The 55791-nt window shown below is 59.2% G+C and carries 55 protein-coding genes (2 of these 55 running past the window's edge); 18 read left to right on the top strand and 37 right to left on the bottom strand.

The genetic code is table 11. The features are described 5' to 3' along the window. From tatA to CYR55_RS23360, 7 genes are all read right to left on the bottom strand, one after another. A protein-coding gene (tatA, locus tag CYR55_RS15690; protein WP_101817312.1) for a twin-arginine translocase TatA/TatE family subunit crosses the window boundary here: on the bottom strand, window positions 1-85 show its 5' end (the start). Its footprint begins 182 nt before the window's first position; only the first 85 of its 267 coding nucleotides appear in the window; it begins with the start codon at window positions 83-85; its stop codon lies off the left edge, out of view. Window positions 86-193: 108 nt separating this feature from the next. Then, window positions 194-1828 (bottom strand): ubiquinone biosynthesis regulatory protein kinase UbiB, encoded by a 1635-nt coding sequence (ubiB, locus tag CYR55_RS15685; RefSeq protein WP_101817311.1) that lies wholly within the window; start codon window positions 1826-1828, stop codon window positions 194-196. Further along, a complete protein-coding gene (gene ubiJ / locus CYR55_RS15680) occupies window positions 1825-2433 on the bottom strand; it encodes a ubiquinone biosynthesis protein UbiJ (RefSeq protein ID WP_101817310.1) in 609 nt (202 codons plus the stop codon). Before ubiJ ends, ubiB begins: the two co-directional genes overlap by 4 nt. A gap of 12 nt (window positions 2434-2445) precedes the next feature. Further along, window positions 2446-3201 carry a bifunctional demethylmenaquinone methyltransferase/2-methoxy-6-polyprenyl-1,4-benzoquinol methylase UbiE gene (ubiE, locus tag CYR55_RS15675; protein WP_072931419.1) on the bottom strand — a complete coding sequence of 252 codons (756 nt, stop codon included), beginning with the start codon at window positions 3199-3201 and terminating at the stop codon, window positions 2446-2448. A 121-nt stretch (window positions 3202-3322) separates the two neighbouring features. Next, window positions 3323-4870 (bottom strand): DNA recombination protein RmuC, encoded by a 1548-nt coding sequence (gene rmuC, locus CYR55_RS15670; protein WP_101817309.1) that lies wholly within the window; start codon window positions 4868-4870, stop codon window positions 3323-3325. Between the two features lie 347 nt (window positions 4871-5217). Beyond that, window positions 5218-5979, bottom strand: coding sequence for a uridine phosphorylase (udp, locus tag CYR55_RS15665; RefSeq protein ID WP_101817308.1), 762 nt, complete (start codon window positions 5977-5979; stop codon window positions 5218-5220). Between the two features lie 491 nt (window positions 5980-6470). Next, window positions 6471-6764, bottom strand: a complete 294-nt coding sequence (locus CYR55_RS23360) for a hypothetical protein (protein WP_146000993.1) — start codon at window positions 6762-6764, stop codon at window positions 6471-6473. 265 nt (window positions 6765-7029) lie between these two features. Between CYR55_RS23360 and CYR55_RS15660 the strand changes: the two genes are divergently transcribed. Beyond that, a complete protein-coding gene (locus tag CYR55_RS15660; RefSeq protein WP_146000992.1) occupies window positions 7030-9438 on the top strand; it encodes an autotransporter family protein in 2409 nt (802 codons plus the stop codon). Window positions 9439-9611: 173 nt separating this feature from the next. Then, on the top strand, window positions 9612-10445 hold the full coding sequence (locus tag CYR55_RS15655) for a dienelactone hydrolase family protein (protein WP_101817306.1): 834 nt from the start codon (window positions 9612-9614) through the stop codon (window positions 10443-10445). Between the two features lie 102 nt (window positions 10446-10547). On the opposite strand, the gene metE is transcribed toward CYR55_RS15655, so the two are convergent. Then, window positions 10548-12827 (bottom strand): 5-methyltetrahydropteroyltriglutamate--homocysteine S-methyltransferase, encoded by a 2280-nt coding sequence (metE, locus tag CYR55_RS15650; RefSeq protein ID WP_101817305.1) that lies wholly within the window; start codon window positions 12825-12827, stop codon window positions 10548-10550. Between the two features lie 105 nt (window positions 12828-12932). Between metE and metR the strand changes: the two genes are divergently transcribed. Beyond that, complete coding sequence (gene metR / locus CYR55_RS15645) at window positions 12933-13889, top strand: HTH-type transcriptional regulator MetR (protein ID WP_146000991.1); 957 nt, start codon at window positions 12933-12935, stop codon at window positions 13887-13889. On the opposite strand, the gene CYR55_RS15640 is transcribed toward metR, so the two are convergent. After that, entirely contained in the window at window positions 13774-14673 is a 900-nt protein-coding gene (locus CYR55_RS15640; RefSeq protein ID WP_101817304.1) for a carboxylate/amino acid/amine transporter, read from the bottom strand. The two genes, metR and CYR55_RS15640, sit on opposite strands and share 116 nt — an antisense overlap. Before the next feature lie 198 nt (window positions 14674-14871). Here CYR55_RS15640 and CYR55_RS15635 point away from each other — a divergent pair, with 198 nt between their 5' ends. After that, a complete protein-coding gene (locus CYR55_RS15635; RefSeq protein ID WP_101817303.1) occupies window positions 14872-15159 on the top strand; it encodes a DUF2756 domain-containing protein in 288 nt (95 codons plus the stop codon). A 13-nt stretch (window positions 15160-15172) separates the two neighbouring features. On the opposite strand, the gene CYR55_RS15630 is transcribed toward CYR55_RS15635, so the two are convergent. From CYR55_RS15630 to CYR55_RS15575, 12 genes are all read right to left on the bottom strand, one after another. After that, window positions 15173-16129 (bottom strand): AEC family transporter, encoded by a 957-nt coding sequence (locus CYR55_RS15630; protein ID WP_101817302.1) that lies wholly within the window; start codon window positions 16127-16129, stop codon window positions 15173-15175. A gap of 95 nt (window positions 16130-16224) precedes the next feature. Then, entirely contained in the window at window positions 16225-16968 is a 744-nt protein-coding gene (ugpQ, locus tag CYR55_RS15625; protein ID WP_101817301.1) for a glycerophosphodiester phosphodiesterase, read from the bottom strand. Beyond that, window positions 16968-18041, bottom strand: a complete 1074-nt coding sequence (locus tag CYR55_RS15620; RefSeq protein ID WP_101817300.1) for a sn-glycerol-3-phosphate import ATP-binding protein UgpC — start codon at window positions 18039-18041, stop codon at window positions 16968-16970. The genes ugpQ and CYR55_RS15620 overlap by 1 nt, the downstream gene beginning before the upstream one ends. 3 nt (window positions 18042-18044) lie before the next feature. Beyond that, window positions 18045-18890, bottom strand: a complete 846-nt coding sequence (gene ugpE, locus CYR55_RS15615; protein ID WP_101817299.1) for a sn-glycerol-3-phosphate ABC transporter permease UgpE — start codon at window positions 18888-18890, stop codon at window positions 18045-18047. Next, window positions 18887-19774: a sn-glycerol-3-phosphate ABC transporter permease UgpA gene (ugpA, locus tag CYR55_RS15610; protein ID WP_101817298.1), complete on the bottom strand. Its 888-nt coding sequence runs from the start codon at window positions 19772-19774 to the stop codon at window positions 18887-18889. The genes ugpE and ugpA overlap by 4 nt, the downstream gene beginning before the upstream one ends. A gap of 15 nt (window positions 19775-19789) precedes the next feature. After that, the gene (gene ugpB, locus CYR55_RS15605) at window positions 19790-21124 is read right to left on the bottom strand and encodes a sn-glycerol-3-phosphate ABC transporter substrate-binding protein UgpB (protein WP_101817297.1); all 1335 of its coding nucleotides are present in this window, start codon (window positions 21122-21124) and stop codon (window positions 19790-19792) included. A 212-nt stretch (window positions 21125-21336) separates the two neighbouring features. Continuing rightward, window positions 21337-22524 (bottom strand): aminotransferase-like domain-containing protein, encoded by a 1188-nt coding sequence (locus CYR55_RS15600; RefSeq protein WP_101817296.1) that lies wholly within the window; start codon window positions 22522-22524, stop codon window positions 21337-21339. A 66-nt stretch (window positions 22525-22590) separates the two neighbouring features. Beyond that, the gene (gene livF / locus CYR55_RS15595; RefSeq protein WP_101817295.1) at window positions 22591-23292 is read right to left on the bottom strand and encodes a high-affinity branched-chain amino acid ABC transporter ATP-binding protein LivF; all 702 of its coding nucleotides are present in this window, start codon (window positions 23290-23292) and stop codon (window positions 22591-22593) included. A gap of 20 nt (window positions 23293-23312) precedes the next feature. Next, entirely contained in the window at window positions 23313-24083 is a 771-nt protein-coding gene (gene livG / locus CYR55_RS15590) for a high-affinity branched-chain amino acid ABC transporter ATP-binding protein LivG (protein WP_101817294.1), read from the bottom strand. Further along, complete coding sequence (locus tag CYR55_RS15585) at window positions 24080-25381, bottom strand: high-affinity branched-chain amino acid ABC transporter permease LivM (protein ID WP_101817293.1); 1302 nt, start codon at window positions 25379-25381, stop codon at window positions 24080-24082. The genes livG and CYR55_RS15585 overlap by 4 nt, the downstream gene beginning before the upstream one ends. After that, window positions 25378-26304 (bottom strand): high-affinity branched-chain amino acid ABC transporter permease LivH, encoded by a 927-nt coding sequence (livH, locus tag CYR55_RS15580; protein WP_101817292.1) that lies wholly within the window; start codon window positions 26302-26304, stop codon window positions 25378-25380. Before livH ends, CYR55_RS15585 begins: the two co-directional genes overlap by 4 nt. A gap of 113 nt (window positions 26305-26417) precedes the next feature. Beyond that, on the bottom strand, window positions 26418-27533 hold the full coding sequence (locus CYR55_RS15575) for a branched-chain amino acid ABC transporter substrate-binding protein (RefSeq protein ID WP_101817291.1): 1116 nt from the start codon (window positions 27531-27533) through the stop codon (window positions 26418-26420). 454 nt (window positions 27534-27987) lie between these two features. Here CYR55_RS15575 and panM point away from each other — a divergent pair, with 454 nt between their 5' ends. Next, a complete protein-coding gene (panM, locus tag CYR55_RS15570; RefSeq protein ID WP_101817290.1) occupies window positions 27988-28362 on the top strand; it encodes an aspartate 1-decarboxylase autocleavage activator PanM in 375 nt (124 codons plus the stop codon). Between the two features lie 70 nt (window positions 28363-28432). Here the strand turns inward: panM and rpoH are convergent, their stop codons facing one another. From rpoH to ftsY, 4 genes are all read right to left on the bottom strand, one after another. Further along, window positions 28433-29290, bottom strand: coding sequence for an RNA polymerase sigma factor RpoH (gene rpoH / locus CYR55_RS15565; RefSeq protein WP_101817289.1), 858 nt, complete (start codon window positions 29288-29290; stop codon window positions 28433-28435). Window positions 29291-29576: 286 nt separating this feature from the next. Next, window positions 29577-30557 (bottom strand): permease-like cell division protein FtsX, encoded by a 981-nt coding sequence (gene ftsX / locus CYR55_RS15560; protein ID WP_101817288.1) that lies wholly within the window; start codon window positions 30555-30557, stop codon window positions 29577-29579. Continuing rightward, window positions 30547-31218, bottom strand: a complete 672-nt coding sequence (ftsE, locus tag CYR55_RS15555) for a cell division ATP-binding protein FtsE (protein ID WP_101817287.1) — start codon at window positions 31216-31218, stop codon at window positions 30547-30549. The genes ftsX and ftsE overlap by 11 nt, the downstream gene beginning before the upstream one ends. A 5-nt stretch (window positions 31219-31223) precedes the next feature. After that, window positions 31224-32666 carry a signal recognition particle-docking protein FtsY gene (ftsY, locus tag CYR55_RS15550; protein WP_101817286.1) on the bottom strand — a complete coding sequence of 481 codons (1443 nt, stop codon included), beginning with the start codon at window positions 32664-32666 and terminating at the stop codon, window positions 31224-31226. Window positions 32667-32890: 224 nt separating this feature from the next. Between ftsY and rsmD the strand changes: the two genes are divergently transcribed. After that, window positions 32891-33514 (top strand): 16S rRNA (guanine(966)-N(2))-methyltransferase, encoded by a 624-nt coding sequence (gene rsmD, locus CYR55_RS15545; RefSeq protein ID WP_101817285.1) that lies wholly within the window; start codon window positions 32891-32893, stop codon window positions 33512-33514. Then, the gene (locus CYR55_RS15540) at window positions 33504-33788 is read left to right on the top strand and encodes a DUF1145 family protein (protein ID WP_101817284.1); all 285 of its coding nucleotides are present in this window, start codon (window positions 33504-33506) and stop codon (window positions 33786-33788) included. Before rsmD ends, CYR55_RS15540 begins: the two co-directional genes overlap by 11 nt. Before the next feature lie 8 nt (window positions 33789-33796). Here the strand turns inward: CYR55_RS15540 and CYR55_RS15535 are convergent, their stop codons facing one another. Both CYR55_RS15535 and CYR55_RS15530 read right to left on the bottom strand, forming a co-directional pair. Beyond that, on the bottom strand, window positions 33797-34156 hold the full coding sequence (locus CYR55_RS15535; protein WP_101817283.1) for a DUF2500 domain-containing protein: 360 nt from the start codon (window positions 34154-34156) through the stop codon (window positions 33797-33799). Continuing rightward, window positions 34156-34476 carry a DUF1820 family protein gene (locus CYR55_RS15530; protein ID WP_072931364.1) on the bottom strand — a complete coding sequence of 107 codons (321 nt, stop codon included), beginning with the start codon at window positions 34474-34476 and terminating at the stop codon, window positions 34156-34158. The genes CYR55_RS15535 and CYR55_RS15530 overlap by 1 nt, the downstream gene beginning before the upstream one ends. 207 nt (window positions 34477-34683) lie before the next feature. Between CYR55_RS15530 and CYR55_RS15525 the strand changes: the two genes are divergently transcribed. Then, window positions 34684-35310, top strand: coding sequence for a lysoplasmalogenase (locus CYR55_RS15525; protein ID WP_101817282.1), 627 nt, complete (start codon window positions 34684-34686; stop codon window positions 35308-35310). Window positions 35311-35370: 60 nt separating this feature from the next. Here CYR55_RS15525 and tusA read toward each other — a convergent pair whose 3' ends face one another. Next, window positions 35371-35619: a sulfurtransferase TusA gene (gene tusA, locus CYR55_RS15520; protein WP_101817281.1), complete on the bottom strand. Its 249-nt coding sequence runs from the start codon at window positions 35617-35619 to the stop codon at window positions 35371-35373. Between the two features lie 250 nt (window positions 35620-35869). Between tusA and CYR55_RS15515 the strand changes: the two genes are divergently transcribed. Both CYR55_RS15515 and CYR55_RS15510 read left to right on the top strand, forming a co-directional pair. Then, window positions 35870-36535, top strand: a complete 666-nt coding sequence (locus tag CYR55_RS15515; protein WP_101817280.1) for a 7-cyano-7-deazaguanine/7-aminomethyl-7-deazaguanine transporter — start codon at window positions 35870-35872, stop codon at window positions 36533-36535. A 101-nt stretch (window positions 36536-36636) separates the two neighbouring features. After that, window positions 36637-37206, top strand: coding sequence for a DcrB family lipoprotein (locus CYR55_RS15510; protein ID WP_101817279.1), 570 nt, complete (start codon window positions 36637-36639; stop codon window positions 37204-37206). Between the two features lie 78 nt (window positions 37207-37284). On the opposite strand, the gene CYR55_RS15505 is transcribed toward CYR55_RS15510, so the two are convergent. Genes CYR55_RS15505 through CYR55_RS15495 form a run of 3 tightly spaced genes read right to left on the bottom strand, consistent with a single transcriptional unit; the run spans window position 37285 to window position 40892 of the window. After that, window positions 37285-38373, bottom strand: coding sequence for an ABC transporter ATP-binding protein (locus tag CYR55_RS15505; RefSeq protein ID WP_101817278.1), 1089 nt, complete (start codon window positions 38371-38373; stop codon window positions 37285-37287). 19 nt (window positions 38374-38392) lie between these two features. Continuing rightward, complete coding sequence (locus CYR55_RS15500; protein WP_101817277.1) at window positions 38393-39814, bottom strand: phosphohexomutase domain-containing protein; 1422 nt, start codon at window positions 39812-39814, stop codon at window positions 38393-38395. Window positions 39815-39857: 43 nt separating this feature from the next. Further along, on the bottom strand, window positions 39858-40892 hold the full coding sequence (locus CYR55_RS15495; RefSeq protein ID WP_101817330.1) for a LacI family DNA-binding transcriptional regulator: 1035 nt from the start codon (window positions 40890-40892) through the stop codon (window positions 39858-39860). Window positions 40893-41130: 238 nt separating this feature from the next. On the opposite strand from CYR55_RS15495, the gene CYR55_RS15490 reads away from it, so the two are divergent. Genes CYR55_RS15490 through CYR55_RS15470 form a run of 5 tightly spaced genes read left to right on the top strand, consistent with a single transcriptional unit; the run spans window position 41131 to window position 46753 of the window. Continuing rightward, entirely contained in the window at window positions 41131-42399 is a 1269-nt protein-coding gene (locus tag CYR55_RS15490) for an ABC transporter substrate-binding protein (protein ID WP_101817276.1), read from the top strand. 3 nt (window positions 42400-42402) lie between these two features. After that, window positions 42403-43278: a carbohydrate ABC transporter permease gene (locus CYR55_RS15485; protein WP_101817275.1), complete on the top strand. Its 876-nt coding sequence runs from the start codon at window positions 42403-42405 to the stop codon at window positions 43276-43278. 2 nt (window positions 43279-43280) lie between these two features. After that, window positions 43281-44108: a carbohydrate ABC transporter permease gene (locus tag CYR55_RS15480; protein WP_101817329.1), complete on the top strand. Its 828-nt coding sequence runs from the start codon at window positions 43281-43283 to the stop codon at window positions 44106-44108. Between the two features lie 10 nt (window positions 44109-44118). Continuing rightward, window positions 44119-45714 carry an alpha-glucosidase gene (locus CYR55_RS15475; RefSeq protein ID WP_101817274.1) on the top strand — a complete coding sequence of 532 codons (1596 nt, stop codon included), beginning with the start codon at window positions 44119-44121 and terminating at the stop codon, window positions 45712-45714. After that, window positions 45695-46753 (top strand): glycoside hydrolase family 130 protein, encoded by a 1059-nt coding sequence (locus tag CYR55_RS15470; RefSeq protein ID WP_206604042.1) that lies wholly within the window; start codon window positions 45695-45697, stop codon window positions 46751-46753. Before CYR55_RS15475 ends, CYR55_RS15470 begins: the two co-directional genes overlap by 20 nt. Window positions 46754-46798: 45 nt before the next feature. Here the strand turns inward: CYR55_RS15470 and yigL are convergent, their stop codons facing one another. Further along, a complete protein-coding gene (yigL, locus tag CYR55_RS15465; RefSeq protein WP_101817272.1) occupies window positions 46799-47608 on the bottom strand; it encodes a sugar/pyridoxal phosphate phosphatase YigL in 810 nt (269 codons plus the stop codon). A 27-nt stretch (window positions 47609-47635) separates the two neighbouring features. Further along, window positions 47636-48667: a lysophospholipase L2 gene (gene pldB / locus CYR55_RS15460; RefSeq protein WP_101817271.1), complete on the bottom strand. Its 1032-nt coding sequence runs from the start codon at window positions 48665-48667 to the stop codon at window positions 47636-47638. 114 nt (window positions 48668-48781) lie between these two features. Here pldB and rhtB point away from each other — a divergent pair, with 114 nt between their 5' ends. Continuing rightward, window positions 48782-49402, top strand: a complete 621-nt coding sequence (rhtB, locus tag CYR55_RS15455) for a homoserine/homoserine lactone efflux protein (protein WP_101817270.1) — start codon at window positions 48782-48784, stop codon at window positions 49400-49402. Between the two features lie 652 nt (window positions 49403-50054). On the opposite strand, the gene rhtC is transcribed toward rhtB, so the two are convergent. The 3 genes from rhtC to pldA all read right to left on the bottom strand — a co-directional run bounded on the left by rhtC (window position 50055) and on the right by pldA (window position 53556). After that, window positions 50055-50678: a threonine export protein RhtC gene (gene rhtC / locus CYR55_RS15450; protein ID WP_101817328.1), complete on the bottom strand. Its 624-nt coding sequence runs from the start codon at window positions 50676-50678 to the stop codon at window positions 50055-50057. Window positions 50679-50777: 99 nt separating this feature from the next. After that, window positions 50778-52610, bottom strand: a complete 1833-nt coding sequence (gene recQ / locus CYR55_RS15445) for an ATP-dependent DNA helicase RecQ (protein ID WP_101817269.1) — start codon at window positions 52608-52610, stop codon at window positions 50778-50780. A 67-nt stretch (window positions 52611-52677) separates the two neighbouring features. After that, window positions 52678-53556, bottom strand: coding sequence for a phospholipase A (gene pldA, locus CYR55_RS15440; protein WP_101817268.1), 879 nt, complete (start codon window positions 53554-53556; stop codon window positions 52678-52680). A gap of 191 nt (window positions 53557-53747) precedes the next feature. Here pldA and CYR55_RS15435 point away from each other — a divergent pair, with 191 nt between their 5' ends. Next, a complete protein-coding gene (locus CYR55_RS15435; RefSeq protein ID WP_101817267.1) occupies window positions 53748-54218 on the top strand; it encodes a thioesterase family protein in 471 nt (156 codons plus the stop codon). Between the two features lie 83 nt (window positions 54219-54301). Continuing rightward, window positions 54302-55210, top strand: coding sequence for an EamA family transporter RarD (gene rarD, locus CYR55_RS15430; protein ID WP_101817266.1), 909 nt, complete (start codon window positions 54302-54304; stop codon window positions 55208-55210). 2 nt (window positions 55211-55212) lie between these two features. On the opposite strand, the gene CYR55_RS15425 is transcribed toward rarD, so the two are convergent. Then, on the bottom strand, window positions 55213-55791 hold the 3' portion of the coding sequence (locus CYR55_RS15425) for an AbrB family transcriptional regulator (protein ID WP_241522165.1). The gene runs 489 nt beyond the window's last position; 579 of the gene's 1068 nt are visible here — the last part of the coding sequence; its start codon lies off the right edge, out of view; its stop codon occupies window positions 55213-55215.

The raw sequence follows: 55791 nt of genomic DNA, 5'->3' as shown, positions 1-55791 counted from the left end.
CCAGACCGCGCAGCTTGTTGGTACCAAACAGCAGAACCACGATCACTGCAATAATCAGTAATTGCCAAATGCTAATGCCACCCATTGTATTTACCTCTCAAAGCCGGAATGTAGAAAAGGAATGTCGCTAAACAGTGCCGTATTATACGGCACCTTCTTACGCTTTCTTACTCAAACACGTTCTTGCTTCACTTCATTTACCGCTGCGCTGCCAGCCCACTACCCAGGTGACAATCCCGGCGGCCATCAGCCAGGCGGGGTAAACCTCTTCATGGCCCAGCAGTAACAGCGTCCCGCTCAGCAGTAAGGTCGCGCCAATACCGAACAGATAACGTGACTGGCCGTTGCGCACCCGGTGCTCCCGCATTTCGGCTGACAACTTCTCGACGCTGTGGTGCAACTGGCGGTTGCGCTGAAGGCTCTCAAACACCAGGTCCGGCAACTCTGGCAGCTTCTCCGTCCAGAACGGGGCTTTCTGCTTGAAGGCGCGGATCATCGCCGGCAGGCCAACCTGATCGCGCAGCCACTCCTCCAGGAACGGTTTGGCGGTCGTCCAGAGGTCAAGCTGCGGGTAGAGCTGACGCCCCAGCCCTTCCACATAGAGCAGGGTCTTTTGCAACAGCACCAGCTGTGGCTGCACTTCCATATTAAACCGCCGGGCGGTGTTAAACAGGTTGAGCAGCACATTCCCGAACGAGATATCCGCCAGTGGTTTCTCAAAGATTGGTTCGCACACGGTACGGATAGCGAATTCGAAATCTTCGACGTTGGTGTCCGGCGGCACCCAGCCGGAATCCACATGCAACTCCGCCACCCGCCGGTAGTCCCGGTTAAAGAAGGCGATGAAGTTTTCCGCCAGGTAACGCTTGTCTTCTTTGTTGAGCGAGCCGACGATACCGCAGTCGATGCCGATATAGAGCGGATCGGCCGGGTGCTCGTAACTCACAAAAATGTTGCCGGGGTGCATATCCGCGTGGAAGAAGCTGTCGCGGAACACCTGGGTAAAGAACACCTGCACGCCGCGCTCTGCCAGCAACTTCATGTTGGTGCCCTGCGCTTCCAGCGCCGGAATATCCGACACCGGGATGCCGTAGATCCGCTCCATCACCAGCACCGTTTCCCGGCAGTAGTCAGAGTAGACTTCCGGCACATAGAGCCGGTTACTGCCTTCAAAATTACGGCGCAACTGGATGGAGTTGGCCGCTTCACGCAACAGGTTCAGCTCGTCCAGCAGGGTTTTTTCATACTCCCGCACCACTTCCAGCGGGCGCAGGCGACGGCCGTCAGGCAGCAGCCGCGGCAACCAGCCGGCCAGCCGGTTCATCAGGCGCATGTCAGCCTTAATCACCGGCAGGATGTCCGGGCGGATCACCTTCAGCACCACCTCTTTGCCGTTCTCCTTCATGCGGGCGGTATGCACCTGCGCAATGGAGGCCGAGGCCAGCGCCTTTTCATCAAACTCATCAAACCATTTTTCCAGCGGGCCACCGAGGGCCGCTTCAATATGGCGGCGCGCCTGACGGCCATCAAACGGCGGAACACGGTCCTGCAACAGGGCCAGCTCATCGGCGATCTGCGGTGGGAACAGATCGCGGCGGGTAGACATCATCTGCCCGAACTTGATCCAGACCGGCCCCAGCTCCTGCATCGCCAGCCGCAGCCGCACGCCCAGTTGCTTGTCATGGTGCCGGTTGGGCATCCAGAACAGCAACCGGCGGCCAAAGCGCAGCGGAAAGGTTAAACGCATACGGGGGATCAGCTCATCCAGCCCATAGCTCAGCACAACACGCACAATCAGATAGAGGCGACGCAATTCACCCGGGGTCATGGCTTCGTCTCCATAGCGTTGATGCGGGCGTCGAGCCTGTCCAGCTCGCGGGCCAGCGCATCGACTTCTTCATTAAACCAGACAATCTCCAGCGGCGCCGGGGCGAGTTTCCACTCTTCCGTCAGCACTTCGCTGAGGTGCCCCTGTCGCCGTACCAGCGCCGACCGGAAAAGCTGCGCGCCTTTCCAGACGGATTGTGAAAGGCCTTGCGCGGCGATATCACCAATGTAAGGGGCGAGCAGATCCGCCGGCTCCCACTCGGCCATATCCAGCAGGGCCACCAGTTGCTGAACGACCTGCAAATCGCCGTCCACAATCAGTTCACCCTGGCGCATCAGCGGCGAGAGTTGCTGGCGGTCACGTAACTTCATTAACACACCCAGGCGGGTAGAGACGGTACAATCCGCCTCACCGGCCCACTCCCCGACGACATCGGCCTGGCGTTCGCTGAAGATCAGGGTGAGGGGCGTGTCCAGCTCCTGGAGCCGGATGCGCAGGATCTTGCCGGCCAGCCGCAACCGGGCGGCCTTCATGCTGGGTTCACGGTAGAGCAACCGGTTCAGGGCGGTCTCCAGCCCTGCCGTCAGTAACGGGGTTAACAACATGGCATTACCCCGTCAGAATTTGAAACCGCGATGTAAGGCAACAATGCCTCCGGTGAGGTTGTGGTAGTTGACGTTGTCAAACCCGGCATCACTCATCATCCCTTTCAGGGTCTCCTGATCGGGGTGCATGCGGATGGACTCCGCCAGATAGCGGTAACTGTCTGCGTCTTGCGCCACCAGCTCACCAATCCGCGGCAGCAGGTGGAAGGAGTAGGCGTCATAAGCTTTATTCAGCGGCTCCAGCACCGGCTTAGAGAACTCCAGCACCAGCAGGCGGCCGCCCGGCTTAAGCACCCGGAACATGGAACGCAGCGCCTTCTCTTTTTCGGTGACGTTACGCAGGCCGAATGAGATGGTAATACAGTCGAAGTAATTATCCGGGAACGGCAGCGCCTCGGCGTTGGCCTGCACATAGCTCACGTTGCCGACCACGCCCAGGTTGCGGAGCTTTTCGCGGCCCATTTTCAGCATGGAGTCATTGATGTCGGCCAGGACGACCTCGCCCTTGTCACCCACCAGGCGGGAAAATTTCGCCGTCAGGTCGCCGGTACCGCCGGCCAGATCCAGCACTTTCTGCCCACGGCGCACGCCGCTGCAATCGATAGTAAAACGCTTCCAGATACGGTGGATGCCGAACGACATCAGGTCGTTCATCAGGTCATATTTCGCCGCCACGGAGTGGAAGACGTCCGCTACCATGCCCTCTTTTTCATCTTTAGCCACGGTGCGGAAACCAAAGTGAGTGGTTTCCTGAGTCTGATCTACCATGTTTTATGCCCGCTTTTCAGTCAATCTCATGGGGGTGAGGCGCGCCCCACCCCGCCGGTGTCCCTGCCGTGCCGGCAGGGGTCGCTTCATTTATCGTGCTAACGTATGCAGTGCTAACGTATTAAGGGTACTGCTCATTGATGGAGGTTTTTTCAGGAGGGAAGATACCTGCCGGCTGATCTTCCTGCGGCTCCTCCTGCTCCGGCAACGCGCTGTCAGGGGCATCTTCTGCCCTGGCCGTGGCGGCAAGCGTCGGGCTGATAGGCCGTTTAACTTCAACGCCCATGGCCCGGAAACCTTCAACTTGTCCTATAAGGTTACCACGCCCTTGCGCCAGTTTGTTCATTGCCAGCCGATAACTTGCCTGCGCCTTGTCCAGGTTCTGGCCCATCGACTCCATGTCATCCACGAATAAGCGCAATTTGTCATACAGACGGGCGGCGCGCTCCGCAATGCGCTGCGCGTTGCGGCTCTGGTGCTCATAGCGCCAGAGGTTGGTAATGGTGCGCAGGGCCACCAGCAGGGTCGTCGGGCTGACCAGCATAATATTGTGTTGCAGCGCTTCGTTAATCAGCTCCGGTTCGCGGTCAATCGCCAGCAGGAAGGCCGGCTCCACCGGAATAAACATCAGTACATAATCCAGGCTGCGCAAGCCGGGCAGTTGCTGGTAATCCTTGCGCCCCAGCAGGCGGATGTGGCCGCGTAACGAACTGAGATGCTCGCCCAGCGCAATTTCCCGCTCGGCATCGTCCGTGCTGTTGAAGTAGCGCTCATACGCCACCAGCGACATCTTGGCATCAATCACCACATCTTTTTCCTGCGGCAAGCGCACGATCACATCCGGCTGCATCCGGCTGTTGCTGTCCACACGGATACTGACCTGGGTCTCATACTCATACCCTTCCCGCAGCCCGGAGGCCTCCAGCACACGGCTCAGTACCACCTCGCCCCAGTTACCCTGGGTTTTGTTATCCCCTTTCAGGGCTTTGGTGAGGTTAATCGCCTCCTGCGCCATCTGCGCATTCAACTGCTGCAAGTGCCGGATCTCATGGGCCAGCGTATGGCGCTCACGCGCCTCCTGCCCGAACCCTTCCTGCACCTGGCGGCGGAAGCCATCCAGTTGTTCGCGCAGCGGCAGCAACAACCGGTCAAGGCTCTGGCGGTTTTGTTCATCCACCCGGCGGCCATTCTGTTCAAAAATGCGGTTTGCCAGCTGTTCGAACTGCGCATTCAGCCGCTGTTCACTGTTCATCAGCAGCCGCTGTTTCTCTTCCGCCGCCATCCGCGTCTCTTCCAGCCGGATCGTGACCTCACGCAGTTCCGCTTCCTGTGCGCTGTTGCTTTCACGCTGGGCGCGCAGCTCCTGGTCAAGCTGTTCACATTCACGGCGCCAGTGCGCCAATTGCTGCGCCTTCTCCTGCCCGGCTGCTACCTGGCTGTGAAGCGTGCGCAGCTCCAGTTCATTTTCGCGTATACGCTGCTGGCCCTGCTGCACCTGCGTCAGGAGTGCCTGTTGCGCACTCTGCGCCTGTGCCAGCGACTGTTCCAACAGGCGCAAGGCGGTATCGTGCCGGGCCTGCTGTTGCTGTTGCCGCACCCCGGCCAGCAGCCAGCCACCGCCGACACCCGCCAGACAGGCCACCAGACTGTACATTATGCTGATATCCATGCTTGTTCCGCTGTGAAACGCTGATAGCCTGCCACGTTAAGGAAAGCGTCCCCGCCTGTCCAGCAAGGTTTGGTACGCTGCGTACTGCCTCGCAAAAGGCGCTGGCGCAAGGCTGCACCGCCGCGTTGCGTTAACAGGAACCTGACAGAATACGCTCCTCTTACCCGCAAAGCCCGTAACCTTGCGTAAACAAAGATAAACCTTTGTATAACAACTATGCGCCCCTCTGGACGTGTTCCGCCCTTTTCAGGGGACATTCCCTGAAGGCTGACCTTAGCAGATTCGCAGGGGAATAAAAAAAGGGGGCCGCCGATGCGACCCCCTTTTCAGACAACAGACAGCCCCGTTCAGATAAGACGACGGGCAGCCTCTACCACGATTTTCACCGCATGGCTTTCTGTCTGCTTCATGGTTTCCGCATTCGGGATCTCTTGCTGGGTGCGGTTTACGATTACCCCGGCCACCATACCGGCACGCAGGCCCTGACTGGCGCACATGGTCAGCAGCGTGGCGGACTCCATCTCGTAGTTCATCACGCCCATTTCCTGCCACTCTTGCATGGATTCTTTGAAGCGGCGCACCACCCGGCCAGAGAAAGTGTCATAGCGCTCCTGGCCTGGGTAGAAAGTGTCAGAAGAGGCGGTCACGCCGATGTGCGTGGTCGCACCCACGGCTTTCGCGGCCTCGACCAGCGCGGTGGTGCAGGCGAAATCAGCCACGGCCGGGAACTCCATCGGCGCGAAGTGCAGGCTGGCACCGTCCAGGCGTACTGCGGCAGTCGTCACCAGCACATCACCCACATTAATGTGGTTCTGGATAGCGCCGGTGGTGCCGATGCGCAGGAAGGTACGCACGCCTAGCTGGGCCAGCTCTTCAACCGCGATAGACGTGGACGGGCCGCCAATGCCGGTGGAGCAGACGATCACAGGTTTGCCGTCCAGCTCCGCACGCCATGACGTAAATTCGCGGTGAGCAGCCAGCTTGACCGGGTTTTCCATCAGTCGGGCAATTTTTTCCACACGCTCCGGATCACCGGGAACGATGGCCAGCGTGGCGCCTTGCAGGTCAGCTTTGGTCAGGCCAAGGTGAAAAACGTCAGATTTGGACATACGGAACTCCTGTTAACGATTCATTTCCGAAAGGAAGAGAAAGGGACTTTACTGAAATCCAGGGTTATTTTTTGTGATGAACGTCACTTACGCCATAGAGAACATGCATCAGCGACAACATTTATGTGATGAATTTCACAATAAAACCCATTATTGCGCTGATTATAAGCGACTACGCCCCATCCTGTCCTGCTTTACTCTGCCCCTGCCCGTCACCATCACGCTCCCTCAGATCCGATAACGCGGTGGCTGCCCAGTACGGGGTAAAAACGCTGCCACACGTTGGCCGGGCCAGCTGTCTATTGCGGGCAGACCGCCACTTTCGTTATAGCGCCTTTTCTACCTCTATTAATAGAGAATCTTTCAGAAAAAAACTTACCTTTTCTTATTTTTACCCGTTATTTTTCTTATTATAAAAACTCAAAAAAAAAGCCTTGAACAATTAATTATTGGTTAACTAATTTTAAAGGAAAAATAAATATTTAAGCCTTTTATTCATTAATAGAATCGTGAGTTTCTTCACTTTTCTCATTAACTAAAACGTATAAAGGGCCTGATAAATTGAAAACACTTAACACAACACGCACACCCTTATCCTCCGGCATTATTAAAGCGTTACCTTTATTTATCCTCATATCAAGTGGCGCGCTGGTGACATCGGCGCAAGCAACCTCTATTAATGATGATGATAAAGACCAAAGCCCACCCATCCATATCAATGGAAACGATGAAATAAAACAGTCAGATCTTTCCTTATACCCAGGCGGCCTCATCATTAAGACCACCGGTACATCCTCACATGGTATATATGTGCAAAACACCGGGGAGATTTATGAAAGTGAAGCCACTTCCCTGAAAATAACCACAGAGGGCGAGAATGCTCACGCCATTCATATTCAGGATAGCAGTAGCGTCAACTTATTAAGCCCACTTACAGTTAACACCACAAACAAAGGCGCGTCTGGGATTTTTATTACCGGCGACAATAATAAATTCAACACAGCGTCAGATGCCACCCTGACGACGCAAGGTGAAAACAGTGCCGGCCTCATGATTAACGGCCAGAAGAATACCGCGACCTTTAAAAATCTGACGGTAGCAACCAACGCCGCCCGTGCCGATGGTATTAGCATTAACGGCCAGAATAATAGTGCAGTTGTTGATCAGTTGTCGGTCACGACAAAAGGTGAGTTCAGCCATGCCATCAGAGCAACCGGCGCGGGAAGCACGTTCACTGCACAGGGCGGCAGCCTGACCACCGAAGGGGAGAATGCCTATGGTATTTTGGCCGCAGAGAACGCCGTGGTTACCCTCACCAATACCGACATTACTTCCGGCGGAGCTTATGGAGGCGGCGTGCTGGCCACCGACAACAGCGTCGTCAATCTCACCGGCGATATGGCCAATCTGAATACCATCAAAACCACCGGTGCAAGTGGTGCATCGCTGGCGGCAAAATCTGGCGCTCAGATCAACATTAAAAACATGAAGGTGATCACTGACGGCACCAAAGATCAGTCGTTATTTGTCAGCACCCAAGCCGCGATCCACGGTGAAAACCTTCAGATCGTCAATCATGCTGACAGCGTATCTACCTTGCATCTCTATCAGCAGCAAACCGTCGCCGCAGCCCAGCAAGGCGGCACCTTGACCCTGAAAGACTCCACGGTAATCAGCGATCGGGCGAAAACGGCCCTGTATGCCGATGGCGGTGACTGGACAGCTACGTTGGATCACACCGATCTGACCGCCGTTCAAGGCTCAGCAATCTATGTTGCCAACGATCTGACCGCTGCCAAAGAGACGGAGCTGCTCGCGCAATCGGCCAACCTGACGTTTACCGCGCAAAACAACAGCACGATTACGGGTGATGTCATTGTCGAAACACAAGACAACCTTGCCAATACCCTGACCATGAGCCTGCTGGGCTCCACCTTTAACGGCGCATCCCAGGGCAATATCGACCTGACAGCCGATAACAGCACCTGGAATATGTCCGCCTCCTCGACGGCGAACTCCCTGGCGCTGAAGAACAGCCGGGTCGCTTTCTCCCCAGAAGGGGATTACAAGACGCTGACCACCCAATCGCTCTCCGGTACCGGGGATTTTTACCTGAACACCGAGCTGAATGAGGGCGGTACCAACAGCAAAACCGACAAAATCATTGCGGGCACGGCGGATGCGGCAGGCAACTTTACCCTGCACATTAATGGCCGCGGTGCGGGGGCCTACACCGAAGGAAACGGTATAGAAGTCGTGCAGATTCAGGACAGCAGCCGCACCCATTTTGCCCTGGGTGAAACCGTCAGTGTGGATGCCTTTAACTATTACCTGTTTGAAGGCGGCAAAGACGGCGCAGCAGACACCGCCAATGACTGGTATCTGCGGGCAGAATTCCCGGATCAGGATCCGTCAGACGGGGATGATTTACCTGATCAGAACGGTGGAAATGACGGCAATGGCGGCAACGGCGGCAATGGCGGCAATGGCGGCAATGTCACCCCGTCAGCGAAACCGTACCGCGAGGAAGTCCCCGGTTATGCCGTGGCCCCCTACCTGAACCTCTATTACGGCCTGCAAACGGTCGGCACACTGCATGAACGTATGGGCGATGCCGAACAGTATGCGCGCAACTATAACAACCTGGCCTGGGCGCGTACCGGGGGTGATACCACCTCGTTCAATGCCGGGCGCTTTGGTTATGACACCCACTCCTGGTTCGCGCAGTTTGGTAAAGATCTCTATCAGGATGCGCTGGACAACGGCACCCGCGTGCATGGCGGCGTGATGGTGACTCTCGGCCACCAAAGCAGCGACGCCCAGGATCAGTACCGCTCACGCGCCAATAAACAGGTCGCGACCGGGGCGATCAACACAGACGCCTACAGCCTCGGCGGTTACTACACCCGCTACGCGCAGGACGGCAGCTATATCGACGCGGTCGGCCAGTTCACCTACTACCGCAACCAGTATGAGAGCCGCTTCAATGCCCGGCAGGACAGCTACGGCACCCTGCTTTCTGTGGAAGGCGGCAAGCCGTTTGGCGTCAGCGAAAACTGGAAAATTGAGCCGCAGGGCCAGTTGGTTTACCAATACCTGATCGGCGAAGATTTTGGTGATGCGATATCCAACGTCTCCGGGGCCAACAGCAGCGCCCTGACCGCGCGGGCGGGCGTGCGCCTGTTCCGCGACCAACAGGAAGACAAGCAATCGGAGACCTTCAAACCTTACCTGACGGCAGATATTGTGCATAACTTCACCGATGCCCCGTCGGTGCGGGTGGGGGGTACCGAGGTTCAGGCCGATCTGGCCACCGACTGGTGGCAAACCGGGGCGGGTGTCACGGCGAAAGTCAGCGAAAACACCTGGATCTATGCCGATGCGCAATACATGAAAGGCTTCAGTGACGATATGGAAGGCTATGTCGCTCATATTGGTGTTCAGGGAAGTTTTAAATAATCATTTCCTGATAATGTGACCTGTCCGCGCCCCAGGGCGCGGATTTTCTTTATGCCACAGAATGCCCTTGCCTGCCCTCCTTCTGCCACGTATTAGTATCCTGCTTACCATTCTGATTTTATTTCCTATAGTTAATGCTGCGCAGCGCTACCCATTACTACGCGGAGACCGCAATGAAAATAACTGAACATCAGACCCAGCAGGCCACCGGCGGTTTTGCACCCGCTGTCGCTCCTGTTGCCTCGACGACCCGCCATACTGACGATCACGACCTGCACACCAGCGAAACCACCATTCCGACCCAGGGTGAAAATATGCCGGCCTATCTGGCACGCCCGGCCGCCGCATCCGGCCCCTTGCCGGTGGTGCTGGTGGTACAGGAAATTTTCGGCGTGCATGAACACATCCGCGATCTCTGCCGCCGGCTGGCCAAAGAGGGCTATCTGGCGATTGCGCCGGAGCTCTATTTCCGCCAGGGCGATCCGCAGGAGTACGCCACCATTGATGAGCTGTTCAGCAAACTGGTGAGCAAAGTGCCTGACCAGCAAGTGCTGGCAGATCTCGACCACACCGCACACTGGGCAACCCGGCATGGCGGCGAAGCCAACCGGCTGGCGATTACCGGCTTCTGCTGGGGCGGGCGCATCGCCTGGCTTTATGCCGCCCATAACCCGCAACTGAAAGCCGCTGCCGCCTGGTACGGCAAGCTGGTGGGCGAGAAGTCACTCAACCAGCCGAAACACCCGGTGGACATCGCGGTGGATCTCAATGCCCCGGTGCTGGGGTTGTATGGCGGGCAGGACAGCGGCATCCCGCAGGATACGGTAGAAACCATGCGCCAGGCGATCCGCGCAGCCAACGCCACCGCCGAGATTGTGGTCTACCCGGATGCCGGGCACGCGTTTAATGCCGATTACCGGCCAAGCTTTAATCAGGAAGCGGCCGATGATGGCTGGCAGCGGATGCTGGCCTGGTTCAAACAGTATGGAATGGCGGGCACGGGCTGAGCACGGCTATAAAAACCGTGCGGCGGGTTAGCCCTCTGACACGACCAAAAAAGGGCGCAGATGCGCCCTTTGCTTTTCCGGCATCACCTCAGGCGCCGGCCTTTACACCTCTGTGGCCCGCAGGCGCTGGGCGGCTTTTACCATATTAGCCAGGGCCTGACGGGTTTCCGGCCAGCCACGGGTTTTCAGGCCGCAATCCGGGTTAACCCACAGGCGCTCCGCCGGGATAGTCTGCGCGGCTTTACGCAGCAGCGCCTCCATCCACTCCACGCCCGGCACATTCGGCGAGTGGATGTCATACACGCCGGGGCCGATTTCGTTCGGGTAGTCGAACACCTTGAACGCTTCCAGCAGATCCATATCCGAACGCGAGGTTTCGATGGTGATCACATCGGCATCCAGCGCGGCGATGGAATCCATGATGTCGTTGAACTCGCAGTAACACATATGGGTGTGGATCTGCGTTTCATCATTGGCAACCGCGGCATTCAGTTTGAAGGCGTCCACGGCCCAGGCCAGGTAGGCCTGCCAGTCGGAACGGCGCAGCGGCAGCCCTTCCCGCAGTGCCGGTTCATCAATCTGGATGATGCCGATCCCGGCTTTTTCCAGGTCGGCCACTTCGTCACGCAGTGCCAGCGCAATCTGTTTGGCAATCACCTCACGGGAGACATCCTCACGCGGGAAGGACCAGCAGAGAATGGTCACCGGGCCGGTCAGCATCCCTTTCACCGGTTTGTCAGTCAGGGACTGGGCATACGTCGCCCACCCGACGGTAATCGCCTGCGGGCGGCTGATGTCCCCGATGATCACCGGCGGCTTCACGCAGCGGGAACCGTAGCTCTGCACCCAGCCGTTCTGGGTGAAGACGAAGCCGTCCAGATGCTCGCCGAAGTACTCCACCATGTCGTTACGCTCAGCTTCCCCGTGCACCAGCACATCCAGGCCCAGGCGCTCCTGCTCGGCAATCGCCTGCTTAATATGCTCGCTGATGCCGGTGCGGTAGTGATGACTGTCCAGGCGGCCCTGTTTGAAGTCCAGGCGCAGGCTGCGGATTTCCGTGGTCTGCGGGAAAGAGCCGATGGTGGTGGTCGGCCAGGCGGGCAGGTTAAATTTGGCGCGCTGTTTTTCAGCGCGGATTGGGTAAGCGTGCGGGCGCTCGCAGTCCTGCGCGGTGATCGCCACCAGACGGTTGCCCACGGCGGCGTTATGCACACGGCTGGAGTCGCGGCGGGCACGGATCGGCGCGCTGTACGCCGCCGCCTCGGCCAGCGTCTCCCGGTCGCCCTGGTTCAGGGCGCGCGTCAGCAGGGCCAGTTCACCACATTTTTGCAGGGCGAAGGCGAACCAGCTTTTCACTTCTTCATCCAGCCGGGTTTCCACGCTCAGGTCGATCGGGCTGTGCAGCAGGGAGCAGGAGCTGCCGAGCCACAGGGTACGTTGCCCACCAGTCAGCGGTTGCAGGCGATCCAGCCAGCGGCTGAGGTCAGCCCGCCAGACATTACGGCCGTTGATCACGCCCAGCGAGAGCACCCAGTCAGCGGGCAGCGCGTTGTCCAGCGCGGCGATGTCATCATGGCCTGCCACCACGTCCACATGCAGCCCCTGCACCTCCAGATGGCGGATAGTCTCAAGGTTGTGGCCGATGCTGTCGAAATAGGTGGTCAGCAGCAGGTTGGTCTGGCCGTTCAGCGCGGCATAGGCGGGTTTGAATGCGTCCAGCCAGGCTTGCGGCAGTTCCAGCACCAGCGCCGGTTCGTCAATCTGTACCCACTCAATGCCGCGTTTAGCCAGCTCCGCCAATACCTGCTGGTAAACCGGCAGAATGTCCTCCAGCAGGGAGAGGCGGTCGAACGGCTCGCCTTTCACTTTGCCCAGCCACAGGTAAGTCACCGGGCCAAGCAGCACCGGCTTAACCGGGTGGCCCAGCGCCAGCGCCTCATCCACTTCATCCAGCAGCTGTGTCCAGGTCAGGGCAAAGCGCTGGCCTTGGTGGAATTCCGGCACGATGTAGTGGTAGTTGGTGTTAAACCATTTGGTCATTTCGGCCGCGGCTGCCGGTTCACCGGTGGGTGCCCGGCCACGGCCGATGCGGAACAGCGTGTCCAGATCTATCTTACCGGCGGCATCCTGGTGGCGCGGCGGCACGTTGCCCAGCAGCAGGCTGGTGGTCAAGACATGGTCATACCAGGCGAAGTCGCCGACCGGCAGCAGATCGACCCCGGCGTCACGCTGTTGCTGCCAATGACGGGCGCGCAATTCACGACCCACAGCCAATAGCTCTTCCTGCGTTGACGTGCCTGCCCAGTAACTTTCTTGTGCCTTTTTCAGTTCACGACGCAGACCGACGCGCGGAAAACCCAGTGTGTGGTTCAGAATTGCCATGGTCAAAACCCTCATTTAGACGTCCAGATGTTTACACATCCATAATCCGCAGGTACTGTATATTCCACAAGCGCAAAATGTTCACTGTCACTGTGAAGGACTCTCATGATCGAACTTAAACACTTACGGACGCTGCAGGCGTTGCGGAATACCGGCTCACTGGCCGCCGCCGCCGCGCAGCTTCACCAGACGCAATCGGCGCTGTCGCACCAGTTCAGCGACCTGGAGCAACGGCTGGGGTTCCGGCTGTTCGTCCGTAAGAGCCAGCCGCTGCGCTTTACCCCGCAAGGGGAGATTTTGCTGCAGCTGGCGGAGCAGGTGTTGCCGCAGATCCAGCAGGCGCTTCAGGCGTGCCATGAGCCGCACCAGACCACCCTGCGCATCGCCATTGAGTGCCATAGCTGTATCCAGTGGCTGACCCCGGCGCTGGACAACTTCCGCCAGCGCTTCCCGCAGGTGTTGATGGATTTCAAATCGGGCGTGACCTTTGACCCGCAACCCGCGCTGCAACAGGGGGAACTGGACGTAGTACTGACGTCAGACATCCTGCCGCGCAGCGGGCTGCACTACTCACCGATGTTTGATTTTGAGGTACGGCTGGTGCTCGCGCCGGATCACCCACTGGCGACGAAAGGGCAGATTTTGCCGGAAGATTTGAGTGACGAGACGCTGATGATCTACCCGGTGCAGCGCCAGCGGCTGGACATCTGGCGCCACTTCCTGCAACCGGCCGGGGTCAGCCCGGCGCTGAAAAGTGTGGATAACACGCTGTTGCTGATTCAGATGGTGGCGGCGCGCATGGGGATTGCTGCGCTGCCGCACTGGGTGGTGGAGAGTTTTGAGCGCCAGGGGTTAATCGTCACCAAAACGCTCGGCAGCGGGTTGTGGAGCCGGCTGTACGCGGCGGTGCGCGATGGCGAGCAGCGCCAGCCGGTCACTGAGGCGTTTATTCGTTCGGCGCGCCAGCACGCCTGCGATCATCTGCCGTTTGTGAAGGACGCGGCGCGACCCAGCGGCGATGCACCCAAAGCGACGCCATTATCACTGCACCTCCCAGAATAAAACTCGGCCAGTGGGGCTGCTGTTGCCAGATCGCCAGATTAACCAGCAGCCCGGCCGGCACGTGGAAGTTGTTCATAATCCCCAGCGTGCCCGCATCCACCTGCGTTGCGCCGACGTTCCACATGAAGTAGCCCAGCGCTGAGGCGCCTACCCCGAGCCAGATCAGAATGCCCCATTGCAGGTGGGTGGTCGGCAGCTTATGCGGGTTACCGAACAGCGCCCACGCCACAATCGCGCACAGCACCGCGCCGATGTAGAACCAGGAGAACGCCGTGTGTTGCGGCATCGGCCGCGTCTCCATCAGCCGTTTATAGCCAACCTGCCCGAGGGCAAAACAGAGGTTCGCCGCCTGCACCAGCAGCAGCCCGATCACAAAGTGCTCGCTGATGTGGTCGTAACGGATAATCGCCGCGCCTGCCACCGCCAGCAGCGCGCTGAGGGCGTAGCCTATACGCACGCCGCGGCCGCTGATCAGGTCATAAATCAGCGTCACGTAGAGCGGTGTCATCACCGTAAACAGCAGGAATTCCGGTACCGTCAGGTAGAGGTACGCCTGGAAACTGATCAGGTACATGATGCCGAGCTGCATCGCGCCGACGCCCATATAGAGCAGCAGCGTCGAGGCTTTATAGCCGCGCCAGCGCAGGAACGGTAGGAACACCAGCGCCGCCAGCACCAGCCGGACCAGCACAGAAAAGACGCTGTCTACCTGCCCGGCCAGGTACTCGCCGATCAGGCTGAAAGAGAACGCCCACAAAATGGTGGTGATAATCAGTAAAAACACGGTGATTGTCGCTATCAAAGGGAAAAGGGAATTGTAACGGAAGCGCGCGCGTAAAAACGCCCGAAGATGGTTTACGTGTGATTATTATTTACACAAACAGACGCGTCTTTACCGGCCCGATCACGCACGCCCACACCGGGATGGCATACACTGAAAGCTTAGGAAGACAACGCCCGTGACGGGCAACGGAGAAGCAACATGAAAAAAATTACCCTGATCGCCTGCGCACTGGCCACCGGCCTTGTCACCGGCAGCGCCGTGGCGGACACCCTGAAACCGCTGTCGCCGCAACAACGCCAGCAGCAATTACTGAGCAACCCGGCGCAGCGCAGCACCCAACAGCGGATGCAGACCAACCAGCAGGTGCAGCAGCGCCAGCTGGAGATCGATCGCCAGTCCAGCGCACAGCAACAGAACCAGCAGTTGCGCACCCAGATGCAGACCGATCAGCAGCGCATCCAGCAGAACCAGCCCGGCAGCAAATAACCGGCCCAGGGCATCAGATACGGACGCCCAGCATGGTCAGAATCAACGGCGTGGTGATGCCCGACAGCGCCGTGGACATCACCAGGCTGGCCGCCGCCGGCCCGGCCAGCACGTTGAACTGGCGTGACATCAGGTAGACGTTCACCCCCACCGCCATCGACCCCAGCAACACCACCACGCGGGTTTCCATCTGCGGCAGATGCAGCGCCACCGCCAGCAGCCAGACCACCAGCGGTTGCACCAGCAGCTTCATCACACAGATGGCGGAACTGAGCTTCCAGCCGTCCCGCACCCGGTATTCCGCCAGCCCCATCCCCAGCACCACCAGCGACAGCGGCGCGGCACTCTGCCCCAGCATCGACACCGGCTGATCGATAAAATGCGGCAGCGGCAGGCGCGTCAGGCTGAACAGCGTGCCGGAGATAATGCCGATAATCAGCGGGTTGGTGAACACACTGCGGGCAGTTTTGGCGAAGCCCGCCAGCGTCGGCGAGCCGTTGCGCGCCCACTCAATTGAAATGGTTACCAGCGTCCAGAGGATCAGGCCGTTGAATACCAGCACCAGCGCCACCGAGGGAATGGCGGCCTCGCCCAGCATCACAGTGGCAATCGGTAATCCCAGCATCACGTTATTGGAGAAGATGCCGCTGAGGGCAAACACCGAGCCGGAGATACCGTCCAGCCGGAACAGGTGTTTTGCCAGCACCCGGCCCAGCACGAATACGATCAGGCAACTGCCGAAAAAGGCGATCAGCAGGCGGGCATCCACGGCGGGGCGTTTAGTGAAATCACACATCATGCGGAACAGCATGGCGGGCAGCGCGACGGAGAACACCAGGCGGGTCAGGCCGTCGGTAATTGAGGTAGGCCATTTTCCCCAGTGAATCAGCCCATATCCCAGTACGATCAACACAAATAACGGCACCGACAGCAAAATCTGATGCCACAGCGACAGCATAAAAGCAGGCATGACAATCCTTGCGTAAAGGCCGACGCCAAAAGTGCAGGCCCCGGGAAGTGAGTGACGGCGGCCTGCGTATTGTTAGGCGTCTATTATTTTGCCTGCTACGTAAAGTCCGCGCCCATCAAATCTATCCGGTCAGTGCAGATGCAGTCAACGCCCCAGCTGAGCAAAAGTCGCGCACGTTCCGGGCTGTTCACGGTGTAAACCAGAATCCGCAACCCGGCGGCTTTCAGCGCCTCCGTGCGCGCCTGGGTCAGCGCCTGGTGGTTGATATGCAACGAGATGCACTCTAGTTGGGTGGTCATCGCCTGCCAGTTTTCGTCCCACTCATCCAGCAGCAGGCCGCGCGGCAACTCCGGCACCGCCTGCCGGGCGGCGGCCAGCGCCTCGGCCGAGAAGGAGGAGAGCAGCGGCGGCACCGGCTGCCCTTCCCACAGCAGCCGGGCGGCGGAGGCCACCACTTTGCCGGTCTCTTTCTCGGTGCCGGTGGTGGGTTTGATCTCGATGTTCGCCATCAGCCCATGCTGCGCGCAGCGATCCGCCACTTCAGAGAGCAGCGGCAGTTTCTCACCGCGAAACGCGGTGCTGTACCAGTTGCCCGCGTCCAGCGTCACCAGTTTCTCCCATGGCAGGTCACCCGCCACGCCCCAACCGTTGCTGGTGCGATCCAGCGTATCGTCATGCAGCAGGAAAATCTGGCCGTCCTGCGCCAGCTTTACATCAAATTCAATCATCCGGTGGCCGAGGCGTACCCCGGTCTCAATCGCTACCAGCGTATTTTCCGGGGCCAGCGAGCCGCCGCCCCGGTGCGCCACGATGCGCGGGTAAGGCCAGTCTGTTGTCATTATTCCATCCGTAATCCATCAGCCGTATCAAAGATGTGCAGCGCCTGCGGCGGCAGCACCAGCGAAAGCTCAGAGCCAACCGCCGGGCAGTGCTCATGGGAGAGCCGCACCACCACGCCCTGCCCGCCCCACTGGCCGTGGGCGAGGTTATCCGCCCCCAGCCGCTCCAGCGTCACCACTTTCAGCGGCAGGCCGCGCGTGCTGCCGTCTGCCAGCTGAATATGCTCCGGCCGGATGCCCACGGTCAATGCCCGTTGGCTCCAGGCGGGGCGCACCTCCGGCAGCGGCAGGGCGGTGCCGTCTGCCAGCAGCAGCGCGCTGCCTTCAGCATCCACCTGCCCGTCCAGCAGGTTCATCGCCGGTGATCCCATAAACCCGGCGACAAAGCGGCTGGCCGGGCGCTGGTAGATCTCCGACGGCGTGCCGATCTGCTCCGCCACCCCTTTGTTCATCACAATCACCCGTTGCGCCAGCGTCATCGCCTCCACCTGATCGTGGGTGACGTAAAGACTGGTGGTGCGCAGGCGGCGGTGCAGCTGTTGCAGCTCCAGCCGCATCTGTACCCGCAGTTTGGCATCCAGGTTCGACAGCGGCTCATCAAACAGGAACACCGCCGGTTCACGCACAATCGCCCGCCCCATCGCCACCCGCTGGCGCTGGCCGCCGGAGAGCTCGCGCGGTTTGCGCTTCAGCAGCGGCTGGAGTTCCAGAATGCGCGCCGCCTCCTCGACCTTTTCTGCGATCTGCGCCTTGCCGAAGCCGCGGATCTTCAGGCCGTAGGCCATGTTGTCAAACACGCTCATGTGCGGGTAGAGCGCATAGTTCTGGAACACCATCGCGATGCCGCGATCTTTCGGCTCCAGATCGGTCACGCGCCGCCCGCCGATGTAAATATCGCCGCTGCTGGTGCGCTCCAGCCCGGCCACCATCCGCAACAGCGTGGACTTGCCGCAGCCGGAGGGGCCGACCATCACAATAAATTCGCCGTCGGCGACATCCAGATCAATCTGGCGGATCACCGGGGTTTTGCCGTCATAACTCTTGCTGATCGCCTGCAATTTCAGATTCGCCATTACTCACTTCTCACTGTCAACCAGACCACGAACAAACCAGCGCTGCATCGTCAGCACCACCACCAGCGGCGGCAACAGGGTCAGCAGCATCGCTGCCATCACCTGGTTCCACTGCGTTACGCCATCACCCAGCGAGATCATGCTTTTGATCCCGGCGACGGCGGTGCCCATCGAGGCGTCACTGGTGATCAGGATCGGCCACAGATACTGGTTCCAGCCATAGATAAAGGTGATCACAAACAGCGCTGCCAGGTTAGTCTTTGACAACGGCAGCACCACATCCCAGAAGAAACGCATCGGCCCCGCGCCGTCGATCCTGGCTGCTTCCAGCAGCTCATCCGGCAGCGTCATAAAGAACTGGCGGAACAGGAAGGTGGCGGTGGCGGAAGCCATCAGCGGCAGCGTCAGGCCGGTGTAGCTGTCCATCAGATGCAGCCCGGCCATCACCTCCACCGTCGGGAAGATCCGCACTTCCACCGGCAGCATCAGGGTGAGGAAAATCATCCAGAAAAACAGGCTGCGCAGCGGAAAACGGAAATAGACAATGGCGTAAGCCGAGAAGATCGACACGCTGATTTTGCCCAGAGTGATCACCAGCGCCATCACAAAGCTGTTGAACAGCAACAGGCTGAACGGCGCACTGTGGCGGCTGACCCCCTGCGCCCAGATAGTGCTGACGTTCTGCCACAAATGGCTGCCGGGCAGCAGCGTCATCGGCACCTGAAACACCTGCTGGTTATCCAGCGTGGCGGCCACAAACGCCACGTACAGCGGGAACAGCACCACCAGCACGCCGAGCAGCAGCATCACATGGCAGAAAATATCCAGCCCTCTGCGGTTTTCAATCATTGGTAACGCACCTTACGCTCGACAAAGCGGAACTGGAGCACCGTCAGCCCAATCACCAGCAGCATCAGCACCACGGATTGCGCGGCGGAACTGGCCAGATCCAGCCCGGCAAAGCCCTCACGGTAAATCTTGTAGATAAGCGTGGTGGTGGCCTGTACCGGCCCGCCGGCGGTGGCCGCGTCGATCACCGGGAAGGTGTCGAAGAAGGCGTACACCAGGTTGACCACCAGCAGGAAGAAGCTCACCGGCGAGATCAGCGGCAATACCAGATTGAAGAAACGCCGGACCGGCCCGGCGCCGTCAATCGCCGCCGCCTCCACCAGCGAGCGCGGGATAGACTGCAACGCCGCCAGGAAAAACAGGAAGTTGTAGCTCACCTGTTTCCAGACTGACGCCACCACCACCAGCGCCATCGCCTGCCCGCTGTACTGGGCGTGGTTCCAGTCATACCCCATCGTGCCCAGCCAGTGGCTGATAAGCCCCATGCCGGGGTTGAACAGGAACATCCACAGCACCGCGGCCACCGCCGGGGCGACCGCGTAGGGCAGAATAAACAGCGTCTGGTAAATCCGCCGCGCCCGCACCACCCGGTCAACCAGCGCGGCCAGCAGCAGCGAGATCACAAGCCCGCTCACCGCCACAAGCCCGCTGAAAATCAGCGTGGTGGAGAACGATTCCAGATAGGTGTCGTCCTGCCACAGGGCACTGAAGTTCTCCAGCCCGACAAACTCGCTGGAGATACCGAACGGATCGAGGCGCTGTACCGAATACCACAGCGCCTCCCCCGCCGGCCAGATAAAGAAGATCACGGTAATCAGCAGTTGCGGCAACACCAGCAGATAGGGCAACCAGCGACTGCGGAACCCGGGGCGCGACAGGGACATCAGACGATCCTTGGTTTACTTGGTGGAGGCTTCAAAACGGCGCAGCAGCACGTTGCCGCGTTTTACGGCGGAATCCAGCGCCTGTTGCGCGGTTTTCTTGCCGGTCCAGACGCTTTCCAGCTCTTCATCCACCACGGTACGGATCTGCGGCATGTTGCCCAGGCGCAGGCCACGGGTGAACGGTAACGGCGGCTTGTTCAGCATCTGGCGGGTGGCGGTGTCGGCACCGGGGTTCTTGTCATAGAAGCCCTGCTGGCGCGTCAGCTCGTAGGCGGCGGTGGTGATTGGCAGGTAGCCGGTTTTCTGGTGCCATTCGGCGGCGATCTCCGGCTGGGTCAGGAACTGCATGAACTGCGCCACGCCTTTGTAGGTGGCGGCATCTTTGCCGTTCATCACCCACAGGCTCGCCCCGCCGATGATGGCGTTCTGCGGCGCGCCTTTCGCGTCGGCGTCATACGGCATCATGCCGACGCCATAGTTGAATTTGGCATAGTGGCGGATGTCCGCCAGCGAGCCGGAGGAGGCGGTGGTGATGGCGCAGTCACCGTTGTAGAACTTGGCGGTGGACTCATCTTTGCGGCCGAAGTAGGTGAAGCCGCCCGCTTTATTCAGGTCAGCCAGCATCTGGATGTGTTTGACCTGCTCCGGCTTGTTGAACTCCAGCACCGCGTCGGTGCCGTCAAAGCCGTTGTTTTTAGTGGCGACCGGCAGCCCGTGCCAGGCGCTGAAGTTCTCAATCTGAATCCAGCCCTGCCAGCCGCTGGCGTAGCCGCACTTCATACCGGCCTCACGCAGTTTGGCGGTGTAGGCCGCCAGATCCTGCCAGGTTTTCGGCGGCTGCTCCGGGTCCAGCCCCGCTTTTTTGAAGGCATCTTTGTTGTAGTAGAGCACCGGTGTGGAGCTGTTGAACGGCTGGGAGAGCAGGTGGCCGCTCTTGGCGTCGGTGTAGTAGCCGGACACGGTCGGCACGAATATGGATTCATCAAACGGCAGGCCCGCTTCGCTGAACACCTGATAAACCGGTTTAATCGCTTTGCTGGCCATCATGGTGGCGGTACCGACCTCATACACCTGGAGGATGGCCGGGGCATTGCCGGAGCGGTACGCAGCGATGCCGGCCGCCAGGCTCTGCTCGTAGTTCCCTTTGTAGACCGGCACGATTTTCACGTCCGGGTGGGCCTGGTTAAAGCGATCCGCCAGCGAATCGACTTCCACGCCCAGCTCGCCTTCCATGGAGTGCCAGAACGGAATAGTGGTAACTGCCAACGCGTTTGTGCTGAAAGAGAGAGCCAGTGCCGTACAGAGCGCAACGGTTTTAAGCCGGGATGAAAAGGTAAGGGAAATAAACATGCCTGTCTCCTGAAAAGGGGGGGTGTACGGCACGGTGCAGTAAGCCACTCATGCATGAACACATTTTCGAAACCGGGAGCTAACATGACACGATAAAATGATAGAAAAATAACCGTTAAATGACAATAAAATGACAGATGAATGAAGTGAGAGTGACGGACAGATGGCAAAAAAGGGGGCGAAGCGCCGGGGAGACGCCTCGCCGTTAACAATTACAGGGCGCGTTTCAGGCGGGCCACGGCTTCCTGCATCTGCTCTTCAGTGGCCGTGGCGAAGGAGAGACGGAAGGTCGAGTGATCCGGCTCGGCAGCGAAGAAGTATTCGCCCGGCACAAATACCACGCCCTGTTTCAGCGTCTCCTGCAACCATTCTGCGGTGTTGCGCGGCTGGCGGAATCTCGCCCACAGGAACATGCCGCCTTTCGGCATCTCAAAGGTCACATGCTCACCCAGCTCCTGTTCCAGCAGGGAGGCCAGCACCTCGCATTTGCGCTTATAGGCAGCGCGGATGGTTTCGATCTGCGCCGGTAACCGCCCCAGCCCGAGGTAATATTCCGCCACCACCTGCGACAGCGAACTGGCGTGCAGATCCGCTGCCTGTTTGATGCTGGCGACTTTGTGCAGCAGCCAGGCCGGCATGATCACCCAGCCCAGGCGCAGCCCCGGTGCCAGGATCTTGGAGAAGGTGGAGGTGTAGATGACGTTGTCGGTATGGCCGTTTAACGCCGCCGCCAGCTCAAACAGCGTCGGGTTGCGCTCGTCGGTGAAGCGCAGTTCGCCATACGGGTCATCTTCAATGATCAGGAAACGGTGCTCGGCGGCCAGCGTCACCAGCTGTTCGCGGCGCGCGCGGCTCAGGGAGACGCCGCTCGGGTTGCCGAAGGTCGGCACCAGATAAACGCCCTTGATGGTCTGCGTTTTCAGCAGCTCGGCCAGGTCGTCCACGATCATGCCGTCACGGTCAGAACGCACCGTTAACAACTGCGCTTCGGCCAGTTCCAGCGTTTGCAGCGCCGCCAGGTAGGTCGGGCTTTCCACCACAAAGATGTCGCCGGGGTTGACCAGCGCACGCATCACCAGATCCAGCGCCTGCTGGGAACCGGCGGTCACCACAATGTCCTCCGGCCGGGTCATGACCCCGCGCTCCGCGCACAGCGCCGTGATCTGTTCACGCAGGGCGTGGCTGCCTTCAGTCAGGCCGTACTGGAAAGCATTCTTCGGCTGTTCGGTAATCGCGAGCTGCGTCGCCTGGCTCAGCCCTTCAAAATCAAACAGCGCATCCGACGGAATACCGCCGGCCAGCGAGATGACGTTCTCCATTTTACTGTGCTTAAGCAACTCGCGGATGGCCGAACTCTTCAGCCTGATCATGCGCTGTGCCAGTAATCCTTCAGTGTTCATCTCTTTCTTCATGTTCATTCACTAAAAATAGGGGCCTGAAAAAGGGGCGTTGCCGCCCCGCTCCGGTCAGCCGCCCAGATAGGCGCTGCGTACCGCTTCGTTTGCCAACAGGGCGTCGCCGCTGTCTTCCAGCACCACGTGGCCGTTTTCCAGCACGTAACCGCGGTCAGCCAGTTTCAGCGCCTGGTTGGCGTTTTGTTCCACCAGGAAGATGGTCATGCCCTCTTCCCGTAATTGCTGGATGGTGTCAAAAATCTGCTGAATGATGATCGGTGCCAGCCCCAGCGACGGCTCGTCGAGCAGCAGCAGTTTCGGCTGGCTCATCAGCGCCCGGCCGATCGCCAGCATCTGCTGTTCACCGCCGGACATGGTGCCGGCACGCTGCGCCTCCCGCTCTTTCAACCGGGGGAACAGCGTATACACCCGCGCCAGCCGTTGCTGGAACTGATCTTTCGCGGCAAAAAAACCGCCCATCGCCAGATTCTCTTCCACCGTCATGCGGGAGAAGACCCGCCGCCCTTCCGGCACAATGGCGATCGCCCCGCGCATAATCTGCGCCGTCTGCCAGTCGGTAATATCGTTGCCTTCGAAGCGGATACGCCCGCCACTGGCGCGCGGCTCGCCGCACAAGGTGCCGAGCAGCGTGGTTTTCCCGGCACCGTTGGCACCGATCAGCGTGACGATCTCACCCTTGTCGATATGCAGACTGACATTATGCAGCGCCTGAATCTTGCCATAGTGGGCGGAAACCTGGCTTAACGACAACATCGGATTTAATGACAAAGTAATTATTCCTCGCCCAGATAGGCCCGGATCACATCCGGGTTGTTACGGATTTCTGCCGGGGTGCCGTGTGCCAGCGGCGTGCCCTGGTTGACCACGTAGATGCGGTCCGAAATGCCCATCACCAGTTTCATGTCATGCTCAATCAGCAACACTGACACATTGTGGTGGCCGCGCAACTCGGCGATCAGCTCGTCCAACTCGTCGGTCTCTTTCGGGTTCAGCCCGGCGGCCGGCTCATCCAGCATCAGCAGTTCCGGGCGCGTCACCATGCAGCGGGCGATCTCCAGCCGCCGTTGCTGGCCGTAGGCCAGATTCCCGGCCTGACGGTTCGCCATCTCCAGCAGACCAACGCGCTCCAGCCACACCGCCGCCCGCGCCTGTGCATCCGCTTCGGCCCGGCGGAAGCCCGGCGTCTTGAACAGACCGGCCAGCACGCCGCTTTTCAGGTGCTGATGCTGCGCCACCAGCAGGTTTTCGATCACCGTCATCTCACGGAACAACCGCACATGCTGGAAGGTGCGCACCACGCCCATGCGGGCGATTTTCTGCCCCGGCAGCCCTTCCAGGTGCTGATCGTTGAGTTTGATGGTGCCGCCGGTGGGTTTGTAGAAACCGGTCAGGCAGTTGAATACCGTGGTTTTGCCCGCGCCGTTCGGGCCAATCAGCGAGACAATTTCGCCCCGGTTCAGCGTCAGCGCCACCTGGTTCACCGCCAGCAGGCCGCCGAAGCGCATCATCAGGCCTTCTACCTGCAATAAAGGTTGGGTACTCATGCCTGCTCTCCTTTATCGCCGGAATGGGCAGCCTGTTGCAAGGCGGCCGCTTTCATTTTCAGTTGTGGCCGCTTCATCGGCAGCAACCCTTGTGGCCGCCAGATCATCATCAGCACCATCAGTGCGCCGAGCACCAGCATGCTGTATTCGTTGAGATCGCGCATCAGCTCACGCGACACCACCAGCAGAATCGCCGCCAGAATCACCGCGAACTGCGAACCCATGCCGCCGAGCACCACAATCGCCAGCACAAAGGCCGACTCGGCAAAGGTAAAGGACTCGGGGCTGACGAAGCCCTGCCGCGCCGCGAACAGCGTCCCGGCAAAGCCGGCAAACGCGGCGCTGATGGTGAACGCCGTCAGCTTGATGCGGGTCGGGCTGAGGCCGAGCGAGCGGCAGGCGATCTCATCTTCACGCAGCGCTTCCCATGCGCGCCCCAGCGGCATCCGCAGCAGGCGGTTGATGATAAACAGCGTCAGCACCACCAGCAGCAACGCCACCATGTAGAGGAAAATGATACGGTCGCTGGGGTCATAACGCAGGCCGAAGAAGTTACTGAAGGTGTCCCAGCCGCCGTCACGCGCCGTGCGGCTGAACTCCAGCCCGAACAGCGTGGGTTTCGGGATCTGACTGATGCCGTTCGGCCCGCCGGTGACTTCGGTGTTGTTCAGCAACAGGATGCGCACAATCTCGCCGAAGCCCAGCGTGACAATGGCCAGGTAATCCCCCCGCAGGCGGAGCACCGGGAAGCCGAGCAGGAAGCCAAACGCGGCGCTGATAAGCCCCGCCAGCGGCAGGCTCTCCCAGAAGCCCAGCGCGTAGTAGTGGTTAAGCAGCGCGTAGGTGTAAGCGCCGATGGCGTAAAAGCCGCCGTAACCCAGCACCAGCAGCCCGGACAGCCCAACCACCACGTTAAGGCCCAGCCCCAGCATGATGTAGATCAGCGTCAGGGTGGCGATGTCCACCGTGCCGCGTGACACCAGAAACGGCCAGGCGATCGCCGCCAGCAACAGCACCATCGCCAGCACTTTCTGGCGTGCCGTGGAGCCGTCAAAACTCGGCAACACGAACGCGGGTGCGTTGCCGCGCTTCAGTGTCTGTTGCAGCAGCGGCCGGAACAGCTGGAAGAAAAACACCACCACGCAGCCGATGCCGATCCATTCCCAGCGCACGCTTGATGCGCCGTTCACTACCAGCCGGGTGCCGTCGAGGCTCAGTTGCAGCCCCATCAACAGGGAGGCCAGCACCAGCAGCACCAGCGCGGAAACCAGTGCATTGACCAGATTGAGCTGTTTCATACTTTCTCAACCTCCGGGCGGCCCAGGATGCCGGTCGGCATCACCAGCAGCACCACAATCAGCAGCGCAAAGGAGACCACATCTTTGTATTCGGTGCTCAGGTAAGCGGAGGTGAGCGCCTCGGCCACGCCGAGGATCAGCCCGCCAATCATCGCGCCCGGAATGCTGCCGATGCCGCCCAGCACCGCGGCGGTAAAGGCTTTCATCCCGGCCATAAAGCCGATGTAGGGGTTAATCACGCCGTAGAACTGGCCGAGCAGCACGCCCGCCACTGCCGCCATCGCCGCGCCGATCACAAAGGTCAGTGAGATGACCCGGTCGGTGCTGATGCCGAGCAGGCTGGCCATTTTCAGATCTTCCGCGCAGGCACGGCAGGCACGGCCCATCCGCGAATAGCGGATAAACAGCGTCAGCGCCAGCATGGCGATAAAGGTCACGATCCAGATAGTGAGCTGCATGGTACTGATGGTGGCGGCAAAGCCGTTGCTCTCGCCCAGCGTCCATTTGCCGGTGACGATGCTCGGCAGCGCCAGATCGCGCGAGCCTTGCGTCAGGCTGACGCTGTTTTGCAGGAAGATCGACATGCCGATGGCGGAGATCAATGCGATCAGCCGCTTCGAACTGCGCACCGGCTTGTAGGCCACGCGCTCGATGCTCCAGCCGTAGGCGCTGGCGATCACAATCGCCACGATAAACCCGGCGCCGATCAACAACCAGCCCGCGTCAATGCCCATCATCATCAGGGCGGCGATCACGATAAAGGAGACATAACTGCCGATCATATAGACCTCGCCGTGGGCGAAGTTGATCATGCCGATGATGCCGTACACCATGGTGTAACCGATGGCGATAAGTGCATACGTGCTGCCCAACGTGACGCCGTTGAACATCTGTTGCAGGAAATAGAGAAACTGCTCTGACATACGCTGACCTTAACGTGCGGACGCCCGGCCCGGGGTGATAAAGGCAGAAGAGGCGCGGTTCTCCGCGCCCCTCCTTGTGACTTCACCCGCCGGCGTCCTGCAATAGCGGGGGCTTATTTAACCGGTGTGGAGGTGCCGTCGGCGTGCCACTGGAAGATGCCGAACTCGAACCCTTTCAGGTCGCCTTTCTCATCCCAGCTCAGCGGGCCCATCACGGTATCCACTGGTTTGGCTTTGAGGTCTTTGACGATAGCTTCCGGCTCCTGGCTGCCGCTGCGCACCATGCCGGTGGTCAGGGACTGCAGTGCTGCGTAGGTTGTCCAGACGAACGGGCCGGTCGGGTCGAGTTTTTTGGCTTTCAGTGCGTCCACAATCGGCTGGTTGGTCGGCACCTGGTCATAGCGCTTCGGCAGCGTCACCAGCATGCCTTCGGAGGCGGCACCTGCGATGTTCGACAGCGACGAGTTGCCGACCCCTTCCGGCCCCATGAATTTGGCCGTCAGCCCCGCCTGTTTGGCCTGGCGCAGCATCTGCCCCATTTCCGGGTAGTAACCGCCGAAGTAGACGAAATCAACGTTCTCTTTCTTCAGGCGCGCCACCAGCGTGGAGAAGTCTTTATCCCCGGCGGTGATCCCTTCGAACAGCACCACATTGGCCCCGGCTTTTTTCAGGCTCTCCTGCACCGAGCGCGCCAGCCCTTCGCCATACTGCTGTTTGTCATGCACCACGGCGATTCGCTGCGGTTTGATGGTGTCGACGATATATTTTGCCGCCGTCGGCCCCTGATCAGAGTCCAGGCCGGTGGTGCGCATGATCATCTTGTAACCGCGGGTGGTCAGGTCGGCGTTGGTGGCAGCCGGGGTGATCATGATGATGCCTTCGTCTTCATAAATATCGGACGCCGGCTGGGTAGAGGAGGAGCAGAGATGGCCGATGACGTAACGGATGCCGTCATTGATCACTTTGTTGGCCACCGCCACCGCCTGTTTCGGGTCGCAGGCATCGTCATATTCCACGCCCACCAGAGTGTCACCCTTGAGCAGCCCTTTGGCGTTGATGTCTGCGATCGCCTGGCGTGCGCCGGTGAACTCCATGTCACCATACTGAGCGACCGGGCCGGACATGGCCCCGACGATCGCGATCTTAATCTCTTTGGCTACCGCCGCCTGCGCCATCGCCATGGCGATACACCCTGCCAGCAGTACCGAACCCGTTTTGGTTACTTTCATCCGAACTACCCCATCTGTGGTTGTGATGTCATTGTTGTGTTTATTGCCTAAAAAATAGCCGCTTATTCCTTTTTCTGTATAGGTAATAACGGTTTAGTTTTCTTGCAGGCGTTTTTTTATAATAAGACTTTATTTTTCATGCCATTAAACAGGAATTTTCTTCTGCAAATCAACTCACATACTCAGAAACAAGCGGTGCAAACAGAATAAAAATCGGAGTAAATTCGCGCGCCCTGAGATCATTATGGTCGCTTATGCTGGCTTTTGCCGCACCCGGTGCTCTATAACTCTGAAAATGCGTGCGCAGAAAAACGTTGTGCGCAGTTAAAAAAATAGTGTTCGCTGTTTTTGCACAGTACAAATAACAGGGCCGCCGCCCGCGAGGGTGAACCAACGGCGGTAAAAGTGCGCGGGCATTTCCCCCGCGACGGTGACTCCCCAGGGCAAAGAACGTATGAAACTCACCATTGAGCGGCTGACGGCGTTGAGTCAGCAAGATGTGATTGATTTAGAAAAGATTTGGCCGCAACAGGCGTTCGCTTCCGGCCCGCTGGCCGGCGACCGGGCACTGTTCGCTGCCCGCTTTAATGCGCGGCTGCTGGCGGCGGTGGAGGTTGAGGTGACGGGCACAACAGCGGTGATGCGCGGTTTTACGGTGCGGGAAGTGACGCGCCGCCGGGGCGTGGGGCGTTATTTGCTGGAAGAGACGCTGCGTCAGCTGCCGGACGTGCGCCACTGGCGGCTGGAAGGCAACCGCAACGATGCGGCGTTACAGGCGTTTATGCTGGCGTGCGGGTTCCGTGCCGTTGGCGGGCATTGGGAGAAATAGCCGGATAACAGGCACAAAAAAGCCCGGCTGGCCGGGCTTTTTATCGTTAACCGTGACTGCACACCGGGCATTACGCCTCGATCGCCAGCCGCAGTTTCTTCATGGCATTTTTTTCCAGCTGGCGTACACGCTCTGCGGAAACGCCGTACTTGTCGGCCAGCTCCTGCAAGGTGGACTTGTTGTCATCGTCCAGCCAGCGGGCGCGGATGATGTCCTGGCTGCGCTCGTCCAGCCCTTCCAGCGCATAGCTGAGTTTGTCGGCGGCGTTGCTCTCCCAGTTATCCTCTTCAATGCCTTCGGCAAAGTCAGAGCTTTTGTCCTGGAGGTAGAGCATCGGGGCCATCGCCTGACCGTCACGCCCTTCATCGTCCGGCGTTGGGTCAAAGGTCATGTCCTGCGCTGACATGCGGGATTCCATCTCCATCACGTCTTTGCTCGACACGCCGAGTTCACGCGCCACCAGCTCGACTTCATCCTGGTTAAACCAGCCCAGACGCTGCTTGGTTTTGCGCAGGTTGAAGAACAGCTTGCGCTGTGCCTTGGTGGTCGCCACTTTCACGATGCGCCAGTTACGCAGCACGTATTCGTGAATCTCGGCCTTGATCCAGTGCACCGCAAAGGAGACCAGACGCACCCCGACTTCCGGGTTGAAGCGGCGGACCGCTTTCATCAGGCCGATGTTGCCTTCCTGGATAAGGTCCGCCTGCGGCAGACCGTAGCCTGAATAGTTACGGGCTACGTGAGCGACAAAGCGCAGGTGAGACAGGATAAGCTGTTTAGCCGCATCCAGATCGCCCTGATAATGCAGCCGTTCAGCCAGCTCCCGCTCTTCCTCTGCCGTCAGCATCGGATAAGCATTGGCGGCCCGCACATAGGCTTCCAGGCTACCTTGGGGAATTAAGGCTAAAGTTTGCATTTCTTTGGTCATTCAAACCCTCTCTTGATTAGAACGTTCATGCAGGTTCGTTTACCGCCGGGCCTTTTTCATCTGTTTGCGTAGCCACGGGCGGACACCCTTACATTGCTCACTCTTTGACCGTGATCGTCGTCACAAGTTCCCTGACAATCTTTTCCGGACAGCCAACCCTACGTGATGGTGTCAAACTTGGGTAGGGAAAATGTGCGAAAGGAAGAGGCCGGAAAGGTGACTGCGTGGAGGCTCTTCCCCTGCGTACACAATCAGAGCAGCAGGGGAAGAGTATATCAAAAAATAGTTACTGTGGTGTAAAACGCCGTAAATGTTGCACTGTGGCAAGCCACGCGGCAATCCAGCCAATCATCGCGGCAATCAGCAGCAGTAGCAGGCTTTCGTCCCAGCCCAGCCCATGCAGGGTGAAGGTGGTACCGAACACCGACGCAACATGCAGCACCACGCTTTCCAGCCGCAGCACCAGCGCTTCAGAGAGCGCCAGCGACAGCAGCGCCCCGAACAGGCCGAGCATTGCGCCGCCGTTCAGGAACGGACGCAGGATAAAGCCGTCGGTCGCGCCAATCAGCTTCATCACATTAATGGTGTCGCGGCGGCTGAAGATGCTGAGCCGCACACTGTTGCCGATCACCAGGAACACCGCCACGATCATCAGGATGCCGATCATCGCCGCCACCTGGCCGACCAGCCCGGTCAGCGCCGCCAGCCGGGCGAACCAGCTGTCATCCATCCGCACTTCGTCAATGCCCTGCACGGCCGCCACCCGGTCACGCAGGGTGTTGAGCGTCTCCTGGCTCTGGAAGTTGAGCTTCGGCGTGATGATCGCCACCGCCGGCAGCGGGTTCTCTTCCAGCATGTCCAGCGCGCCGCCAAACCCTGACCAGTTGCGGAACTCGCCCATCGCTTCGTCACGGGTGAGGTAGTTAACCTTCTCTACCCCGGCTTCCGCTTTCAGCGCCTTAATGACGTTTTCAGCGGCGTCATCATCCAGCGCCTTGTCGAGGTAGACCGTGAGCTGCGGCGTCGGGTACCACTGCTGGGCGGCGGTGCTGACGTTTTTCCACACCAGATAACAGACGCTCGGCAGCGTCAGCGAAATGGCGATCACCATGATGGTCAGCAAGGTCGCCAGCGGCTGGCGCAGCATGTCAGACAGCGCATTTGACCAGGCATAGCGCCACTGCTCATGCCAGCCGCCGCGCAGGGATTTGCTCTTGGCGGTATTGGCCGGTGCGGCGTTGCGGGTGGTTTTCGGATTACTGGCCATGGTGGTGCCCTCCGCCCATGCGGCCCTGGCTCAGGGTCAGGATGCGATAATCACGGCGGGCGATCAGGCCCATGTCGTGGGTGGCCATCAACACGGTGACGCCGACCCGGTTGAACTCTTCGAACAGGCGCAAAATGCCTTCGGAGAGCGCTTCGTCAAGGTTACCGGTGGGTTCGTCCGCCAGCAGCACGGCCGGTTTATTCACCACCGCACGGGCGATGCCGACGCGCTGCTGTTCCCCGCCGGAGAGCTGGATCGGGAAGTTTTTCGCTTTGTCCAGCAGGCCGACTTTGTCCAGCGCCGCGGACACGCGGCGGCGGATGTCTTCGGTGCTGGCCCCGGCGATCACCAGCGGCATCGCCACATTGTCATACACCGTGCGGTCCATCAGCAGGTGGTGATCCTGGAAAATCATGCCGATCTGGCGGCGCAGGAACGGCACTTCACTGCTTTTCAGGCGGCTGATGTCATGCCCGCCGAACCAGATATGCCCGGCGCTGGGGCGCTCAATGCCGCAAATCAGCTTGAGCAGCGTACTTTTCCCGGCACCGGAGTGGCCGGTCAGGAACGCCATTTCCGCCGGACGGAGGTGGAAATCCACCCCCTGCAACGCTTGCCGGCCACCGAGATAAGCTTTACTGACCTGTTCAAAGCGAATCATCCGTATTAATCCTCTCGGGCAAAAAGTGCCTCAATAAAATCGTCGGCCTTGAACGGCCGCAAATCTTCAATGCTCTCACCGACGCCAATGTAGCGGATCGGGATGCCGAACTGGTCAGCGATGGAGAAGATCACCCCACCTTTCGCCGTACCGTCCAGTTTCGTCAGCGTGATGCCGGTCAGGCCCACGGCTTCATTAAACAATTTCGCCTGGCTGACCGCATTCTGCCCGGTGCTGGCATCCAGCGTGAGCATAACCTCATGGGGGGCGTTCTCGTCCAGTTTTTTCATGACGCGGACAATCTTCTTCAGCTCTTCCATCAGGTGCGATTTGTTCTGCAAACGCCCGGCGGTATCGGCGATTAACACGTCGATTTTGCGCGCTTTGGCGGCTTGCAGGGCGTCGAAGATCACCGAGGCAGAATCCGCGCCGGTATGCTGCGCCACCACCGGGATGTTGTTGCGCTGGCCCCAGACCTGAAGCTGCTCCACCGCGGCGGCGCGGAAGGTGTCACCGGCGGCCAGCATCACGGATTTGCCCTGCGCCTCGAACTGGCGCGCCATCTTGCCGATGGTGGTGGTTTTGCCCACGCCGTTGACGCCGACCATCAGGATCACAAACGGCGTATGGGCGGTGACGTCGAGCGGCTCATCCACTTTCGCCAGAATCTCCGCCATCTCCTCTTTCAGCTTGCCGTAGAGCTGCTCGGCATCTTTCAGCTCTTTGCGGCTGGCGTGCTGGGTCAGGGAGGTGATGATGCGGCGGGTGGTCTCGACGCCGACGTCAGCGATCAGCAGTTGCTCTTCCAGCTCCTCGAACAGGTCGTCATCAATTTTCTTGCCGCGGAACAGGCTGATAAAGCCGGAACCGAGATTCTGTTTGGTTTTGACCAGGCTGCGTTTCAGGCGGGCGAAGAAGCCCTCTTTGGTCGGGCGCTCCTGCTCCTGCGGCAAAGCATCGGCAGGCACAATCGGGGCCAGGTCCAGCGGGGCGGCTTCCTCTTCCCATTCCGCTTCCGGCAGCGCGTCTCCGCGATCGTTCGCCAGTGCCGGGATGGCGGCGTCGGTCTGCTCCACCGGCTGGTGGGCGATGGCCTGTTCGTCCGCCACCTGTTCGGTGATCGTGACAATCTCCTGCGCCAGCTGTTCCGGCACCACGGCGGCCACCGGCTCTGGTTTTACGGGCTCTGGTTTTACGGGCTCTGGTTTTACGGGCTCAGGTTCTACGGTCTCAGGTTCTACGGTCTCAGGTTCTGCAGGCTCAGGCTGCACAGGCGCGTCAGCGACCGGTGTGGGTGCGGTTTCCGGCTCAGCGGGCTTGGGTTCAGCGGGGGCGTCCGGTGCGGTGGTCTCTTCCGGTGAAACCACAACCTCTTCCTGTTCGGTTTTCTCTTCCTGACGGTTACGACCAAACCAGGAGAAAAACCCGCGTTTTTTCTCTTTTGCCATTTTTAGACTTCACTCCTCGCCTGTTGCTGGGCGTCAGGGCATTAAAACGTTATGAACCCGGCAGTCTATCACTTTATGTGAGCGGCAATACACCTCCGGCAGTGCAAAGCCGCTGTTTTCACGGGCATGGCGAAACATTTGCCCTGAAACCTGACACCGGTAGAATAGCGCACCAAACTGTATGTGAGTGCTGCCGGTTCGGCCGCTGAAAATTGAAACGAGATATGGCAAAAAAACCACAAACCGCCCCGGCCGGGCAAATCCGCATTATTGGCGGGCAGTGGCGTGGCCGCAAACTTCCGGTTCCGCACAGCCCCGGCCTGCGCCCCACCACTGACCGGGTACGTGAAACCCTGTTTAACTGGCTCGCGCCGGTGATCCGCGGCGCACGCTGCCTGGACTGCTTTGCCGGCAGCGGCGCGCTGGGGCTGGAGGCGCTCTCCCGCTACGCCGCGCACGCCACGCTGCTGGAGTATGAACGCCCGGTGGCGCAGCAACTGGAGAAGAACCTGGCGCTGTTGCGCCCGGAGAGCGCCGAGGTGGTCAACACCAACGCGTTGAACTGGCTGGAGCAGCCCGGCACGCCGTACGATGTGGTGTTCCTCGATCCGCCGTTCCGCAAAGGCATTCTGGATGCCACTGTTGCGCTGCTGGAGCAGCGCAACTGGCTGGCTCCGGACGCCTGGATCTATATTGAAGCAGAAGCCGAAAGCGCAGCCACCGCCGTGCCGGCGGGCTGGCAGTTACACCGTGAAAAAATCGCCGGGCAGGTCGCCTACCGGCTCTATATCCGCCCGTGTTCTGAGACGTCACCGGCACCCGAGGAGAAGCAAACTGATGTTGATTAATATTGGCCGCCTGTTGATGCTCTGCATCTGGGGCTTTCTGCTGGCGAACCTGGTTCACCCGTTTCCGAAACCGCTGAATATCTTTCTGAATGTGGCGATGATTTTTATGGCGCTGATGCACGGCCTGCAACTGACGCTGCTGAAGTCAACCCAGCCGAAAGAGGGCCCGGCGATCAGCCGCGCGCAGCAGTTCCGCATTTTCCTGTTCGGGGTGTTTGAACTGCTGGCCTGGCAGAAGAAACAACCGGCGCTGAAGAACCTGAAGAAGAAATAACCCGCCTCTCAGGGCGCGGCGTCCGGGGTGAAGGCGATAAACCGCGTCCCCTGAAGCGCAAGCGTGCCGCGCGCGCCCTTATCGATCTGCTGGTAATCCGGTGCACTCAGCACCAACGTCATCGGGCCGCGATCCAGCGGCGTGAACGAGACCTCATAACGCATCTCCTCCACCGGAATCACCTCACGCTGGCGCGACCGGCGGTTGGGTGCCGGGAACTCGCGCTTGCCCGACACCGTCACCACCAGGTGCTGAACCGGCGCGGCGTCATTCTCTGCGGCGGTGCGCCGCTGTTTCAGGTATTGCCGGGTGGCCAGCCCGGCGATCAGCAGCAGCACCAGCACAATAATCAGCGGCGGCTTACTCATCACGGGCGCTTGCCGGGCAGGTGCGGGAACGGCGCGACGTTATCGCCAAGTTCTGAAATACGCGCACTGCCGCGCTCGGTCACGGCATCAATCCGGATCACCGCCTGCAACGGAATGTAGCTGCGGGTGACCCCGGCAAACTCGCTTTTCAGCCGCTCGGCGGATGGGTCAACCAGCACCGTGGAGTGGCTGTCGAACACGAAGTCCGCAATCTCAATAAAGCCGAACAGCGCGCCCTGCACCACTTCCCGCACATAGAGCTGATAGTTTTTGCCGTTATTCATGAACTGAATCCGGTACAGCGGTTGTTCATTGCTCATTATGTTCCTCTCTTCCTGGCGGCAGGAAATCTTACCTTTTCGTTAACATAGCATGGCGGCGGCAGCCAGTGTAACGGACAGTAAAGCACCGGGAATCCGATTGTCCGCCGGCGGCGCTTTCCCCTACACTTATCCCGACAGAGGGAAATGCAGCCGCGCAACGTGCGCTGTAATGATGAAAAACATAAACGTTAAGAGGGAAACAGAATGAGTTGGCCTTTACTTGCGGTAGTTTTTTCGGCCTGGTTATACGTGGATGCCAGTTATCGCGGCCCGGACTGGCAGCGCTGGCTGTTTAAGCCGATCACCTTGTTGCTGCTGCTGCTGCTGGCGCTGGAAACCCCGGTTCTGTCGGTGTACGGCTATCTGATTATTATGGGGCTGGTGGCGACGCTGCTGGGCGATGCGCTGATGCTGTTGCCGAAGTCACGCGTGATGTACGCCCTGGGGGCGTTTTTCCTCTCCCACCTGTTCTATACGCTGAGTTTCGCCACCCAGATGACCATCTCGCTGTTCTGGCCGCTGCCGCTGACGCTGCTGATCATCGGCGCGGTGCTGCTCGCAGTGATCTGGACCCGCCTGGAAGAGATGCGCTGGCCGGTGGTGACCTTTGTGGCGATGACGCTGCTGATGGTGTGGCTGGCAGGTGAGCAATATTACATGCGCAGCACCGACTTCACCTTCTCGATTCTGGTCGGTACTTCCCTGCTGCTGCTGTCGGTGATTCTGTGGCTGGTGAACCACTACCGCCTGAAGTTCCGCGCGGCGGATGCGCTGGTCGCGGCCTGCTACTTCGGCGGCCACTTTATGGTGGTGCGTTCGATGGTGCTGTAACGCCCACCCTTTCACGTCTGCTTTACGGTCTGCGCCGCCTCAGGCGCAGACCTCTGCCCTTCAGGCCACGCCTTTGCGCAACAGGTAACGGTACGGCAGGTTCTCGATGTCTGCGGCCAGCAGGGTGTGCTCCATAAACCGGCAGAAACCGGGAATGTCCCGCGTGGTGGCCGGATCGTCTGCGATAATCAATAACGTCTGCCCCTCTTCCATGTGGCGCACCGCTTTGCGCACCATCATTACCGGTTCCGGGCAACGCAGGCCCAGCGCGTCCAGCGTGTTATCTGCCTGGGAAAATTGGTCTGTCATGGTTTCTCTCAATCAAGGCTGGCCGGTGCGGCAACAGGCCGCGGCCGGAAAGGGGCACAGTTTACCGCTGCTGAAATCTGGCGCAAGCCACGTGAACGTTTGCGCATCATTTAACCATTTGCATCGGTTGCGCAAACAGGTAAGATGCGCGCCGCGCCGCCGGTTATGCGGCACTTTACGCGCCCGGCCCCCTGTGGCCGCCGGGCAGATTACTGGGTTCCCTCACCCCATCACTAAAAAGGTGACATCGATGTACGATTTTTCCCCGCAGCAGCGGATGTCTGCGCTGGTCTGGCTTTCCCTGTTCCACATTCTGATCATTACCTCCAGTAACTATCTGGTGCAGTTGCCGATTGATATTTTTGGCTTCCACACCACCTGGGGCGCGTTTACCTTCCCGTTTATCTTCCTGGCGACTGACCTGACGGTGCGCATCTTCGGCGCGTCACTGGCACGGCGGATTATCCTGGCGGTGATGGTGCCGGCGCTGGTGATCTCTTACCTGGTCTCGGTGGTGTTTTATCAGGGCAGCTGGCAGGGTATGAACGCTGTCACGCAGTTCAACCTGTTTGTGGCGCGCATCGCCATCGCCAGCTTTATGGCCTATGTGCTCGGCCAGATTCTGGATGTGCATGTGTTTAACCGGCTGCGCCAGACCCACCGCTGGTGGGTAGCCCCGGCGGCCTCGATGTTCTTCGGCAACATCAGTGACACGCTCTCCTTCTTCTTCATCGCATTTTACAAGAGCAGCGACGTGTTCATGGCGCAGCACTGGGTGGAGATCGCGCTGGTGGACTACAGTTTCAAGGTGCTTATCTGTCTGATTTTCTTCCTGCCGATGTATGGCCTGCTGCTGAACCGGCTCCTGAAACGCCTGAGCGACGGCGGCCGGCAGATGCAGTACCGGATGCATTGATTGCCGGGCAGTTTGCGCAAAAGTCTGACTTGCTTTTCGGCACTGAATAAGGTGCGATAAGGGCCGAAAGTCATGGATTCATGATCAAGAAGGAAGCCCTAATGCGTAAACTTGTTAAATATGTCGGAATTGGTCTGCTGGTCACGGGTCTTGCGGCCTGTGACGGCAACAGCGATGAGAAAACCAGCGCCGCGCCGGACACCGACCAGACCACCACCCCGACTGCCAATGGCCGTCAGGTTACCCTGCTCAACGGCAATGTCACCTTCACTATGCCGGGCGACATGACTGACCAGAGCGGCAAGCTGGGCACCCAGGCCAATAATATGCACGTCTACGCTGATGAGAGCGGCCAGAAAGCGATTATTGTCCTGCTGAGCGACAATAGCCCGGACGGGCTGGATGTGCTGGCCAAGCGCCTGGAAGATCAGCAACGCTCACGCGACCCGGACCTCCAGGTTGTCACCAATAAGAGCATTACGGTTGACGGCCAGCCGGCCCAGCAACTGGACAGCGTCATCGCCACCAGCGGCAAAAAAGCTTACTCCTCCGTGGTGCTGGCGAAGGTGGATAACCACCTGCTGACCCTGCAAATCACCCTGCCGGCGGACAACCAGCAGCAGGCGCAGAGCCAGGCAGAAGGCATCATCAATACGCTGAAGGTTAAATAACCCCAGGCGGCACAGACAAAAGGCGGGGTTTTCCCGCCTTTTTTTCGCCCTTTTCCCGGCGCTTTTTTTATGCGGTACTTACCGCCGCGCCAGCCGTTGCCCGTCACCGTCAAACAGCAGCATGGCGTCCTCATTCACCCCGAATACCAGCCTCTCCCCGGCCGGGAACTGCAACTGTTTCGATGACTTAAGTTTCAGCGCCTGCTCACCGGCGCGGGCATATACCAGCGTCGCGTCACCCTGCAACTCCGTGAATTCCACCTCCACCGACAGATAGATATCGTTCGCTTCCTGCAACCGGTACTCTTCCCGCAAACTGAAGTGTTCGGGCCGGATGCCGACCCACAACGCCTGCCCCGGCTGCACGCCGATGGGCGGGCGGCGCAGCGTCACCGGTGCCTGTTGCGCCATCACCAGTTGCCCGCCTTGCCAATGCGCGGGGATCAGGTTGATTTTCGGCGTGCCGATAAACTCCGCCACAAAGGTGTTCTGCGGGCAGTTATACAGCTCGACCGGGGTGCCGATCTGCTCAATCCGCCCTTTATTCAGCAACACAATGCGGTCGGCCAGCGTCATCGCCTCGACCTGATCGTGCGTGACGTAAATCATGGTGTTTTTCAGCCGGGTATGCAGCCGGCTGATCTCCTGGCGCATCTGCACCCGCAGGGCGGCATCGAGGTTAGAGAGCGGCTCATCAAACAGGAACACCTCCGGCTGCTGCACAATCGAGCGCCCAATCGCCACCCGTTGCCGCTGCCCGCCAGAGAGCTGCTGCGGCAGGCGGTCGAGCACCTCCTCCAGCCCCAGCATCTGGGTGGCATCCTGCACGCGGCGCGTAATTTCCGCCGCCGGGGTGCGGCAGTTCTTCAGGCCAAACGAGAGATTCTGCCGCACGGTCATGTGCGGGTATAACGCGTAGGACTGAAACACCATCGACAGGCCGCGCTTGCCGGCCGGCACATGGGTGACCTCTTTGCCATTGATGAATACCGCGCCGGCGGTGAGCGTTTCCAGCCCGGCAATGATGCGCAACAGGGTTGATTTCCCGCAGCCTGAGGGGCCGACCAGCACCAGAAATTCACCCGCCTTTACCGAAAGGGATAATTCGTTGATGACATGACTGTTCTGATAACACTTGGTGATGCGATCCAGCGTGACGCCTGACATAGTCAATATCCTTCTGAAACTAAACCCCAGGGGAACCGGCGGCCGGTGATGCGGCGATCAGGGCCAGCAATTCGCGTGTTTTTGCCTGCATCAGCGGCCGGTCGCCGCGTGACTCCACATTCAGCCGCAGCAGCGGTTCGGTATTTGAGCAGCGCAGGTTGAAGCGCCACGTCGCAAACGCCATGCTCACCCCGTCAATGTGGGTCACGCTGGGGGCATCCGGCGCGCCCACGGCCATATCCGGCGCGCGCCCGGCCATATAGTGCGCCTCAATGGCCCGCATCACCTGCACAGGGTCTTCCACCCGGCAATTGATCTCCCCGGAGACCGGGAAGCGCGCTTTAAGCCCGGCGACCCAGGCCGAGAGCGGCTGGGGGCGTTCGCCGAGCAGTTGCAGCATCAGCAGCGCCGGGATCATGCCGCTGTCGCAATAACCGAACGCCCGGAAATAGTGGTGGGCGCTCATCTCGCCGCCGTACAGCGCGTCCTCCTGCCGCATACGCTCTTTCATAAACGCGTGGCCGGTTTTGGTTTCCACCGGGGTGCCGCCGTGCCGCATGATCGTCTCGCGGGTCGCCCAGATCAGCCGGGGATCGTGCAGGATCGTTTCGCCGGGCGTGCGCGCCAGCAGGGCATCGGCCAGCAGGCTGACCACGTAATAGCCTTCGAGGTATGCCCCCTGTTCGTCGAAGATAAAACAGCGATCGAAGTCACCATCCCAGGCGAGGCCGATGTCCGCCCGGTGATTCAGAATGGCCGCCTGCGTGGCGGCCCGGTTCTCCGGTAACATCGGGTTAGGGACGCCATGGGGAAAGCGGCCGTCAGGCGTATGGTGAATCTTGATCCAGTTTATCTCGCAGCCCATCCGGCACAGCCGCTGTTCCAGCGCGTCCAGCATGGGCCCGGCGGCCCCGTTGCCGGCGTTCACCACCACCCGCAGCGGCCGCAGCGGTTGCCCTTGCAGGTAGCTGAGCAGGTGGTCGAGGTAGGGCGTGCGGTGGTCCAGCTGGCGATAGCTGCCGACGCGTGACGGGGGAAACTGGTTGGCTTCGGCCAGTGCCTTGATCGCCAGCAACCCGCTGTCACTGCTGATCGGTTTTGCCTCTTCCCGCACCAGTTTCATCCCGTTGTAGTGGGCCGGGTTATGGCTGGCCGTGACCTGAATACCACCGCAGGCGTTCAGGGCGCGGGTAGCGAAGTAGACTTCTTCCGTGCCGACCATGCCGATGTCTATCACGTCTGCACCGCCCGCCTGCAACCCGGCGGCCAGCGCCTGTTTCAGCCCGGCCGTGGAGAGGCGGTTATCCCCGCCGATCACCACCCGCGTCGGGTGCAGCCAGGCGCTGTAGGCCCGGCCGATGCGCCGGGCGATCGCCTCATCCAGCGTGATGCCCAGCTCGCCGCGGATGTCATACGCCTTAAAACAGCTCAGTGTTTCCATTATCTATCCTGCTGTTCACTACGGTTCCGGGTGCACCTTTCGTTCAGGTTGATTCGCGCACGATCAACGCAAAACCGAGGTTATGGTGCACCCCCTTTTTCCCTTCCAGTAACAATCCGGCGGCCATCTCCCCTTTTTTTTCAGCATCCTGTGCAATGGTGGTCAGGCCGGGCAGGCTGTCAGGCAGCGGCATGTTGTCGAAGCCGGTGATGGCGATGTCCTGCGGAATGGCCAGACCGGCCCCAAGGCATGCCTGCACGGCACCCAGCGCAAAGCGGTCAGAGAGGCAGATCAGCGCCGTGATCGCCGGGCTGTCGCGCAGCAATGCCTGCGCGGCCAGCGCCCCGTGTTGTTCGTCATGTTCCGTCTCAAATAACCGGCACATGGCCAGATCGATGCCGTGCGCGGCCAGCGTGGTTTTGCAGGCATTGACCCGCGTCAGCATCAGGGTGTTATCGCCGCCCAGCGGGGCCGACAACGCAGACATCCCCCGCCTTCCCTGGCGGGAAGGAAAAGAGATAATGCCGATGCGCCGGTGGCCTTTTTCCAGCAGGTGCAGGCAGATCTGCTGCATCGCCGATGCGTTATCAATCGAGACGCTGCTGTGGTGCGGAATGGCAAAATCGGTGGTGACAATCGGCAGCCCCTTTGCCAGCGCTTTTTCAATAATCCGGTCGTTATTGAACGTCGCGTTCAAAATATAACCATCCACCGCGGCATTAATGGCGTTAATTCTGGCGTTGTCTTTCTGCTTCAGCGGAATAAGCACAATATTGGCGCCCTTCTTTTCACAGGCGTTGGCGATGCCTTTCATCAGATTCAAATCATGGTGGTCGGTAAAGACATAACTCAGGGAATCATTAAAAATAACGCCGATGGCGTCTGACTTTCCGGTGCGTAATGCCCGGCCGATATTATCCGGGCCATGAAAATAATGGGATGAGGCATACGCTAAAATCCGCTCCCGCAAGGCGGGCGAAAGTTTCTCCGGATTATTATAGGCATTGGACACCGTGGTATGGGTCACCCCTAACTCCCGCGCAATAGACTTCAGTGTCATTTTTTTCTGAATGGGCATACGCATTACCTTAAGCCTTAATAAAAACCGTCACTCTTCTGCAGAGAGTAACCCATCAGGCCTCAGCTTATAAAACACTGCCTAATCAGCAGGTGAGTTTAACGATAAACAAAATGAAATCTGTGACAGGTTTAACGTTAAACTTCAACACCCACATGCTAGCGTAAAAAAAGAATCCCACCCTACCTGGCATAAATTAAACGGATTATCATCTGATAATTATTTAAGGGGCGAATATATGTTATCCAAATTATTAATGCCGGTTATATTTACCGGCGCGGCGCTATTTCTCAGCGGATGCGGGCCGGAAGAAAAACAAACGTCAACCCTGAAAATGTGGGTGGCCCCGAATATCACCCAGGAGACGTTCTGGGGTGCCGTCATCCGTGACTGGAACGCGATTCCGGGCAATCCCAAAATTGAGTTCACCGCCATTCCGGTAGCCGGCAGTTCGGAAGAGGCGATCATGAACGCGCTGGCGTCCGGCACGGAGCCGGATATCTCCACCAATATTTTTATCGGTTTTGCCACCCAGCTGGCCGGGCTGGGCCAGCTCACTGACTTCTCCACCCTGGAAGGGTATGACGCGCTGGTCAACGCGCGGAAAATGAAACCGTTCATTGATGCCTGGGAAATCAACGGGGAAAACAACGTCATCCCGATTTATGTCAGCCCGATTGTTTACTGGTGGCGCGGCGATTTGTTGGAAAAACTGGGCGTTGACCGGGTGCCGGTGACCTACCAGGAGGTCTATTCCTTGTCAGAAAAGAATGTTGCCGCGGGCGGCCGCTATTCGATGCAGGTCACGGCCGGGAAAAACTGGTGGGATCGCTGGTTTGATTTTGTCCCGCTCTATTATGCGGCCTCCGGTAATAAACCTTACCTGAAAAACGATCGCGCTGAATTCAATAACCCAGCCGGGCTGGAGGTATTAACCTTTATCCAGAAGATGTTCCTGAATAAATGGTCGAGTTACGATTTCACAGCGGCAGATGACCCGCTGGTTACCAGTGATGTGATTGGCGCGGTGCGCGGCCCATGGGATATTACCCGCTACCGTGAACAATACCCGGATATATTAAAAACCATCCGCATCGGACCCATGCTCACTGCCGCCGGAAGTGCTGCCCCGGCCACCATGGCCGACAGCAAAGGGCTGGTGTTATTTAACAGCTCCGATAAAAAAGAAGAGGCGTGGAAATTTATTCAATGGGTCTATTCCAACCCGAAATATGATGTGAAATGGCTGGAATTAACCAACATGCCGCCGGCGCGGGAAGACTTGCTGACCAACCCGCTGTTCTCCGGTTATTTGAATAATAACCCGCTGGCAAAAGAGATTATCTCATATGTGAACCGTGCCACCCCACCGGCAGCAACAACCCGGACGATTGACGTCCAGCGCAGCATGACCCAAATGATTGAGCGCACTATTTTTGAGAACCGCTCCCCGGCGCAGGCATTACAGACATCAGCTGACGACATTAATTACACTCTGGGTAAATAACCTATGTTCAGGCTGACAATAAAAGAGTCTTCATTAGGGGGCCTGCTGGCCTCCACCTATCTCGGGTATTCGCTGGTATTCTGGCTCTATCCTTTTCTCTGGCTGGGAATATTGAGCTTTACCGACTGGCAATTTATCGGCCTGCCGACGTTTAGCGGCCTGAAAAACAGCATTAACGTGCTGCATGACCCGCTGTTCTGGAAAGCGATGAAGAATGTGTTTTTGTTCTTGTTCTATTACCTGCCGATTGTGCTTTCCGCCTCGCTGCTGTTTGCCTTTGGCCTGAGCAAGATTAAATACGGCAAGGCGTTTATTGCCCTGAGTTTTCTGCTCGCCAATGTGTCATCCGGGGTGGCGTACTCGATTGTGTTTTCCAAGCTGTTCAGCGAATACGGCCCGATTAACCTCTTTTTACAGGCGCATTTCGGCATTAATGTGCCGTGGTTTACTGCGCCCGATGTCGCGATGATCTCGATTGCCCTGATTGTGACCTGGAAATTTGTCGGGTATTACGGGCTGATTTTCTATTCCGGGCTGCTCGCCATTCCCAAAGAGATCTATGACGCCGCCGCCCTTGACCAGACCCGCCCGGTAAAACGGTTCTTCCGCCTGACCCTGCCGCTGATGAACGCGCAAATCGTGATGGTGCTGGTGCTGGCGATTTCGGTGGCCTTCGCCCTGTTTACCGAACCCTACCTGATCACCGGCGGCGGCCCGCTGGACAGCACCACCACGCCGATGGTGGTGATGTATGAAGCGGCGTTCAGACGCATGAAACCGGGCTGGGCGGCCACCATGTCAATCTTCGTCGCCGCGTTCAGCTTCAGCCTGATCTGGCTGGTGCGCAAGCTGCTGGAAAAAAATATTGAGATCGTATGACCATGAAAAGACTCACGTTCACGTCGGTGATTATCCATATCCTGATGCTGTTACTGGCACTGACCTGGCTCTACCCCTATCTCTGGATGTTTTTTTCCTCGCTGAAAGAAACCACGGAAATTTATACCTCCAGCCTGTTCGGCGGCCATTTCTCTTTTGATAATTACCGGTTCCTGTTTGATGACGCCGGGAAAGCGGAAAAACCCTTTTTACGCACCTTGCTTAATTCGCTGTTTATTACCCTGACCATTACCGGCTGTGTGACGCTCAGCTCGGCGTTAATAGGTTATGCGCTGGCAAAAATGACCTTCCGCGGGCAGGCGGCATTTAAAAACCTGCTGATTCTGCAAATAGTGTTCCCGGCGTTTATGTTTATCATCCCGCATTTTGTGCTGATCCGTGAACTGGGGCTGATGAACAGTTACGGCGCGTTGATCCTGCCGTTTGTGATGAGCGCCTGGGGTATCTTTATGGTTTCCCAGAGTTTTAAAGGCACGCCCAATGACTATATTTATGCCGCTAGGCTGGATCACGCCTCGCTGTGGAAAATTTTGCTGCACATCATGATGCCGCTGAATAAATCGATTCTGGCGATTGTGGCGTTATTCACCTTTACCGCCGCCTGGGACAATTTCCTCTGGCCGCTGATTGTGATGCAGGACGCGCAAAAAATGCCGCTCTCGGTATTACTGGCCACCTTTAATAAATCCTACGGCATTTATCTCGGCCCGGTAATGGCCGGTTCCGTGGTGCAAACCTTCCCGATTTTTATTCTGTTTATTCTCTTCAGGAAACATTTCCTGGAAGGGATGTCACTCTCGCTGAAATAAGGACAGGGCAATGGATGAGCCAATTACGTGGTGGCGCAAAGGGGTGTTTTATCAGGTTTACCTGCCCTCGTTTTGCGACGGTAATGCGGATGGGCTGGGCGATTTCCACGGCCTGCTCAGTAAACTCGACTATCTGGCGGAACTGGGGATTGCCGGCATCTGGATCACGCCGTTTTACCCCTCGCCGCTGGTGGATAACGGCTATGACATCGCTGACTATTGCGACGTTGACCCGCGCTTTGGTGACCTGGCGCTGTTCGGGGAACTGGTGGCGGGCTGCCGCCGGCGCAATATCCGGGTGATTATCGACCTGGTGATTAACCATGTCTCCAGTGAGCACCCGTGGTTTCAGCAGGCGCTGAACGCCCCCCACAGCCCTTACCGGGACTACTTTTTCTTCCGGCCGCAGCCGAATAACTGGCAGAGCTTCTTTGGCGGCCCGGCCTGGACGCGGGAATCCGCAACCGGCGACTACTACTACCACAAGTTCTCCCCGCAGCAGGTTGACCTGAACTGGGCCAACCCGCAGGTCTGCCGTGAAATCGAGCGGGTGATCGACTTCTGGCTGGCGCAAGGGGTGGACGGCTTCCGCTTTGATGTGATCAATTTCCTCACCACTGACGGCATCGGCCCAGACAACCCGTGGGACGGCAATGAGCAGCGCCATGAGCATGACATCAACCAGCCGGGGCTTCCCCCGGTGATTGCGCACCTGTGCCGCTACATCCGGCAGCGTAAAGAGGCGTTTTTGATTGGCGAAATCGGCAGCGAGGATCTGGGCATCCTGTGCCGTTATCAGGGCGAAGCGCTGCTGGACGTGGTGTTTAACTTCAACCTCGGCAGCCAGAAGACCTTCAGCGTCAGCGCCATTCATCAGCAATTGGTGGAAATGGAAGCCCGCCAGCCGGGCGTGCCGACGCTGTTTTTCTCCAGCCATGACATGCCGCGCATGATCAGCCGCTTTGGGGAAAATACGCGCGATGTACCCCGCGCTGTGGCGCTGTTTGCGCTGCAAATCACCGCCCGGGGCGTGCCGTTTATGTATAACGGCGACGAACTGGGCCTCACCGATTTTGTGCCGGAGCGCCTTGAACAGTTGCAGGACATTCAGGGCATTACGCACTACCACACCGCCCGCGCAGCCGGAAAATCCCATCAGGCGGCACTGGCGCTGGCGATGACCCAGTCGCGGGATGCCTCCCGCGCGCCGATGCAGTGGGATGATGGCCCGCACGCCGGGTTCTCCGTGGTGTCACCCTGGCTGCCCGTGCACCGCAATGCGGCCACCGTCAACGCCCGCGCACTTCAGCAGCAGCCGGGGTCTATTCTGAATCAGTATAAGCAATTGATTCGACTAAGAAACAACCATTCCGCGCTGCAAAACGGCGTGTACCCGCAGCTTGAACGGCAAGGCGATTGCCTGCTGCTGACCCGGCAAAACGCCGAAGAGACCCTGCATATTCTGATCAACTTTGGCGCCCCGCGCCCCAATCCGCTGTTTGGCAACGGCCTGCCTGTTTTATTCGGTGATGACAGCCGCGAGCTCGCAAAAAATCACGTTCTGATTAAGAAGGGAAACCATGAAAATAGTCCGCAGTCCTGCTAATCCGCTGATTACCCCGAAAGACGTCACGCCCTCACAACCCGGCATGAAAGTAGAGTGCGTGTTTAATGCCGGGGCCACCCGCTGGGGTGAGGAGATCATTTTACTGTTACGGGTGGCGGAAAGCGTTATCGCCGCTGACCCGGATGAGATCGCCGTGCCGTTGCTGGTGAATGAGGGCGGCGTCTGGCAGCAGCGCAGCAAAACATTTCACCGCCACGACCCGCGCTACGACTTCAGTGACCCGAGGATGATCACCCTGAAGGCCGACCCGCGCGAAGCCTGGCTGACGTCGCTCTCCCATTTACGCCTGGCCCACAGCCATGACGGCGTGCAGTTCACTGTGGATGACGCGCCGTTTATTTTCCCGGATAACGAATATGAGCAGTTTGGCTGTGAAGATGCGCGGATAACCCTGATCGACGGGCGCTATTACATTAACTATTCCGCTGTGTCGCCCTATGGCATTTCCACTGCACTGGCCGTCACCGAGGATTTTGTCGTGGTGGAAAAACAGGGCATCATTCTCTGCCCGGATAACCGCGACGTCTGTTTCTTTCCGGCGCGTATCAACGGCAAATTCCAGGCGCTGACCCGCCCGTCACCCAAACATTTCGGTAAGCCGGAGATCTGGCTCAGTGAATCGCCGGATATGCTGCACTGGGGCAACCACCGCCATCTGCTGGGGAGCGCCACCGGCGAATGGGACGCACTGAAAATCGGCGGCGGTGCGCCGTTGCTGGAGACCGATCGCGGCTGGTTGCAGATCTACCACGGCGTGGATCAGCAGCAGCGCTACTGCCTCGGCGCCATGCTGCTGGAGAAAGAGAACCCGCTGAAGGTTCTGGCGAAATCCGCCACGCCGCTGTTACAGCCGGAGGCTGCGTATGAGGTGCAGGGCTTTTTCGGTAATGTGGTGTTTACCTGCGGCGCGCTGATTGAGGATCAGCAACTGATGATCTACTACGGTGCGGCCGACGAATGCATGGCGCTGGCCCATATCAGCCTGGCCGATCTCTGGGCACATCTCGGCGTGGCCTGAACGTTAACGGGCACCGGGTGCCCGTTTATCCCCCATGCCCGCCAGTTACGCCGGGTCTGACAGGTACATCTTGCGCAGGTAATGCGGCACCGCATCATCCACGTTCGAGCCAATCACTTCCAGGTGCGGCAGGCGATCTTTCAGGCGCTGGTGCGCGTCACGCATGACGCAGCCTTTCCCGGCAACCGAGAGCATCTCAAAATCGTTCATGCCGTCACCAAAGGCGATGCAGTCCGCCAGCGAGTAGCCCACCAGCGCCGCCACCTGCTCCAGCGCATGGCCTTTGGAGACGCCGCCTGCCATCACTTCCAGGCAGGTCGGGAAAGAGAAGCTGACGTTGACCCGGTCGCCCCAGCGCGTGTTGATCGTCTCTTCCAGCTGCAGCAGCTCGTCATGGTCTTCACAGGTGAAGTAGACCTTGCAGATGCCGTCGGTTTCCAGCTCGGCCGGTTCAAACAGGGTGTATTTGAACACCGACTCCTGGAAAAATTCATCCTGATCCGGGCGGTCACGGTTCATGAACCAATCATCATTGCGGTAGACGTTGGTCAGGATCTTCGGGTTGTCATGCACGATCCCGTAGAGATCGCGGGCGATCTCGCCGTCAAGGTTATGCGAAAAGATCAGCTCCCCTTCGGTGTTGTGCACGCGCGCGCCGTTGGAGGTGATCATAAAGGCGCTGATTTCGAGGTTATCCCGGATCTGCCCGACGTCCACATGGTGGCGGCCGGTGGCAAACACAAAATGGATGCCCTGGCGGGTCAGCAGTTTCAGCGTCTCTTTGGCATAGGGTGTCAGGGTGTGGTCGGGCGACAGCAGCGTGCCGTCTAAATCGGATGCGACAACATGGTACATAGGAATACGTTCTAACCTCTGATGGAGTTAAGGGCAGCCATCGCCGCCGGATTGAGGGTGTTGCGCATAAAAGCGCATGATGGCGTTAAGCGCCTGCGCGCGCAGGTCGTCCCGTTCGAACAGGATCTCATGGCGCGCGCCTTTAATGACCAACGGCTTGCCCCCTTCACACGGACGCCCCGCTTTCGCCATTGCCTGACAAAATAACAACTGCGAGCGGTTATCCACCACCCGGTCCTCACTGGCCTGTAACAGCAACAGCGGTGTATCAATATGTTTGGCCTGCGCCAGGATCTGCTCGCCCGCCTGCACCCCTTCGCGCACCCAGTGGTAGGTCGGCCCGCCCACCTGTAATTCCGGATAGTCGGCATAGTAGCGCACGGCACGCCGGTAGCGTTCACGGCTGTGGGTTAAGCGGTTCACCAGAAACGGTAACGGCTGCCAGTGGCCGGTGCCGATGGCGTAGAAGTCACGCCGCGCCGGTTTGCTTTCGGCCCAGTTCAGGATGCGGCGCGCCATCCAGCCCGGCATCGGCAGGAAAATGCCGGTCATCGGCGCACACAGGGCAGCGGCGTCAAACAGGGGCGGTATGCCGGAGGGCCGGCGGCGCGCCAGGTAGAGCGCCAGGATCGCGCCGCCCATGGAGTGCGCCAGCGCATAGTGATGGCGGTAACCGGCCGGGATGACTACCTCCCGGCAGAAGGTGGCGAAATCATCCACATAATCATCAAACAGGTGTACATGGCCGCGGTGGCTGTCTTCCAGCACCCGGCCGGATCGCCCCTGCCCGCGGTGGTCAAGGATCATCACGTCATAGCCGCAGTGGAACAGATCGTAGGCCACTTCCGGGTATTTCATGTAACTTTCAATGCGCCCCGGCGACACCACGATCACCTTGTCATGGGCCGGATGGCAAAAGCGGACGTAGCGGATCGCCACGTTGTTGACGCCCGTGAATTCGTCCTCTTGCCTGCCGCGCCAGAAATCCAGCAGCGGCCCGGTGGAGAAGGCCGCGAAGCCTAATTCGCGTGTGAGCCAGCTCTCATAAATATGTGACATCGCGTCTGTCCGTAGCTCTGTTATGCAGTGAAATACGCGCGCGGTGAGGCCATAGCGCAACCCCTGACAATAGCGTATTGTGGCACAAAACAATGTAATCAGGGAGCTTTGCCCATGACCTTGGACTGGTGGTTAACCTACCTTCTGACAACCGTTATTCTCAGCCTGTCGCCAGGTTCAGGCGCCATTAATACCATGAGTACCAGCCTGAGCCACGGTTACCGTGGTGCGGTGGCCTCTGTCGCCGGGTTGCAGCTGGGCTTAAGCCTGCACATCGTGCTGGTGGGGATTGGGCTGGGCGCGCTGATTTCGCAGTCGCTGCTGGCGTTCGAGTTGCTGAAGTGGCTGGGCGCAGCTTACCTGATCTGGCTCGGCATTCAGCAATGGCGCGCCGCCGGGGCGGTAGACCTGCACGCCCTGGCAGGCAGCATGCCGCGCCGCCAGCTGTTCCGCCGCGCGGTGTTGGTGAACCTGACCAACCCGAAAAGCATCGTGTTCCTGGCCGCGCTGTTCCCGCAGTTCATCGTGCCGCACCAGCCGCAGGCGATGCAGTACGTGATCCTCGGGGTGACGACCGTGCTGGTGGATATCATCGTGATGATTGGTTACGCCATGCTCGCCCGCCGCCTGGCCAACTGGGTAAAAGCCCCGAAACAGATGACCCTGCTGAACCGCATCTTCGGCTCACTGTTTATGCTTGTCGGCGCCCTGCTGGCAACCGCCAGACGGGTGTAAAACCCCATCACGCAAAAGGGCAGCCACGAGGCTGCCCTTTTTTATCGCATTGTTTTATACCCTCACCCGCTACCTTTTCCTTACATACCCAAGAATTTGCAATTCTGGTGGGGGCGTAAAAATCATTGCCGAATGGAAACGCAGGGCCGGGTGAGCACGCAACACGCCCAGCCCCCAACTACCTTTTCCTTACATACCAACAAAAAGGCAGACTGGTGGGGGCGTAAAAATCATTGCTGAGTGAGCCGCAGGGCCGGGCGAGCACACACGACGTGTGCGAGAGGTGCAGCCACGCCGGGAGCGTGTCTGCACCGGCCCGAAAAGCCCGGAGGTGAAGCGAAGGCACCCGCTACGCGGGCAATGATTAGCGTGGGCACCGAAAGTGCGCGGGTGCAGGGCGAGCGCACTGGCGCGCCCTGCTCGGTTGAGGCTTGACGGCTCAGGTAGACAACTGCACATGAACAACCGAAACATGCCACAACCCTCCCCTTAAAACCATGCCCGCGGGTGCAGGGCCGGCGCGCCGGCAGGCCCTGCTCGGTTGAGGCGCGGCGGCTCAGGCAGCATCCCATGCTGAACAACCGAAACCTTCCACCCTACCGAAACATTCCACCCATCCAAATATCCAATCCCAAGCTGACAAGCAAACAAGTCACCGCGAAATAATCAAATGAATCCCAAACCCCGCAAACAGCACCCCCGCCACACCATCAATCCACTTCGCCAGCCGCTGATAGCCACGGCGCATCACCGGCAGGGCGAACACCATCGCGACAATGGAGAACCAGGCAAAGGTTTCCGCCACGATCATCACGAACAGGCCCCAGCGCTCGGCGCTGCCGACATCATCCCCGACAAACAGCGAGAAGACGCTGCCAAAGTAGATCACCGCTTTCGGGTTAGAGAGGTTGGTCAGGAAGCCGCGCATAAAGGTGCGGCCACGCGCCGGCAGCTCAACCTTCGGTGCCTCATCGGTGGGGGCCGCCTGTTTGGCTCTGGCGGAACGCAGCAGTTGCCAGCCCATCCACAACAGGTAGAGGCCACCGCCGACCATGATTATCTGATGCAGCCAGGCCATTTTTTCCAGCAGCAGGTGCAGGCCCATCAGCGCCACCCCCGCCCAGACCACAATCCCCAGCGAAATGCCGATCACGCCCATCATCGCCTCACGGCGCGATCGGCTGACAGCGGTTTGGGACACAAAAAAGAAGTCAGGGCCGGGACTGATCAAGGCCACCAGATGCACCAGGGCGACGGTCAAAAACAGGATTAACATCAGCAGGACGCTCACAAGAAAAGGGGCAAACCAGAATAATATGTGATGGCCCGCTAAGTAGCCATCACATAAGGTTATGTTTTCCGGGCGGCCGGTGGATCAGTCGTCGTCGTTATCGAGGTGGTCGCGGATCATGCCGAGGAACGGCGTGCCGAAGCGCTCCAGTTTGCGCTGGCCGACACCGTTAACGCTGAGCAGCTCGCCCGGCGAGGTCGGCATCTGTTCCGCCATCTCCAGCAAGGTCGCGTCATTGAATACCACATAGGGCGGCACGTTCGCGTCGTCGGCAATCGATTTGCGCAATTTGCGAAGTTTGGCGAACAGCTTGCGGTCATAGTTGCCGCCATAGCTTTTGGGGTTGCTGCCGCTGCGCGTTTTCGGTGCCTGAATGCGCGGCACCGCAAGTTGCAGCGGCGCATCACCGCGCAACACCGGCCGCGCGGCCTCGGTGAGTTGCAGCGCCGAATGCATGGCGATGTTCTGGCTGATCATCCCGAGGTGGATCAGCTGGCGGAACACACTGACCCAGTGCTCGGTGGTCTGGTCCCGGCCCAGGCCATACACCGACAACTTGTCGTGGCCGTTGTCACGGATACGCAGGTTATTCGCCCCGCGCAGCACTTCCACCACATAGCCGATGCCGAACCGCTGGCCGACCCGCGCCACGGCGGAGAGCGCTTTTTGCGCGTCGAGCAGCCCGTCATAACGTTTTGGCGGATCAAGGCAGATGTCGCAGTTCCCGCACGGGGTCTGCCGCCCTTCGCCGAAATAGTTCAGCAATACCAGCCGGCGGCAGGTCTGCGCTTCCGCGAATGCGCCCATCGCGTTGAGTTTGTGGCGCTCCACGTCCTGCTGCGGCCCGGCGGGTTTCTCCTCCAGGCAACGGCGCAACCAGGCCATGTCGGCCGGGTCATAGAGCAGGATTGCCTCGGCGGGCAGGCCGTCACGCCCGGCGCGCCCGGTCTCCTGATAATAGGCCTCGATGGTACGCGGGATGTCAAAGTGCACCACGAAGCGCACGTTGGGCTTGTTGATGCCCATCCCGAACGCCACGGTCGCGACCACCACCTGCAAATCATCACGCTGGAAGGCGTCCTGCACCTGCGCGCGCCGCTCACTCTCCAGCCCGGCATGATATGCGCCGACACTCAGGCCGCGCGCCTGCAAACGCGCGGTGGTGTCTTCCACTTTCGCCCGGCTGCCGCAGTAAATAATGCCGCATTTGCCGCGCTGGTCCTGCACGAAGCGCCAGAGCTGGTCGAGCGGCTTGTACTTTTCCACCAGCGTGTAGCGGATGTTCGGGCGGTCAAAGCTGCTGATCTCAATCAGCGGGTCGTTAAGCGCCAGTCCACGGATAATGTCATTGCGCGTGGCGTCGTCAGCGGTGGCCGTCAGGGCGATCACCGGCAGATCGGGGAAGCGGGATTTCAGTTGCCCAAGCGCACGGTACTCAGGGCGGAAATCGTGGCCCCATTGGGAAATACAGTGTGCTTCGTCAACCGCCAGCATCGCCGGGTTAAGCTGCGGCAGGTGGTCGAGGAAGTTGTCCATCATCAGCCGTTCCGGCGCGATGTAGAGCATCTTGATCTGGCCGCTGCGGCAGGCTGCCAGCACGTCGTGCTGCTGCTCGCGCGTCTGGCTGGAATTCAGGCATGCCGCCGCCACACCGTTGGCCAACAGCTGGTCAACCTGGTCTTTCATCAGGGAGATCAGCGGTGAGACCACCAGCGTCAGGCCATCCATCACCAGGGCAGGTATTTGGTAACACAGGGATTTGCCGCCACCGGTGGGCATCACCACCAGACAGTCGCGCCCTTCAAGCGCGGTGTTAATGATGGTTTGCTGACCCGGACGGAATTGCTGGTAGCCGAAGGTGTCGTGTAACACCTGCTCGGCCAGCAATGCTTTATTGATTACTGCCGCCGTAGACACTCGTTTCCCCAATTTTTACGAACCGGCGGGCAACCTCCCCGCCGGTGATGATGCACAAACACCGCTGTTACATAATGTCGTTGAGCATGACACCGACACCGATACGCGTCTGCTTGTAGTTGTAGTCGATCAGCGATTCGCCGTAGCCGCTGAAGACCTTCGTGTAGAAGCGGACATGGCGGGTGATCGGATAGCTCCACCCCGCCTCTGCACCGCCGTAGCCGGTATTCCAGTTATAGCGGCCGTTGACGCTGAAGACGCTGTCGCCCCAGGCATACCCTACTTTCAGGCGGTAATAGCCCATGTATTTGGTGATGTCCGGGTTGTCGTCGTTGGCATCGCTCTCCGGGAGGCGGTACCAGGGTTTGAGATCCACCTGCCAGTTACCGTGCTGCGCCATGAAACGCGCATAGATGCGGTTCCAGCTGCGGGAGGTCGGGTCAGAGCGGCCGTTGGAGTCGTGGTTAAACCCGGTCTCTACTTCGCGCAATGTCCAGCCGGCAAAGGAATAGTCCGTGGCCCAACCCAGGAACACCTGCGGTTCGTAGTTGGTTTCACGGAACGGTGACGACTCGCCCCGGTTGGAGAGTTGCCAGAACGAATGCTGGGTATAGGACGCCGCCAGCAGGGAGTTCTCCCCGGCGATGCCGCGCCAGATCGGGAAGCCCAGGCTCAGCTGGAACTCTACCTCATCTTTTTTCGTATTGTCGGCCCAGTCGTAGGACTGGATCGCCTTGGTGTTTATCTTATCTGAGTAGGTATACAACAGATAATTCGTCTCATAAGGATACAGGGTAAAAGGGTTATCATGGTCCTGCAACATACTGGCGATGACACTACCACGCACTGTGGGGTAATCATGAATTTCTTTAACGGTGGCTTCTTCTGCCTGAACCAGAGCCGGTGCTGCCAGCAACACCATCCCGATCCCCCAATAACTGCGCATAACCCCTCCACTCACTCTGAAAAAAAATAGGCTCACCCCGAAGGGAGGCCATTTTACACACAAATACGACCAGCGATTAGTGGTGTTTCGAATTATCGGTTTGCAGCTGGAAAGCAACAAATTAGAAGCATAGAATCCACATTAAATTAACATTACACCGCTTGTTTGCCGGTTTTCCTGCAAGGAGATTTATGTCTGCCACCGTACTCTCTCAAGACGCCGCCCGCCGGCTGATTGGCACGATCTTCGTTTATGACATGCCGTTCAACCGTGAGCTGGGCCTGGAGTTGGCGACGTTTGACGAACAGCACGTCGAGCTGACCTTTACGCACCAGACCCGGCTGGTGGGTAATGCCGCACAACAGATTTTACACGGCGGGGTGATCGCCTCCGTGCTGGATGTGGCCGCCGGGCTGGTGTGCGTCGGCAGCGCCCTGCTGCGTCATGGTGAACTCACCGAACAGGCATTGCGTGAGCGGATGGCCAAAATGGGCACCATCGATCTGCGGGTCGATTACCTGCGGCCGGGGCGCGGCGACCAGTTCACCGCCAGCAGCACCCTGTTACGCGCCGGGAATAAAGTCGCGGTCGCGCGGGTGGAACTGCATAACGAGGCCGGGCAACATATCGCCACCGCCACCGCCACCTATCTGGTGGGGTAATCCGCACAGAAGTATAAACCTGCCGGGCAAAGACCGGGCAACCTCAGTACACTTAACCCCTTCTCTTCTTTCAGGCCAAACACATGGATGCAAAACAGACCCGGCACGGCATTTTCTTTGCTCTGGCCGCCTATTTTATCTGGGGCATCGCCCCCGCCTATTTCAAGCTGATCCAACAGGTGCCGCCCGGCGAAATCCTGACCCACCGCGTGGTCTGGTCTTTCTTCTTTATGCTGATCCTGCTTTCGGTCAGCCGTAACTGGGGCAAGGTGCGCGCCATTCTGCACCAGCCGAAACGGCTGCTGATGCTGGCCGTCACTGCCCTGCTGGTGGGCAGTAACTGGCTGCTGTTTATCTGGGCGGTGAATAATCACCACATTCTGGAGGCCAGCCTCGGCTACTTTATCAACCCGCTGGTGAATGTGCTGCTCGGGATGCTGTTTTTGGGAGAGCGCTTCCGCCGTTTGCAATGGCTGGCAGTGGCGCTGGCGGTATGTGGCGTGCTGGTGCAGCTCTGGCAGTTCGGCTCCCTGCCGGTGATTGCGCTGGGTCTGGCGTTCAGCTTTGCGCTGTATGGCCTGCTGCGTAAAAAGATCGGCATCGACGCGCAAACCGGGATGCTGATTGAGACGCTGTGGCTGCTGCCTGCGGCAGTTATCTACCTGTTCTTTATCGCCGATACGCCGACCAGCCACCTGACGGTAAACCCGATGACGCTGAACCTGCTGCTGGTAGCAGCCGGGATTGTCACCACCATCCCACTGCTGTTTTTCACCGCGGCGGCCACCCGCCTGCGCCTCTCCACGCTGGGCTTTTTCCAGTACCTCGGCCCGACGCTGATGTTTGTGCTGGCGGTGACGTTCTACGGTGAAACCGTCGGCAACGACAAACTGGTGACCTTTGCCTTTATCTGGAGCGGCCTGCTGCTGTTTACCCTGGATGCGCTCTACAGCACGCGCACCCGCGCTGATGCACATGCGCAACCGCGCTAACGTCATGTAGGCTGGGGCTTACCGGCATGGCGTGAGATAAAGCGCGCCATCGCCGGGCCGGTAACCAGAATGGTGACCAGCCGCAGCGTCTGCATTGCCATCACAAACGACATATCCACTTTCGTACCTGCGGCAATGATCGCGACCGTGTCCAGCCCGCCGGGGCTGGTGGCGAGGTACGCTGACATCAGATCCACCGGCAGCACCTGGGTCAGCCCCCAGGCCATCGCCCCGCACACCAGCATCAGCCCAAAAATCGAGGCCAGCATCTGCGGCAGGGTGCGCAGCGCCAGCAGCACGATATCGCGCGTGAAGCGCAGCCCCACCGTCCAGCCAATCAACGCATAGGCCATCGCCAGCAACCATTCCGGGATTTGCAGCGTCATCAGGCCGCCGGAGTGCACCACCGCGCCGAGAATCGCCGGCACCAGCAGCGCGCCGGACGGGATCCGCAGCCGCGGCGCGAGCAGAATGCCCACCAGCGCAATCGCCAGGGTACCGATGAAGCGCGCGTCCAGCGCCGGAAACCACACCTGCGTCACCGCCTGGTGGCCCGCCGCATCCCCTAGCCCGATGCGCGC

It is taken from the genome of Chimaeribacter californicus (assembly GCF_002858675.1).
Taxonomy (GTDB): Bacteria; Pseudomonadota; Gammaproteobacteria; order Enterobacterales; family Enterobacteriaceae; genus Chimaeribacter; species Chimaeribacter californicus.
Note: the sequence above shows the minus strand (reverse complement) of the source record. Positions and strands in the feature narration are given on the sequence as shown.

What these genes read in the sequence shown, in the direction of transcription:
- ftsE (WP_101817287.1), bottom strand. Translation starts at nt 31,218, where the DNA reads ATGATTCGCTTTGAACAGGTCAGTAAAGCTTATCTCGGTGGCCGGCAA.
- rarD (WP_101817266.1), top strand. Translation starts at nt 54,302, where the DNA reads ATGGATGCAAAACAGACCCGGCACGGCATTTTCTTTGCTCTGGCCGCC.
- CYR55_RS15575 (WP_101817291.1), bottom strand. Translation starts at nt 27,533, where the DNA reads ATGAAAGTAACCAAAACGGGTTCGGTACTGCTGGCAGGGTGTATCGCC.
- CYR55_RS15485 (WP_101817275.1), top strand. Translation starts at nt 42,403, where the DNA reads ATGTTCAGGCTGACAATAAAAGAGTCTTCATTAGGGGGCCTGCTGGCC.
- rhtC (WP_101817328.1), bottom strand. Translation starts at nt 50,678, where the DNA reads ATGTTAATCCTGTTTTTGACCGTCGCCCTGGTGCATCTGGTGGCCTTG.
- livF (WP_101817295.1), bottom strand. Translation starts at nt 23,292, where the DNA reads ATGTTGTCGTTAAGCCAGGTTTCCGCCCACTATGGCAAGATTCAGGCG.
- metR (WP_146000991.1), top strand. Translation starts at nt 12,933, where the DNA reads ATGATCGAACTTAAACACTTACGGACGCTGCAGGCGTTGCGGAATACC.
- CYR55_RS15635 (WP_101817303.1), top strand. Translation starts at nt 14,872, where the DNA reads ATGAAAAAAATTACCCTGATCGCCTGCGCACTGGCCACCGGCCTTGTC.
- ugpB (WP_101817297.1), bottom strand. Translation starts at nt 21,124, where the DNA reads ATGTTTATTTCCCTTACCTTTTCATCCCGGCTTAAAACCGTTGCGCTC.
- CYR55_RS15585 (WP_101817293.1), bottom strand. Translation starts at nt 25,381, where the DNA reads ATGAAACAGCTCAATCTGGTCAATGCACTGGTTTCCGCGCTGGTGCTG.
- metE (WP_101817305.1), bottom strand. Translation starts at nt 12,827, where the DNA reads ATGGCAATTCTGAACCACACACTGGGTTTTCCGCGCGTCGGTCTGCGT.
- ftsY (WP_101817286.1), bottom strand. Translation starts at nt 32,666, where the DNA reads ATGGCAAAAGAGAAAAAACGCGGGTTTTTCTCCTGGTTTGGTCGTAAC.
- rhtB (WP_101817270.1), top strand. Translation starts at nt 48,782, where the DNA reads ATGACCTTGGACTGGTGGTTAACCTACCTTCTGACAACCGTTATTCTC.
- CYR55_RS15475 (WP_101817274.1), top strand. Translation starts at nt 44,119, where the DNA reads ATGGATGAGCCAATTACGTGGTGGCGCAAAGGGGTGTTTTATCAGGTT.
- ubiJ (WP_101817310.1), bottom strand. Translation starts at nt 2,433, where the DNA reads ATGTTGTTAACCCCGTTACTGACGGCAGGGCTGGAGACCGCCCTGAAC.
- CYR55_RS15630 (WP_101817302.1), bottom strand. Translation starts at nt 16,129, where the DNA reads ATGCCTGCTTTTATGCTGTCGCTGTGGCATCAGATTTTGCTGTCGGTG.
- ubiE (WP_072931419.1), bottom strand. Translation starts at nt 3,201, where the DNA reads ATGGTAGATCAGACTCAGGAAACCACTCACTTTGGTTTCCGCACCGTG.
- CYR55_RS15540 (WP_101817284.1), top strand. Translation starts at nt 33,504, where the DNA reads ATGTTGATTAATATTGGCCGCCTGTTGATGCTCTGCATCTGGGGCTTT.
- CYR55_RS15480 (WP_101817329.1), top strand. Translation starts at nt 43,281, where the DNA reads ATGAAAAGACTCACGTTCACGTCGGTGATTATCCATATCCTGATGCTG.
- ugpA (WP_101817298.1), bottom strand. Translation starts at nt 19,774, where the DNA reads ATGTCCCTGTCGCGCCCCGGGTTCCGCAGTCGCTGGTTGCCCTATCTG.
- rsmD (WP_101817285.1), top strand. Translation starts at nt 32,891, where the DNA reads ATGGCAAAAAAACCACAAACCGCCCCGGCCGGGCAAATCCGCATTATT.
- CYR55_RS15500 (WP_101817277.1), bottom strand. Translation starts at nt 39,814, where the DNA reads ATGGAAACACTGAGCTGTTTTAAGGCGTATGACATCCGCGGCGAGCTG.
- CYR55_RS15435 (WP_101817267.1), top strand. Translation starts at nt 53,748, where the DNA reads ATGTCTGCCACCGTACTCTCTCAAGACGCCGCCCGCCGGCTGATTGGC.
- pldB (WP_101817271.1), bottom strand. Translation starts at nt 48,667, where the DNA reads ATGTCACATATTTATGAGAGCTGGCTCACACGCGAATTAGGCTTCGCG.
- CYR55_RS15530 (WP_072931364.1), bottom strand. Translation starts at nt 34,476, where the DNA reads ATGAGCAATGAACAACCGCTGTACCGGATTCAGTTCATGAATAACGGC.
- rpoH (WP_101817289.1), bottom strand. Translation starts at nt 29,290, where the DNA reads ATGACCAAAGAAATGCAAACTTTAGCCTTAATTCCCCAAGGTAGCCTG.
- CYR55_RS15510 (WP_101817279.1), top strand. Translation starts at nt 36,637, where the DNA reads ATGCGTAAACTTGTTAAATATGTCGGAATTGGTCTGCTGGTCACGGGT.
- ftsX (WP_101817288.1), bottom strand. Translation starts at nt 30,557, where the DNA reads ATGGCCAGTAATCCGAAAACCACCCGCAACGCCGCACCGGCCAATACC.
- ubiB (WP_101817311.1), bottom strand. Translation starts at nt 1,828, where the DNA reads ATGACCCCGGGTGAATTGCGTCGCCTCTATCTGATTGTGCGTGTTGTG.
- yigL (WP_101817272.1), bottom strand. Translation starts at nt 47,608, where the DNA reads ATGTACCATGTTGTCGCATCCGATTTAGACGGCACGCTGCTGTCGCCC.
- ugpE (WP_101817299.1), bottom strand. Translation starts at nt 18,890, where the DNA reads ATGATTGAAAACCGCAGAGGGCTGGATATTTTCTGCCATGTGATGCTG.
- CYR55_RS15525 (WP_101817282.1), top strand. Translation starts at nt 34,684, where the DNA reads ATGAGTTGGCCTTTACTTGCGGTAGTTTTTTCGGCCTGGTTATACGTG.
- udp (WP_101817308.1), bottom strand. Translation starts at nt 5,979, where the DNA reads ATGTCCAAATCTGACGTTTTTCACCTTGGCCTGACCAAAGCTGACCTG.
- CYR55_RS15495 (WP_101817330.1), bottom strand. Translation starts at nt 40,892, where the DNA reads ATGCCCATTCAGAAAAAAATGACACTGAAGTCTATTGCGCGGGAGTTA.
- CYR55_RS15490 (WP_101817276.1), top strand. Translation starts at nt 41,131, where the DNA reads ATGTTATCCAAATTATTAATGCCGGTTATATTTACCGGCGCGGCGCTA.
- livG (WP_101817294.1), bottom strand. Translation starts at nt 24,083, where the DNA reads ATGAGTACCCAACCTTTATTGCAGGTAGAAGGCCTGATGATGCGCTTC.
- CYR55_RS15505 (WP_101817278.1), bottom strand. Translation starts at nt 38,373, where the DNA reads ATGTCAGGCGTCACGCTGGATCGCATCACCAAGTGTTATCAGAACAGT.
- CYR55_RS15660 (WP_146000992.1), top strand. Translation starts at nt 7,030, where the DNA reads ATGATTAACGGCCAGAAGAATACCGCGACCTTTAAAAATCTGACGGTA.
- livH (WP_101817292.1), bottom strand. Translation starts at nt 26,304, where the DNA reads ATGTCAGAGCAGTTTCTCTATTTCCTGCAACAGATGTTCAACGGCGTC.
- CYR55_RS15655 (WP_101817306.1), top strand. Translation starts at nt 9,612, where the DNA reads ATGAAAATAACTGAACATCAGACCCAGCAGGCCACCGGCGGTTTTGCA.
- tusA (WP_101817281.1), bottom strand. Translation starts at nt 35,619, where the DNA reads ATGACAGACCAATTTTCCCAGGCAGATAACACGCTGGACGCGCTGGGC.
- panM (WP_101817290.1), top strand. Translation starts at nt 27,988, where the DNA reads ATGAAACTCACCATTGAGCGGCTGACGGCGTTGAGTCAGCAAGATGTG.
- ugpQ (WP_101817301.1), bottom strand. Translation starts at nt 16,968, where the DNA reads ATGACAACAGACTGGCCTTACCCGCGCATCGTGGCGCACCGGGGCGGC.
- CYR55_RS15600 (WP_101817296.1), bottom strand. Translation starts at nt 22,524, where the DNA reads ATGAACACTGAAGGATTACTGGCACAGCGCATGATCAGGCTGAAGAGT.
- CYR55_RS15535 (WP_101817283.1), bottom strand. Translation starts at nt 34,156, where the DNA reads ATGAGTAAGCCGCCGCTGATTATTGTGCTGGTGCTGCTGCTGATCGCC.
- rmuC (WP_101817309.1), bottom strand. Translation starts at nt 4,870, where the DNA reads ATGGATATCAGCATAATGTACAGTCTGGTGGCCTGTCTGGCGGGTGTC.
- pldA (WP_101817268.1), bottom strand. Translation starts at nt 53,556, where the DNA reads ATGCGCAGTTATTGGGGGATCGGGATGGTGTTGCTGGCAGCACCGGCT.
- CYR55_RS15620 (WP_101817300.1), bottom strand. Translation starts at nt 18,041, where the DNA reads ATGGCGAATCTGAAATTGCAGGCGATCAGCAAGAGTTATGACGGCAAA.
- CYR55_RS15515 (WP_101817280.1), top strand. Translation starts at nt 35,870, where the DNA reads ATGTACGATTTTTCCCCGCAGCAGCGGATGTCTGCGCTGGTCTGGCTT.